Genomic DNA, 57,671 nt, shown 5'->3' with positions numbered 1-57,671 from the left:
GCATGGGATCGAGTGGACCAAGCGCCAGCTTGCCGGCTTGGTCGCCCAGGCGGAAGAACTGCTTTCGCCCTACGGCGCTTCGGCCGCACTGTTAAAGGACGCTGCCCGCTTCATTGCCGAGCGGCGCAGTTAGCAATCTATTCGGCGGCGTGCGATCCGGCGGACCGCTGACCGAACCGGCTTTCGATGTACTCGGCGACCATCTTCTGGAAATCCTCGGCAATGCCGGCACCGCGCAGCGTCGCAACCTTTTTGCCATCGACAAATACAGGGGCTGACGGCGTTTCGCCGGTTCCCGGCAGGGATATGCCAATATCGGCCATCTTCGACTCGCCCGGACCATTGACGATGCACCCCATAACGGCGACGTTAAGCGCCTCGACGCCGGGATACTTCTCGCGCCAGATCGGCATGTTCTTGCGGATGTCGCTTTGAATCGACTGCGCCAATTCCTGAAAAACCGTCGACGTGGTGCGTCCGCAGCCGGGGCAGGCAGCGACGATGGGAATAAACTGGCGAAAGCCCATGGTCTGCAGAAGTTCCTGCGCGACCTGCACTTCCTGGGTCCGGTCGCCGCCGGGCGCGGGGGTCAGCGAAATGCGGATCGTATCGCCAATCCCCTGCTGCAGGAGGATGCCAAGCGAGGCGGACGATGCGACAATACCCTTCGAACCCATGCCGGCTTCGGTCAAGCCAAGGTGAAGCGCGTGGTCTGTGCGGCGTGCAAGCTCGGCATAGACTGCAATCAGATCCTGTACCTGGCTCACCTTCGCGGAGAGAATGATCTTCGATCGGGCAAGGCCGATCTCTTCGGCAAGCTGGGCCGAAATCAACGCCGACTGGACGATCGCCTCGCGGGTAACCTGCTCGGCCGTGAGCGGCGCCCCTGCCTTGTGATTCTGATCCATGAGCGCCGTCAGGAGCTCCTGGTCGAGCGAACCCCAGTTGACGCCGATGCGCACAGGCTTGTCGTAGCGGATCGCCATCTCGATGATGGCGCCAAATTGCGCGTCCTTCTTCTCCTTGAAGCCGACATTGCCCGGATTGATGCGGTATTTGGCCAGGGCCTCCGCGCAGGCCGGGTGATCGGCAAGGAGCTTGTGGCCGATATAGTGAAAATCGCCAACGAGCGGCACCGGGAGACCGAGCCTGTCGAGACGTTCGCGAATTTTTGGAACAGCGGCAGCGGATTCGTCACGGTCGACGGTGATGCGCACGATCTGGGATCCGGCACGCGACAGCGCGGCGACCTGCGCTACAGTGCCATCGACGTCGGCAGTATCCGTGTTGGTCATCGACTGCACGACAATGGGCGCACCGCCACCCACCATTACGCCGCCGACATCAACACCAACAGATGGACGCCGGGGAAAGGGGTCGGAATAATAGTCAGACATCATCACGCTCCAAGTATCCCGTTCAGGTGGCGCAGCTATCGCTGTTTGTCAACACTGACCGCCCCTCAACGTCGAAGAGAAAAGGTTCCAGTCATGCTACCCGCTGAATGCAGAGCTTCCATGACAAAGTCTCACGGCTGCGAGCCTAGCAATTTTGCTGCAATGCAATATATTGCCCCGGGCCGTGAGGCGGCGGCTGTTTAAAATCGAAGGAAGCCTTTGCCATGATCAAAAAGACCGCAGTCGTCACAGGTTCCAACTCCGGAATCGGCCTCGGTTCTGCCCATGCACTCGCAGCCGCCGGCTACAATGTCGTGATCAACTCCTTCACCGATCGCCCCGAGGATCATGCGCTTGCCAAGGAAATCGCTGAAAAGCATGGGGTGGACGTCGTCTACATCAAGGCGGACATGTCGAACGGCGGCGAATGCCGGGCGCTGATCGAAAAGGCGGCCGATACCTTTGGCAGCGTCGACGTGCTCGTCAACAATGCCGGGATCCAGTTCGTCGCGCCGGTCGATGAGTTTCCGGTGGAGAAATGGGATGCGATCATCGCGATCAACCTGACATCGGCGTTCCACACCACTGCTGCAGCGCTACCGCATATGAAGAAATCCGGCTGGGGTCGCATCATCAATATCGCCTCGGCCCATGGCCTGCGCGCCTCGCCCTTCAAGTCGGCCTATGTCTCTGCCAAGCACGGCATCCTTGGCCTGACCAAGACCGTAGCCCTCGAAGTCGCCGAAAAACATATCACCTGCAACGCAATTTGCCCGGGCTATGTGCTCACGCCCTTGGTCGAGGCCCAGATCCCCGATCAGATGAAGGCGCATAATATGGATCGCGATACGGTGGTTCGCGAAGTGATGCTGGACAAGCAAGCGACGAAGGAGTTTGCGACGGTCGACCAGATCGGTGCGACGGTGGTGTTTCTCGCCAGCGACGCCGCAGCACAGATCACCGGTACGTCAATTTCCGTCGACGGCGGCTGGACAGCGGCATAATGGCCAAAACCAAGGCCATCAACATCGCCCTTCAGGGTGGTGGTTCGCACGGCGCTTTTACGTGGGGCGTGCTCGACCGCATTCTGGAGGACGGGCGACTGACAATCGAGGGCGTCTCGGGTACGAGCGCCGGCGCAATGAATGCCGTGGCTCTTGCCGATGGCTGGGCCCACAATGGCGCCGAAGGTGCGCGCGCCAAATTGCATGATTTCTGGCGCGCAGTGGGCCGAACGGGCCAATTCAGCCCGGTGCAGCGCTCGCCCTGGGACAGGTTCTTTGGAAACTGGTCCATTGAGAATGGCTTTGGCTTCAATCTGTTTGAACAGATCTCGCGCGTTTTTTCGCCCTATGAGTTCAATCCCTTCAATCTCAATCCGTTGCGCGACGTGATCGAAAAGGAAATCGACTTCGACAGGGTGAAGGCCTGCCCCAAGCTCAAGCTCTTCATTTCCGCCACGAATGTCGAGACGGGGCGCCTGCGTGTTTTCTCGCAATCGGAACTGAACGCCGACGTCGTGATGGCTTCCGCGTGCCTTCCCTATATTTTCCAGGCGGTGGAAATTGACGGCGAGCCCTATTGGGATGGCGGCTATGGCGGCAATCCTGCCCTCTACCCGTTCTTCTATTCGAGCGAGAGCGAGGATGTTCTCCTTGTCCAGATCAATCCGATCGAGCGGCGCGGCACGCCAAAGACCGCACGCGAAATCAGCGAGCGAATCGACGAAATCACATTCAATGCCGCGCTGCTGCGCGAATTCCGCTCGATTGCCTTTGTCAACTCATTGATCGACGCCGGGCGGCTTCAGCATGGCGACTACCGCCATATCCGCATGCATCGAATCGACGCCGACGAGGCTCTGGCGGGCCTGTCTTCTTCCTCGAAGATCAATGCCGAATGGGCCTTCCTCGAATATCTGCGTGACCTTGGGCGCGCCGCCGCTGAAGATTGGCTTGATGAGCACAGCGACGCCGTAGGCGAGCACGCCACTCTCGACCTGACCGGCGAACTCGCGCCGGAAATGCATATCGGCTTTAAGGCGAAAAAGCCCGGCCGTCGCGTCAGCGATTTCCTCTTGCAGCGGAAAAAACCAATGGGTGCCGCGCGCCGGGCCTAACTCGCTTTTTGATCCGCGCTCCTGGCAAGGTTTGCCATGAGGAAGACGACGACAAGCAGACCCGCGAGCACCATATAGATCGGTCCGAACCCGGTCTTGCCGCCGACAAAACCGATTGCCGATGGCGCTACGAGTATCCCCGAATAACCCATGAGCGTAACCATGCTGAGGGCCACGCCCGATGACGTGCCCTGCTGGTTGCCGGCCGCCGAAAAGGCAATGGGCACCATGTTGGCTATGCCGAGGCCGGAAAAGGCAAAGGCGAGAATGGCGATCCACGAGGTCGGCGCGATACTGGCGGCAAGCATTCCCGAGGCCCCGATCAGCGCGGAAATGCGCAGCGTATTGACGGCACCGAAACGGTCGCGCACTCCATCGCCGAGAAAACGCATGATCGACATCGTTCCCGAAAATGCCGCAAATGCGAAGCCGGCCGTGGCGATATCGGCCCCGCGCTCCTGGCGCAGATAGAGCGCTGCCCAATCGAGCACCGACCCTTCCGGAACCATGGAGAAGAGCGCCATCAAGCCGATGAGGTAGATCAAGGGATTGGTGGGGAACTTCAGCTTCTGCTTCTCGTGCCTGACGGGCGCGTCCTCGGTAATCATGAACCGGAATGCAATGAGGCCGATCGCGATCGCGATGATCGTCACGACGACGGCATGTGCCAGATGTCCATGGGCTTCGATCAGGATGCCCCCAAGTCCGCCGCCGGCAAAGCCACCGAGGCTCCAGAAGCCGTGCGAGGACGACATGACGGCGCGGGAGAGTTTTTTCTCGACCTCCACCGCATTCGCATTCATCGCGACATCCATCCCGCCGATGACTGCGCCGAACAGAAAGAGCGCCGGTGCGGCGCTTATCACGTTGGGCGCGAGGGCAACGAGAAGGAGTGAGAAGGAGCAGAATATGGCAAACGCCTTCACCACGGCGCGCGATCCATGCTTTTCGATGAGGTAGCCGCACCAGGGCATCGAAGCCAGCGCCCCGATGCCGAACACCAGGATAAGAAGCCCAAGCGTGAACTCGCTGATGCCGAGCCGCGTCATGAAGACAGGAATTTGCGGAGCCCAGCTGCCGACAAGGAAGCCATTGAAGAAAAACGCGCTGGCGACGGCCCAACGGCCATAAACAGCTTTCCTGCGAAAGGTCGCGGCATCCATTGGGGCTTCACCGGTTGCAGATTGGGCTTGGACGGACATTGAATTCACTCACATAAAATCAGGCTTGTTTGTCGGCGGCAACGATCACCTCGACACCAGCACCACCTATGCGATCAAGGATCGAGGGGTCGGCCGTGGTATCGGTGACGAGGGTGGATATAAGGGCTATCGGCCCGATGGCGAACGGACCCCGCTTCACCAGCTTGTCGCTGGTTGCCAACAGCAGGACTTCGTTGCTCGCCTCGGCAAAGGCCAGTTTCATGCGCGCATCATCATAATTTTCGGCTCGCAGCATCAGGCTTTCATCGACAGCGCAGGCGCCAAGCACGCAGTAGTCGATGCGCATCGATTGAACTTCGGCCAGCGTCGATTGGCTGATCACGCTGCGCGTCAGCCGGTTCAAGGTTCCGCCAAGCAATATAACCTCGCAAAGCGGATGATCGAGCGCCGCGACAGCGATATCCGGTGCACTCGTGATGATGCAGGCTCTGAAATCGGCAGGAAGGGCGCGCACGAATTCGAGAACCGTCGTGCTGGAATCAAGCACCATCGTTGCATCGGGCGGAATAAGCGCTGCCGCCGCCCGGGCGATCGCCTTTTTCCCGGCGGTCTCTTCGCGCGCGCGTTGCTGGAAACTTCTCGGTCCCGTTCTGCTGCGGGCTGCCCCGCCATGAAAGCGCTGAACGAGGCCCTGATCCGCGAGTTCGCGCAGGTCACGGCGTATGGAATCTTCCGAGACGCCGAACTCCGACGCAATCATGTTGGCGAGCACACGACCGTTCTCATTGATCCGCCGCAGGATCATGCTTTTGCGTTCGTCCGGGGATAGATCTTTCAGCAAGGACGTTTCTCCATTGCATCCTTGTACCCCATACTGCCGATATCGGCAATATCAATTGCGCATTTATGCATAAACGTGCAATGTGGACCGAATCCCTTTGCAACAAAGGCCCCGTTTGGGGCCCTTGCGAAAATTTCACTAAATGAAAACCGGCCCTATTCGTAGACCACCAAAAGGTCCTTGGCATCGATCTGATCGCCGGCACGGACAAGTACTTCGGCGACGGTGCCGTCGCGCTCGGCGCGTAACGCTGTTTCCATCTTCATTGCTTCGATGGACAGCAATACGTCGCCGGCATTGGTCTTCTGCCCCGGAGCGATGCCGACCGTCGATACGATACCCGGCATTGGCGCGCCGACATGCTTGTCATTGCCGAGTTCCGCTTTGCGGCGAAGGCCCGCTCCACCCGCGGCGCGCGTGCGATCGGGCACCTTGACCCGGCGTGGCTGGCCGTTAAGTTCGAAGAAGACCGTGCACATGCCCTTGTCGTCGGCCTCGCCCATGGCAAGATTGCGCACGACCAATGTCTTGCCGCGTTCGATATCGAGGAAGACCTCTTCCTCCTGCGCAAGCCCGTAGAAATACACATGGGTCGGCAGGACGCTCGTCGGCCCATAGGTATCGTGCGTGGTGGCAAAGTCGGTAAAGACCTTCGGATACATAAGATAGGAGGCAAACTCCTGGTCGGTGATCTTGCGTTCGAGCTTGGTTTCGATGTCGTTGCGTTCCGCCTCGAGATCCGCCGGCGCGAGCAGCGCGCCCGGTCGTTCGGTGAATGGCTTCTCGTCCTTCAAAACCTTCTTCTGGATATCCTTGGGCCAACCCTTTGGCGGCTGGCCAAGGTCGCCGCGCATCATGGAGACGACCGAATCCGGGAAGGCGATGTCCTTGCCGGGGTTTTTCACGTCCGCGACCGACAGATCCTGGCTCACCATCATCAGCGCCATGTCGCCCACGACCTTCGACGACGGCGTCACCTTGACGATGTCGCCGAACATCTGGTTAACGTCGGCATAGGCCTGCGCCACCTCGTGCCAGCGGGTTTCGAGACCGAGCGACCGGGCCTGCTCCTTGAGGTTGGTGAACTGGCCGCCAGGCATTTCGTGCAGATAGACTTCCGAAGCCGGTCCCTTGAGATCACTTTCGAATGCCGCGTACTGGGTGCGCACCGCCTCCCAGTAGAAGGAGATGCGGCGAATCCACTCAGGATCGAGGCCGGGATCGCGCTCGGTGCCCTTCAACGCCTCGACGATGGAGCCGAGACAAGGCTGCGAGGTATTGCCGGAGAGTGAATCCATGGCGGCGTCGACCACATCGACCCCCGCGTCGACGGCAGCAAGGACCGTCGCGGCCGCGATCCCCGATGTGTCGTGCGTATGGAAATGCAGGGGCAGATCGGTTGCTTCCCGCAGCGCCTTGAACAGAATCTTGGCTGCAGCAGGTTTCAGTAGCCCGGCCATGTCCTTGACGGCGATGATATGAGCGCCCGCTTTCTCGACCTCGCGGGCAAGATCGACATAATATTTTAGATCATATTTCGGCCGCGCCGAGTTGAGAATGTCGCCGGTGTAACAGATCGCCGCTTCGCAGAGCTTGTTCTCCTCGATGACCGCATCCATGCTGACGCGCATGTTTTCGACCCAGTTCAGGCTGTCAAAGACACGGAACACGTCGATACCGCCGCGCGCCGCCTGGCTGACGAAATATTTGACGACATTATCCGGATAGCTCTTGTAGCCGACGCCATTGGCGCCGCGCAAAAGCATCTGCAACAGGATGTTGGGCGCACGCTCGCGAATTTCCGCCAACCGCTCCCACGGATCCTCCGTCAGGAAGCGCATCGCAACGTCGAAGGTCGCCCCGCCCCAGCATTCGAGCGAGAACAATTGCGGGAGCGCGCGCGCGTAGGTCCCGGCGACGCGGGCGATATCATAGGTGCGCATGCGTGTCGCCAGCAGCGACTGGTGGCCATCGCGCATCGTCGTATCGGTGACGAGCACGCGCTCTTCACTGCGCATCCACTCAGCGAACTTCTTCGGTCCAAGCTGATCCAGCAGTTGCTTGGTGCCGTCTGGAATCGACGCTTCAATGAAGGGAACGCGCGGGAGCGCCGCTTCCTTCGGCGGGGTGGCGCGGCCCTTGGTTTCCGGATGCCCGTTGATCGTCACATCGGCAAGGTAGGTCAAGAGCTTGGTGGCGCGGTCCTGCCGCTTCACCTGCGCAAAGAGTTCCGGCGTCGTGTCGATGAACTTCGTTGTGTAGGAATTGTCGGTGAACTTCGGATGCGTAATGATGGCTTCAAGGAAGGTCAGGTTCGTAGCAACGCCGCGAATACGAAACTCGCGCAAGGCGCGGTGCATGCGGTGGATGGTCTCCTCGGCCGTCGGTGACCAGGCGGTGATCTTTTCGAGGAGCGGATCATAAAAGCGGGTGATAACGGCGCCCGAGTAAGCGGTACCGCCGTCGAGTCGGATGCCGAAGCCCGTTGCGCCGCGATAGGCGGTGATGCGGCCATAATCGGGAATGAAATTCTGCTCGGGATCCTCGGTGGTGATACGGCACTGCAAGGCGTGGCCGTTGAGCCCGATGTCCTTTTGTGCCGGCACACCCGATTCGGGCGTTCCGATGGTGGCGCCTTCGAGGATGCGGATCTGCGCCTTGACGATGTCGATCCCAGTCACTTCCTCGGTCACCGTGTGCTCAACCTGGATGCGCGGATTGACCTCGATGAAATAGAACGAGCCGGTATCGGAATCCATCAGGAACTCGATCGTTCCGGCTCCGATATAACTGGTCGATTTGGCGATCTTCAAGCCGTAGTCGCAGATTTCCTTGCGCTGCGCCTCGTTGAGGTAGGGCGCCGGGGCTCGTTCCACCACTTTCTGGTTGCGGCGCTGGATGGAACAGTCGCGCTCGAAGAGGTGCACCGCATTGCCGTGCGTATCGCCGAGGATCTGCACCTCGACATGCCGCGCGCGTTCAACGAGCTTTTCGAGATAGACTTCATCCTTGCCGAACGCGGCCTTGGCCTCGCGCTTGCCCTCGGTGACCTCCCGGGCGATGTCTTCCGGCTTGAAGATGGCCCGCATGCCGCGGCCGCCGCCTCCCCAAGACGCCTTGAGCATCACGGGATACCCGATCTTCTCGGCGAGCCGCTTTACCTCTTCCATGTCGTCAGGAAGCGGATCGGTTGCCGGCACGACCGGAACGCCGATTTCGATCGCGAGGTTGCGCGCGGCGACCTTGTTGCCAAGGCGGCGCATGGTTTCAGGCTTGGGCCCGATAAAGATGATGCCCGCCTCGGCGCAGGCTTCGGCAAACTCCGGGCTTTCCGAAAGCAGCCCATAGCCGGGATGAATCGCATCGGCCCCGGAAAGCTTGGCGACGCGGATGATTTCCTCGATCGAGAGATAGCTTTCGATCGGCCCCATATCCTTGGCAAGATGCGGTCCACGCCCCACCTGGTAGGATTCGTCCGCCTTGAAGCGATGCAGCGCAAGCTTGTCCTCTTCCGCCCAAATCGCCACGGTTTTCATGCCGAGTTCATTGGCAGCGCGAAACACGCGGATCGCGATTTCCGAACGATTGGCGACGAGGATTTTCTTGATAGGCAAGACCGCAACTCCGAATATGAACTAAAGTAGTTTTGGTTTGGCGCGCTTATCTGGCTACAGATTGCTGCACTGCAAACAACGCATATTGACCATAAGAAATCGAAATGTCCAACAGCAAAATGCCCGGCGCAAGGCCGGGCATTCGCTTAGGCAATCATGCAAGAAGGCTTACTGCTGGAAGTAGCTGTACTTGCCGTCTTCGCCCTTCTTCCACTCGTACATGACGTAGCCTGGAAGCTTCGGGTCACCCTTTTCGTCAAAGGCGATGTCGCCAAGAACGGTCTTGAATGGACCCTTTTCCTTCATCACCTTGGCAACGGCTTCAGGATCGTTCGATCCGGCAGCCTTCGCTGCGTCGGCGATGACCTGAGCTGCAGCGTAGGAATAGAGGGTGTAAGCTTCCGGTTCGAAGCCCTGCTTACGGAATTTCTCGACGAGTTCCTTGTTGGCAGGGTTCTTGCTCGGATCGGGACCGAAGGTGTTCAGCGTGCCTGCAACTGCGTCGCCAGCGATCGAAGCGAGTTCGTTCGAAACGATACCGTCACCGGAGATGAACTGAACCTTGAGGCCCTGGTCGGCGAGCTGGCGCATGATCAGGCCGGCTTCGGTGTGAAGACCACCCCAGTAGAGAACCGTTACGCCCGATTCCTTTGCCTTGGCGATCAGCGCGGAGAAGTCCTTGTCGCCGACGTTGACGCCTTCGTACATGGCTTCCTTGACGCCCTTGGCATTCAAGGTCTTCTTGGTTTCGTCAGCAAGACCCTGGCCATAAGGCGTCTTGTCGTGCACGACGGCAACCTTGGCGTCCTTGAACTTCTCGGCAATGAACGTGCCGGCTACCACGCCCTGCTGGTCGTCGCGACCGCAAGTACGGAAGGTGTTCCAGAGGCCGCGCTCGGTGAAGACCGGGTTGGTCGCGGCAGGCGTGATCTCGAGGATGCCGTTTTCAGCATAGACTTCAGATGCGGGGATCGAAACGCCCGAATTGAAGTGGCCGATAACGAACTTTACGCCGTCAGCAACGAACTTGTTGGCAACCGAAATGCCCTGCTTCGGATCGGAAACGTCGTCACCGAGCGAAAGCTTGACCTGTTCGCCGTTGATGCCGCCCGCAGCATTGATCTCGGCAATGGCAGCCTCAGCGCCCTTCTGCAGCTGAGCGCCGAATGCAGCGTTCGGGCCGGTCAACGGACCGCCGACGCCGATCAACAGATCAGCATAGGCATGACCGCTCAAAGCGAGCATTGCAGCGAGTGCAACGCCCGAGAACAGTGATTTCTTCATTTGAAAACTCCCATTTTCTAAGTATTTACTTAACCCCTCGCGATGACCCGTTTTCATCGCTTGAAGCGCACATTTGCCGATTTCCCGGCGGTTGTCACGCTGATTCATTTCGCATCAGCGAGATTGGTTAGGCTCCCGTTTTTTCCTTCCATGAAAATGGAGAAACTTTTTCGTAGAGCCAGAAATATTGACCTATCATTTGGTTGGTGCGGGTGTATCGATAGCCCAATGTCCCGAAGATGATCAGGACAATCGTATCGACCACATAATAATGCAGCGTCAGCATCGTGCCGCCGAACAGGGCGAAGTGAATGAACCTGACGGCGATGCCGAGCAACAGCATGTAGAAGACGAGGAAGGCAATCGGACGCCAGGTCTTAGCGCAGGCACGTCCCGCCATCCAGGCCGCCCAGCCCCCCATGACACAGGTGACGAGCAGGAACAGAAAGATGGACGGTTCTTCGTAAAGTATGCCTTGCATGGCATTATTCTCCTTGGGCTTTGCCGTCGGTGGAAGCCCTACTTGTTCAGTGACGACCGCCTTCGAGATAGGCGGCACGCACTTCCGGATTGGCAAGAAGGTCGGCGCTCGAACCGCTCATCGTTACGATGCCGTTGACCATCACATAGCCACGGTCCGCGAGCTTCAAGGCGCCGAACGCATTCTGTTCGACCAGGAACACGGTCAGGCCCGTATTCTTGTTCAGTTCCTTGATGGCTTCGAAAATGTGTTTGATGATCAACGGCGCGAGACCGAGTGAAGGTTCGTCGAGCAGGAGCAACCGGGGACGCGCCATCAGCGCGCGGCCGATCGCCAGCATTTGCTGTTCGCCGCCGGAAAGTGTACCGCCGCGCTGGTTGATGCGCTCCTTGAGACGCGGGAACAGGTCGAAGACCATGCGCGAGTCTTCGTCGAAAAATTTGAGATTGTCGAGGCTCGCGCCCATTTGCAGGTTTTCCTGCACGGTCATGCGCGGGAAAATGCGGCGTCCTTCCGGCGACTGCGCGATGCGCAGGCGCGCAATCTCATGTGTCGGCAACTGCGTTATGTCCGTGCCGTCAAAGACGATGCGGCCGGTGCGGGCGCGCGGCATGCCGAAGATCGTCATCATCAGCGTTGATTTGCCTGCGCCATTGGCGCCGATCAGCGTGACAATCTCACCGGGATTGGCATGAACGGTTACACCGCTCAGCGCACGGATATTGCCGTAATAGGTCTCGACATTCTCGATGCTGAGAAGGGCCTGGTTCTGCGACATTACTTAGCCCCTCCGGTCTTCTTGGGCGCCGGTTTAGCCTGGCTTTCCTTTGCCAGTGTCTTGGCCTGGCCGATCCAGTCTTCACGGGCAATCCGCCCGTCGAAAGCGAGATAGGCTTCGGCGGCAATGATATCGGCTTTCTTCCATGCGGCAATCTGATCGAAATGGAAGATGCCGTGTTCGTTGAGCTTGCGCTCGTTGACCGGACCTATGCCCTTGATCAGGATCAGCTTGTCGGCCTTGCCGCCGCGCGGTTCGGCCAGTGCATTGGCTGTCGCCCCTGCCTTGATGCCAGCGGCTTTCGCCGGCGACGCCGGTTTAGGTGCCGCAGTCTTCGACGAGTCCGGTTTAGGAGCCGCAGCCTTTGGTGAGGCCGGTTTGGGCGCCGCAGTCTTCGCTGACGCCTTGCGGGCGGCGGCAGTTTTTGCCGGTGCTGTCTCAAGCAGCGTGTTGGCCGGAATGAGTTCTACCGGCTGAGCATCAGGATGCGTCTCGACGATCTCGTGCAGCGCCTCGGAAGAGAGCAAATCGACAGCGGCCGTGATGTCGTCGACGCCCGCTTCTTCCGCCTTCTCGATCAGTTCGACCACTTCCTCGTCTTCGACGCCGAGATAGGCGGCGATGACCTTCGGATCATTCTTGACGGTCTCAGGCGTGCCATCTGAAATCTTGGTACCGTATTCGAGAACGACAACATGGTCGGAAATTTCCATCACCACGGACATGTCGTGCTCGATAAGCAGGATCGACGTTCCCGTATCGGCGCGAATATCGAGGAGCAACTTGTTGAGTTCCGCCGATTCACGCGCATTCAGGCCCGCTGCTGGCTCGTCGAGACAAAGGAGCTCCGGCCCGGTGCACATGGCACGGGCAATCTCGAGACGGCGTTGCGCCCCGTAGGGCAGATCGCCGGCAGGATCGTCCGCCCGGCTGACGAGATTGATCTTCTCCAGCCAGTAACGTGCCTTCTCGATCGCTTCCGCGGCCGCTTTTTTGTAGGTCGGGAAGCCGAGGAGGCCAAGGACGGTGAAGCCTGAGGAAAGCATCAGCGGATTGTGCTGCGCAACCAGGAGGTTTTCGAGCACCGTCAGCCCGGAGAACAGGCGGATGTTCTGGAACGTCCGCGCGACCTTAGCCCGCTTGGTGATGACATGATCGGCCATGCGTTCGAGAAGATACTCCTCGCCGTTCTGGCGCGTCAGCGTCAACATGCCTTCGGTCGGCTTGTAGAAGCCGGTGATGCAGTTGAACACCGTCGTCTTGCCGGCACCATTGGGGCCGATGAGGGCCGTGATCGCACCGCGCTTGGCTTCGAAGTTCAGATCGTTGATGGCGATAAGGCCACCGAATTTCATTGAGAGACGTTCAACACGCAGGATTGCGCTGGTATTCTTCTGCACTTCCGAAACCATCAGCCGTGCCCTTCTTTCGTAAACTCGCCCGATATCATCTTGCGTTCATGCAAGAAGGCACTTGGTTCTCGACTGCCGGCAAAGCCGCGCGGCTTCCACACCATGACGACGATCATGGCAAGGCCGAACAACAACATGCGGTAGAGTTCCGGGGTAAAGTCGGGGCCGAAGATAAGCTTGAGGAATTCGAGTTCGCGCAACAGTTCCGTACCGCCGATCATGACGGCCGCAGCGATTGCGATACCAACCAGCGATCCCATGCCGCCGAGAACGACCATCGCCAGGATGATTGCCGATTCGAGGAAGACGAAGGATTCCGGGCTGACGAAACCCTGGCGTGCCGCGAAGAACGAGCCCGCAAAACCGCCGAACATCGCGCCGGTGGCAAATGCCGTAAGCTTGGTCGTCGTGGTGTTGATGCCGAGCGAGCGGCACGCGATCTCGTCTTCGCGCAGGGCTTCCCAGGCGCGGCCAACAGGCATGCGGCGCAGGCGGATCGTCACCCAGGCGGTCAGCAACGCCAGGCATAGGATGAGATAATAGAGGAAGATCTTGTAGTAGACGCCGGAGTTTGGCAGGCCGAACATCGCAGCGAAACCTGTCGGACCCGGGGTGAACGGGATGCCGAACAATGTCGCCTTGGCGATGCCGGAGATACCGAACGTTCCCTTCGTGACAGCTGTCCAGTTGATGAGGACGAGACGGATGATCTCACCGAAGGCAAGCGTTACGATGGCAAGATAGTCACCGCGCAGGCGCAGCACCGGGAACCCAAGGATAATGCCCCAGGTCGCGGCGAAAATGCCGGCCATCGGCAAAAGCAGCCAGAATGACAGGCCGAAATGGGCCGAGAGCAGCGCGTAGGAATAAGCACCGACGGCGTAGAATGCGACGTAACCGAGATCGAGCAGTCCGGCGAGGCCGACGACGATATTCAGTCCCCACGCCAGCATGACGTAGATAAGGATCTGGATGCCGAAATTATCGACATATTTGAGCGAGGCCTGCAGTCCGCCCATCATCGACCCCTGATAGGCACTGAGTATCAGGACCACGAGGGCGGGATAGAGGAAGAGCAGGCCAAGACCGATCTTCGGGAAAGACTTCCTGAATGCGGACGGCTCCCTCGCCTCGGCGACCTTGTGCAACTTCTTGCGCTCGGCGCGCATCGGCGCAGTGTATGTAACGAGGAACCGACCCACCGCCGCGACGAGGACAAAGATCGCCAAAAGTCCCCAGCGCTGGGTCAGGATCAGTTCGTTGCGAATGTTCTGCTCGGTGCGGAAACCGACAATCAGGCAGAATAGCCCGAGTGCGATTGCACCTGAGATAATCCCTTCCTTCAGGGCTTTCGCGAAAACGGAATCCCGTTCTGTATTCTGGACATCGGCCATGAGCTTATACCTTCTCGACTTCGGGCCGACCCAGGATACCGGATGGCAGGAAGATCAGCACGATCGCCAGGATCGAGAAAGCCGCGACATCCTTGTAATCGATGGAGAAATAGGCGGACCAGAGCGCTTCGATGAGGCCGATGAGCAATCCACCCACCACGGCGCCGGGAAGCGACCCGATGCCGCCGAGAACGGCAGCGGTAAAGGCCTTCACGCCCGGCACGAAGCCATCGGTGAAGGAAATGACCCCGTAGAACATGAGATAGAGCGTTCCGGCAACGGCGGCGAGCATTGCGCCCATGACGAAGGTCATGGAGATCGTCTTGTCGACGTCGATGCCGAGCAGCGCCGCCATCTTGCGGTCCTGCTCGCAGGATCGCTGGGCACGCCCGAGCGTCGTCTTGTTGACGAGGTACCAGAAGGCGGCAAGCAAAATCGCCGTGACGATGATGATCACCATCTGCTTGAAGGCGATGGTGATATTGGTGCCGTAAATGGTAATACCGCCATTGACCAGCGGCGGGATCGGCTTGTTGCGCGGACCCTGCGTCACCTGCACGAAATTCGACAGCGCGATCGACATGCCGATCGCCGTAATCAACGGCGCGAGGCGGAACGATCCGCGCAGCGGCCTATAAGCCAGGCGCTCGATCGTCCAGCTCCACAACCCCGTCAGCAGCATAGCGACGAGCATCATCAGGAGCAGCGCCAACACAACCGGCACGCCGCCAATGAAAGTGGTTAAAGCTAGAAAAACGATCATCGCCATGAAGGCGCCAAGCATGAAAATATCGCCATGGGCGAAGTTGATCATGCCGATGATCCCGTAGACCATCGTATAACCGATTGCGATCAGGCCATAGATTGAACCAAGCGTCAGACCATTGATCGATTGCTGGATGAAGTACTCCATCGCAACGATACCCCTCATTTTTTATTGGGAATTTTCTTATCCGGTTTTTTTATCCGGTTCCCGTTTACCCCAATATGCTACACCTAGCGTGTGCGCTAAAGAAAGCAACAGCTTTTTTAGCAAACACGATATCTTTACATTTGCTCGCACAGTTTCGGCGGGATTATACACCAAAATTGGACGGTTCCTCCGGGAATGTTGCTACCAATGGTTGAAAAACCGCTGTTTCATCCGGTGCCGCCTTAATTGGCCACCTTTCGTTACACGCTCATTTGACGACAAACCCGTGCGCGAAGGGATCGCGATCATCGATGAAGATGGTGTTGTAGCCGGTCATGCGTGCCCAGCCGGCGATGGACGGAATGATGGCCGGCTGGCCGGCGACCGTCACAGCCTTTTCGACGCGACCGTGGAACAGCGAACCGATGATCGATTCGTGCACGAAATCATCGCCGGGCTTCAACTTGCCCTTTGCAGCAAGCTGGGCCAGGCGCGCCGATGTGCCCGTACCGCAAGGGGAACGGTCGATCGCCTTGTCGCCGTAAAAAACGGCGTTGCGTGCGTGCGCTTCCGTCCGCGTGGGCGCCCCTGTCCACAGTATATGGCTCAGCACATTGATCTCGGGCTTTTCCGGATGCTCGAATTTGTAACGCTCATTGAGGCGCTGGCGCAGCACCGGGCTCCACCCGATGAGATCGAGCGCCCGGTAGTCGGCGAGATCGCGGAAGTTCTCCTGCGGATCGACGATGGCGTAGAAATTGCCGCCATAGGCAACGTCGACCGTGAGAACACCAAGGTCCGGACACTCGACCTCGAGGCCCTCGGCGTAGAGGAAGGCCGGTACATTGGTGAGACGCACGCTCGTAACGTATTGCCCCTCCTGCGTATATTCCGCAACGACGAGACCAGCGGGCGTATCGAGGTTGAGACGCCCTGGTGTACGCGGATTGATGAGCCCATGTTCGATCGCCATCGTGACGGTACCGATCGTCCCATGGCCGCACATGGGAAGACAGCCGGAGGTTTCGATGAACAGCACCGCAACGTCACAATCCTCGCGCGTCGGCGGATAGAGGATCGAGCCCGACATCATGTCGTGGCCGCGCGGCTCGAACATCAGGCCGGTCCGGATCCAGTCGTATTCGGCGAGGAAATGCGCGCGCTTTTCCATCATTGTGGCGCCGACGAGATTGGGACCGCCGCCAGCGACAAGGCGGACCGGATTGCCACAGGTATGACCATCGACACAGAAGAAGGAATGACGCGCCATGATGCTCCTCAAAAGCGTTGCGGATGGAATGCTTCGATCGCGATCGACGGCGTGCGACCGTCGATCAACTCGCTGATCAGGCGCCCTGTCGCCGCGGCCTGGGTCAGCCCAAGATGGCCGTGACCGAATGCGTAGAGTACATTTTTGCTCGCCCTTGCATAGCCGATAACGGGCAACGAATCCGGCAGCGACGGACGATAGCCCATCCACTGCCTCCCGCCCCCGGTCTCAAGGCCGGGCATGAATAATTTGGCCTTGGTCAGCATGGCCTCGGAGCGAGCGTAGTTGGGCGGCAGGTCAAGACCGCCAAGTTCGACGGCTCCGCCGATACGCACGCCGGTTTCGAGGGGCGTGACGACAAAACCGTGACCGGAAAATATCAACTGCCGCTTCAGGGTGAAGGCGTCTTTGGGCAAAGTCGTATTATAGCCGCGCTCGGTTTCAAGCGGTATCGCGTCGCCGAGCTGTTTCGCGAGCCGGTGCGACCATGCCCCGCCCGCAACGACGAGCTTTCCAGCATTGATGGTCTCGCCACTGGCAAGTCCGATCGCCACGCCTTCCGTGCTGCTCGTCACGGTTACTACCTCCGCCTGCCTGTAACGCGCGCCAAGGCGTTCGGCATAAGCCCAGAGCCCCTTTCCGACATGGAGCGGATCGCTGACGGTCTTCCAGCCGGGAACGAACGTCCCTGCCACGAAACGCCGCGCCAGTCCGGGCTGGCATTCTGCGAGTTCGTCACCGCGCAGATGCTCGAAGGCGATCCCTGCCTTCTTGCGGGCGGTCCAACCGGGCAGAGCACTGTTGAGCTCTTCTTCGCTCTCGTAAAGTTCGAGCGATCCGTCCTCGCGCACCATATGGCGAATACCGGCGCGCTCCATCAACCCAAGCATTTCTGGCTCGGCAAGCCGCATCATGGCGCCTTGCGCCTCGATTGTATGGATTTGCGCTGCTGGCCGGCTGGCACGCCAGAATCGATAGAGCCAGGGGGCCAATTTGGGAAGGTAACCCGGCCGGATCGTGAATGGGCCGAGCGGATCTCTCAGCCAGCGGGGCACCTTGGCGAGAACGCCTTTCGATGCCATTGGCAATATGTCCGAAAAGGCGAGAGCCCCGGCATTGCCGGAGCTTGTACCCTCGCAAATGCCTTGCCTGTCGATGACGAGAACCTTGTGTCCGCCTTCCGACAATATGGCAGCGATAGCAGTGCCGACAATGCCGGCACCGATTATGACGATGTCGTCCTTGCGCCCATCCATCGTATGCCGGGAGACTTAGAGGACCGGCAAGGTTGGGCGCGATGCGATCGCGTTCCTGACGATCTGTTCCACCGCTTCACGCCGCGCTCCGCGCAGCGGCTGGCGTGGGAGACGAACCCTGTCATTGGTGCCGATCTCGAGCACTTCCGCGAGCTTGATGTTCTGGACCAGATAGGTCGAGACGTCGAGATCGAGAAGCGGCCGGAACCAGCGATAGATGCGCAGCGCTTCTTCATAGCGACCGGCCTGGACGAGCTTGTAAATTGCGACCGTTTCCTTCGGGAACGCGGTGACGAGACCGGCCACCCAGCCGATGGCGCCGGCGGTCAGCGCTTCGAAGGCAAGATTGTCGACGCCGGTAAACAGATCGAAGCGGGTGCCGAACGTATTGATGATGTCGGTCGTGCGGCGGACGTCGTCGGACGATTCCTTGATGGCGACGAAGAGATCATCCGATGCGAGCTCGCCGAGGATTTCATTGGTGACATCGACGCGATAGGCGATACGGTTTGAATAGATCATTACCGGGAGTTCGCCGGCCGCGGCAACGGCCTTCAAAGTGGTGACGGTTTCTTCCGGGTCGGTGTGATAGATCGGGCTCGGCACGAGCATGAGACCATTGGCACCGGCGCGTGCTGCCCGCTTTGCAAGCGCCGCCCCCTCGCGGGTCGCGGCCTCATTGATCGTCAGCAGCACAGGCTTGCCGTTTGCTACGCGCTTTGCGGTCGCAAGGACTTCGAGCTTCTCGTCATGGCTGAGCATCGGCCCCTCGCCGAGCGAGCCCGCAACGATCAGGCCATCGCATCCAGCGTCCATCAGGAGCGAGAAGCAACGTTCCATTTCCGCATGATCGAGATTATCATCCTGAGTGAATTTGCTGGTTACAGCTGGAAAAATGCCTGCCCACATATCTCTGCTCCTTCTTGATATATCAGAAATATATCTGTAACCTTCGTCGCTGTCAATTGGGTACTCCGAAAGATTCAATATATGCATCAAGCCGCAGTCCAGAGTTCAATTCCGACGGGAGAGAGCCTCGCCGAACTGGCATATCGCCAGATCGAGGAGATGATCGTTACGCTAAGGCTGGAGCCGGGGGCGATTATCAACGAGCGGGCCTTGACGGACATTACCGGGATGGGCCGCACACCCGTGCGCGAGGCGGTGCAGAAGCTCGCATGGGAAGGCTTGATGGAGATCCGGCCGCGCTCGGGCATCGCGATTGCCGCGCTCAATCCGCAGGATTTTCGCAAGGTCCTCGATACCCGGGAGGGCGTTGAGAGGGTCCTCGCCCGCGACGCCGCGCTCTATGGCGCCGACCTTCACCACCGCCGCCTGCAGCAGGCCTCCGATGCCATGAGCGCCGCTCAAGAAGGCAATAATGTCGGCAGCTTTCTCGCTGCGGACAAGACGTTCGACACGGTCCTTGGCCAGGCGGCGGAAAACCCGTTTGCGGCCCGGCTCGCGTCACCGCTTCAGACGCACAGCCGCAGGTTCTGGTTCCGGCTGCAGCGGCCGGGAAGCCTGCAGGAATCCGCCGGCGCCCACCGGGCACTGATTGAAGCAATCATAGATCGGGATGAGCAGCGCGCTGCCGATGAGGCCACAAGGTTGATAGACCATTTGCGCAGCATGGCGCCCTGATCTGCCGGCCCCATCGAAGCAGAAGGGGCCGCGGCATTGCTGCCACAGCCCCTGCTCAATTCCCTGACGCGCAGGTTACTTCATCGTCGGGATGACGAATTCAGCGCCGTCCTTCACGCCGGATGGCCAGCGCGACGTGACTGTCTTGGTCTTCGTGTAGAAGCGGAACGCATCCGGGCCATGCTGGTTGAGATCACCGAAGCCCGAAGCCTTCCAGCCGCCGAACGTGTAGTAGGCGATCGGAACCGGGATCGGAACGTTGACACCGACCATGCCGACCTGGACGCGCGAGGCAAAGTCGCGTGCCGCGTCGCCGTCGCGGGTGAAAATGGCAACGCCATTGCCGTATTCGTGTTCGTTCGGCAGGCGCAACGCATCCTCATAGGTTTCGGCGCGGACGATGCTCAGCACAGGGCCAAAAATCTCTTCCTTGTAGATGCGCATGTCAGGGGTCACGTTGTCGAAGAGGCAACCACCCATGTAGTAGCCATTCTCATAGCCCTGCATCTTGAAGTCGCGGCCGTCGACGACGAGCTTGGCGCCTTCCTTGATGCCGAGATCGACATAACCCCTGATGCGCTCCAGCGCGTCCTTGGTGACGACCGGACCGTAATCGGCCGACATATCGGTCGAGGGGCCGACCTTGAGGCTTTCGACACGCGGGGCAAGACGTGCGACAAGGCGATCAGCCGTATCCTTGCCAACCGGCACTGCGACGGAAATCGCCATGCAGCGCTCACCAGCCGAACCGTAACCGGCGCCGATAAGGGCATCGACGGTCTGGTCCATATCCGCATCGGGCATGATAATCATATGGTTCTTGGCGCCGCCGAAGCACTGGGCGCGCTTGCCGTTGGCCGTCGCGCGGGCATAGATGTACTGGGCGATCGGGGTCGAGCCAACAAACCCGATGGCCTTGACGTCCGGATCGTCGAGCAGCGCATCCACGGCGCTCTTGTCGCCATTGATCACGTTGAAGATGCCTGCCGGAAGCCCGGCCTCCATGAAGAGTTCGGCAAGGCGCATCGGCACGCCCGGATCGCGCTCCGACGGCTTCAAGATGAAAGCATTGCCGGAGACGATGGCAGGAGCGGCCTTCCATAGCGGAATCATTGCCGGGAAGTTGAACGGCGTGATGCCTGCAACGACGCCGAGAGGCTGGCGCATCGAATAGACGTCGATGCCGGTACCGGCATTGTCGCTGAATTCGCCCTTGAGCATATGAGCGGCGCCGAGGCAGACTTCGACGACCTCGAGGCCACGCTGGATATCGCCCTTGGCGTCGGGAATGGTCTTGCCGTGTTCGCGGGCGAGAAGTTCGGCGAGCGAGTCGTATTCCGCTTCGACCAGTTCAAGAAACTTGCGCATGACGCGGATACGGCGCTGCGGATTGGTGGCAGCCCATTTCGGCTGTGCAGCCTTGGCGTCCTCGACCGCGGCGCGCACCTCTGCCGGCGTCGCCAGAGCAACGCGGCCCTGCACGGTTCCGTCCATGGGCTGGAAAATCTCCGTCGAGCGTCCGCTCGTGCCGGGAACGTTCTTGCCACCGATAAAATGTCCAACTTCACGCATTGTGATCTGCCTCCCTGCAATTAGTGGATTTATTCGTGGCTCATCATCGCGCTTCAAAATATTTATTGCAAGCCAAGCAAAAGCGTATCCGTTGTGCGAAAATTGAAGTACGAACTTCGTCAGGAGACAAGCCTGTGAACTGGGACGACGTACGTATTTTCCTGGCGGTTGCACGCTCGGGGCAGATTCTAGGCGCCGCAAAGCGCCTCGGCGTCAACCACGCGACGGTCGCGCGGCGGTTGACGGCGTTCGAACACGACCTCAACACGAAGCTTCTGACCCGGCGCACCAATGGCTGCGAACTGACCCATGCCGGCGAGGAATTCCTGCTCTCGGCTGAGCGCATGGAAGCCGAGATGCTATCGATTCGCTCGTCGCTCGGCGATGCGGATGTCGCTATCTCGGGTTCCGTCCGGATTGGTGCCCCCGACGGCTTCGGCGTCACCTTCCTTGCGCCGCGCCTCGCCACGCTGACCGCACGCTATCCCGACCTGAAGATCCAGCTGGTTCCGGTTCCCCGCTCCTTTTCGCTGTCGCGGCGCGAGGCCGACATTGCCATTACCGTCGACCGACCTGACCAGGGTCGCCTCGTCGCGCGCAAGCTCGTCGATTACAGCCTCGGCCTCTATGCAAGCCGCACCTACCTCGACGAACACCCTGCGCCGCGCTCGATCGACGAACTCGCGAACCACAGGCTTGTTGGCTATGTCGATGACCTCGTCATCAGCCAATCGCTGAATTACGCGCCTGAGATCAGCCGCGACTGGCGTCCTGCCTTCGAAATCTCGAGCGCGCTCGGCCAGGTCGAAGCTGTGCGCGCCGGCGCGGGCATCGGCATCTTGCATATGTTTATCGCGCGCGAGCACGCCGATCTCGTCCCGGTCCTGCCCGAGCGCACGATCCGCCGCTCCTACTGGCTCGCATATCATGAATCGGTGCGCACGCTGCGGCGCATAACCGCCGTTTCGAGTTTTATTTCCGATCTTGTCAGCAGCGAGAATGCACGGTTTTCCTGAACACTGCCTCTTTCGAAGCACCCGAGAAATGTGATCGCCGCCCCTGGAACAAAAATTGCCCCGGAAGCTTCAATTGGTGCACATTCACGTTGTTTTGATTCGGTATTGGAGAGGCAAAATGTACCGATATGTTCTTGCTTTCGCTGTCGCCTTTGGTGGCGCGCAATATTTCATTTCTACGCCTGCACTCGCGCAGAGCACGATCAAATGCGAATCGCGCAAGTTCAAATATAGGGAATGCGATGCGGGCATGCGCCGTCCGCGCGTTGTCCGCCAGCTTTCAGGGACGCCCTGCGTAGCCGGCGACACGTGGGGTTTTGCCCGCGGCGTGATCTGGGTCGACAAGGGTTGTTCCGCTGTCTTCGCCGATTCCGGCGGCCGGCCGCCACAGCGCTATTATCGCAACCGCGACCCTTATCCGGACGACCGCTACCAGCAGCCGCGCCGCGGCTACGATGATCGGTCCTACGATCCCTATCGCGGCGATCCGCAGAGCGATTGGTAATCGCTATTCCGAACTGAGAGCGACTGCCGGCTGAAGCCTTGAAGCGTTTCGAGCCGGCAGAAAGCCGAAGACCAGGCCTGTCAGAAACGAGCAGGCGAAGGCGAGCGCCACCGGCCCGATTGTAAAACTGACGGGCGCGCCAAGAACCTTTGCTAGAATGCCCGTACCAAGGCCGGCGACCACGCCGATTGCACCGCCGATGGCGGAAACAACCACAGCCTCGATGATGAACTGCAGCAGGATATCGCGCTGGCGCGCCCCTGTTGCCATGCGCACGCCGATTTCGCGCGTCCGCTCACTCACACTCACCAGCATGATGTTCATGACGCCGATACCGCCGACGAGCAGGGATATGGCGGCAACGGCACCGAGAAACAGCTTCAGCGTATTCGACGTCTCGGTCACGGCCTCGCGGATCGAGGCCATATTGGTGATCTGGGTGTCCTGTTTCTTGTGACGGCGATCGAGGAGGGCCTGCAGCGCCTCCTGCGTGGTGTCGATGGCGGCGCTGTCCTTCACCTGTACCGTGATGGAGCGCACATTGCGTTGTCCGAAAATGCGCATGCTGCCTGTCGTCAGCGGCATGAGGATCGTATCGTCCTGGTCGTTGCCGCCTGGCCCCGCGCCCATCTCACTCATAACGCCAATGATCTGGAACGGAATCTTGCTGACCAGCACATATTTTCCGAGCGGATTTTCGCCGTCCGGAAACAAGGTCTTCTCCACCGTGCGGCCGATGACGGCGACCGGCGCATAGCTTTCCATGTCGTCCCTGTTGAGGAATTCGCCTTTGGCGACCTTCCAGGATTTCGCCTCGGTGAACTGGGGAACGGTGCCGTTCGCCGTGGTTTGATAGTCGACATTGCCGTAACGTAACGTAACGGTGCTGGTCATTTCCGGAACGGCAAAGGCAACGTTCGGCACTTCGAGGATGGCGTCCGCATCGGCAGGAACGAGCGTTACGTTGCTGCCGCCACTCGTGCCGCGAAAATTCGCCATGCTCGGCCGAACCACCAGCAAATCGGAACCCATGGCGGAGATACGGTCGAGCACGGAGTTCTGTGCGCCCGTACCGATTGCCAGCATCGCCACGACAGATCCGACACCGATAACGATGCCAAGCAGCGTCAGAATCGTGCGGAACAGGTTGGCATGGAGCGCACGCAGCGCCATCTTGACGGCTTCGGTCACATCGGCAAGTGCCGCGACGCCTTCGACGGCTTTCTGCTTCAGACCGGAAGCGGCCTCGGGATTGCTGCGGCCCTTCTTGGTGCGATCGGAAACGACGCGCCCGTCGCGCAATTCGATAAGCCGGTCTGCCTGTTCGGCAACCTCACGCGAGTGGGTGATAACGATGATGGTGTGCCCACTCTCATTCATGCTTCGCAGCAGCGCCATAACCTCTTCGCCGCTCTGGCTGTCGAGAGCGCCGGTAGGTTCGTCCGCAAGAATGATGCGCCCGCCATTCATCAGCGCCCGGGCGATCGATACGCGCTGTTGCTGCCCGCCCGAAAGCTGGTTAGGCCGGTGGTCGAGCCTGTCGCCAAGCTTCAGCGAATTGAGCAGCGCCTCGGCGCGGTCGCGACGGTCTCGCGCATGCGCGCCGGCATAGACGGCAGGAACCTCGACATTCTCCTGGGCGCTCGCCGTCGGAATGAGATTGTAGCTCTGGAAGACGAATCCGAAGGTGCGACGGCGCAGTCCGGCAAGCTCGTCGGGTTCGAACGCGGAGACCTGCTCGCCGTCCAGGAGATATTCGCCGGTGGTTGGCCGGTCGAGGCAGCCCAGAATGTTCATCAGCGTCGATTTGCCCGAGCCCGATTGCCCGATGATCGCGACAAACTCGCCCGCCTCGATATCGAGCGATATGCCGTGCAGGACCTCAACGGCGAGATCGCCATTGTAGTAGGTCTTGGTGATATCCTTGAGCGAGATCAGTGCGGTCATGTCTTTGCTCAGAACATCGGCGGCATGCGAACCGAACGCTGCGAGCGGTTGCCGCCACTATTCGGTTTCGTCGTTGATGGATCGCTTCCGGTTCCGACGACAACGCGCTCGCCTTCATTGAGACCGCTCTTGATCTCGGCATTGACACGGTTGCGAATGCCGACTTCGACCGCGCGCGTTTCAGTGGCGCCAGCCGCCGTGACGACTGTCACCTCGCCCTTGTGCGATGCTTCGCCATTGCCGCCGCGCCGTGAGCCCGCAGGCATGTTGATTGCCGAACTTGGCACCACAAGCACATCGCGCGCGGCAGACTCAACGAAGAACACCTGGGCGCTCATAGAGATCATGAGATCACCATCGGGATTGGGAACGTCGAACAGCGCGTAATATAGAACGACATTGTTTTCGATGTCCGGCGTAGGCTGGATCTGCCGCAATTTGCCCGTATAACGCTTGCCCGGCTGACCGAGCAGCGTGAAATAGGCATCCATGCCGATTTTGAGCTTGCTGACGTCTGCCTCGGAGACCTGCGCCTTGACCGTCATCGTCGAAAGATCGGCAATGGTGACGATCGTCGGCGCCGTCTGGCTCGCATTGAGGGTCTGGCCTTCCTTGACCGGCACGGCAGCTATCGTTCCTGCCATGGGAGCATAGATCTTGGTGTAGCCAAGGTCGACTTCGTCGCCGGCAAGAGTCGCTTGTTGCTTGCGGATCTGCGCCTCAAGCGCGTTGACGTCCGCTTCCGCGCCGGCGAGGTCGGCGACTGCCTGATCGAGTACCGATTGCGAGACGCTGCGCGTTGCGACGAGATTACGCTGGCGGTCGATGTTGGACTGCTTCAAGACAAGCTGTGCCTGTTTCGAGACAAGCTGTGCCTTCAAATTGGCGAGTTCTGCCTGGTCGATTTCAATCTTGTTGAGGATGGTGGCGGGATCGATCTCGCCGACAAGCTGGTTTTGCGTGACCTTATCGCCGATCTCGACGTGAAGGACCTTCAGCTGCCCGGAAACCTGCGCGCCGGCATCGACCGATTTTATCGAATCGAGCGTGCCGACTGCGGTAACAGCATTTTCGATATCGCCGCGCTCGACCGCCTGCGTGACGACGGCGGCCGTCGCAGTCGAGTTCTGGTAGCGATTCCACGTATAGGCGCCCGCTCCAACGGCAATGAGCACTACGGGGATCCAGAACCAGAAGCGGGCGCGCTTTTTCTTGCGGCTCGGTGGAACTGCTCCGGGAATAAAGGTCACATTGGATGTTTCGGGCGTCTCGTCCCGTTTGGCCGCTCTGGCTATTTCTTTCATCCGACCCGCTCCACTCTCATCCGCCGCCTCAACTCGTCCATATTACCAACAAATGGAGATGAGGGGTTCGCCCGAAAAGCATTGAGATCATTATATTTTGGTAATGATCCTCGAGGCGCGATTATGAACGGCGCGCATGAACGGCGGCTGAATGATCAGACGCGATGATATGGATGTCCGGAGAGGATCGTCGTTGCCCGATACATCTGCTCGGCGACAAGGATGCGGACAATCTGATGCGGCCAGGTCATTGCGCCGAGCGCAAGCACAAGATCGGCCCTGTCGCGAAGAGCGGGATCATGCCCATCTGGTCCGCCGATCGCGAGCAGGAGCTGACGCTTGCCGTCGTCGCGGAAGCGCGCGATCTTTTCCGCGAAGGCTTCGGAAGACAAGGTCTTGCCGCGCTCATCGAGAAGGACAAGCACGCCGCCCTGATCCAGGGCTTCGAGGACTTTTGCCGATTCTTCCTGCTTACGCAGTTCGGCTTGCTGCGCCCTGCTTTCAGTGATCTCCGTCACCGATGTAAATTCGAGCCCGAGTGGCGCGCCAGTTTTCTTCAAACGGTCGAAATAGCGGTCGGCCAGTTCGCGTTCGGGGCCAGACTTCATCCGGCCAACGGCAAAAACGGTAATGCGCACGAAAGGGTTCCTGTGCCGGCACTCGACGGCTGCTACTCTGTTACGGGCTCGTAAACGACCGCGCCGGCCGTTAGCCGGTTCAAAATCACATCAACCGCCCTGGGCGTCATATGGGCCTGTGCCCGGACGCCCCGATCCGTCAATCAGTGAACGGTTTCTCCGTCGAGTTCAGGAGCCTGCCACATCTTTTCGATGTTGTAGAACTCACGCACTTCGGGACGGAAAACATGGATGATGATATCGCCCGTGTCGATCAGCACCCAATCACCGCCGCTAAGGCCTTCGACCTTGACGCCATTGCCATGCCCGCTCTCTTTCAGAGCGCGCAAAAGCTGGTCCGCAACCGCCGTTACGTGACGATGCGAACGTCCCGACGCGATGACCATATGATCACCGATGACGGACTTGCCTCTCAGGTCGATGGGGACAATGTTTTCGGCCTTGGAGTCTTCAAGACTAGCAAGAACCGACTGAAGGGCGAGAGATACGGAACTCAGTCCGCCCATCTCCGCCGTTGAAGGTGCCAAGGCATCCTTCTTCTGAAATGCTGTTCTCAGTGTATTTCCTTTCCCTTAAGAACAACGCGACGCAGCCGACAAAACATACTGCACGCTATTAAGATAGGCAGAGTCGCATGACACTTTCAAGACATCCGAAGAGAGCATTCGATCACGTTTTGCGCGATCCACTCTGCGTCCCGTTGCGGATAGCCGTGGAAGAGAGCAGCGAACGAGGCCCATGGATGAATGTCCATGCCGGTGCCTTCGAGCGCGCCAGAATCGGCGCGTCCGCTTCATCGATGCGGGCATAGTCGAAGGTCTTGGCCATGCGCGACGACAGAAACGCCAGCGTCGATCCCGGCCTGTCGATAACGGCGATGGGAAATGTCAGCGCGATCTTGTGCCAGCGTTGCCAGCGGTGGAAATCCGCCAGGTTGTCCGCGCCCATGATCCAGACGAAATTGACGCCGGGATTGCGTGCCTTAATCAGGGCGAGCGTATCCGCCGTGTAGCGAATATGATAGGCGGCTTCGAAGGCGGTGATCTTGATGCGCGGATCGTGCAGCAGGGCTTCGCAAAGCGCCAGTCGCTCGGCGAGCGGCGCCAGCCGCCTCGTATCCTTGAGCGGGTTGCCGGGCGTGACCATCCACCAGAGCTGATCGAGCTTGAGGCGCCGCAGGGCGATTTCCGCAACAAGCGCGTGACCGGCATGCGGCGGGTTGAAAGAACCGCCAAAAAGCCCGACCGTCATGCCTTTTTCAACAAAGGGCATGCGCAGGTGCGCTTCACTGACGCCGGGGAAGCTTGTCTGCAGCGCCTGCCCTGCTGTCACGGGCGCGTCTGGCCATTGCCGCGCACGCGGTACTTGAACGACGTCAATTGCTCTACGCCGACCGGACCACGCGCGTGCATCTTGCCAGTCGCGATGCCGATCTCCGCGCCCATGCCAAACTCGCCGCCGTCGGCAAACTGCGTCGACGCGTTGTGCAGCAAGATGGCCGAATCGATCTCATTAAAAAACCGCTCGACCACCTTCGGATCTTCCGCGACGACGGCCTCGGTGTGATGCGACGAATAGCGATTGATATGATCGAGGGCGCCACTGATGCCATCGACCAGCCGGACCGAAATGATAGCGTCGAGATATTCCGTCGTCCAATCTTCTTCCCTAACGGGCGTTGCAACGGAATACGCCGATACCACGTCCGCTTCGGCGCGAACCTCGCAACCCGCTGCGCTGAGATCCCCGAGCAAGGCAGCGAAGTCAGCCGGCGCAATGGCACGGTCGATAAGAAGCGTTTCCGCCGCCCCGCAAATCCCGGTGCGCCGCATCTTGGCATTGACTGCAATCTTGCGCGCCATGGCTAGGTCGGCCGAGCCGTCGATATAAAGATGGCACAGGCCCTCGAGATGGGCGAATACGGGAACACGCGCTTCGGACTGTACCCGCGCCACCAGGCTTTTGCCGCCACGCGGTATGATCACATCGAGATTGCCATCGAGACCCGTCAGCATTTCCCCGACGGCGGCGCGATCGGTCGTGGGAACGAGCTGGATCGCATCGCGCGGCAAGCCTGCCGCTTCGAGCCCCTCGATCAAGGCAGCATGAATTGCCTGCGAAGAATGTGCCGAATCGGAGCCGCCGCGCAAGATGACGGCATTACCGGATTTGAGGCAAAGGGCGCCCGCATCAGCGGTCACATTCGGCCGGCTTTCGTAGATGACGCCGATGACGCCGAGCGGGGTGCGCACCCGCTCGATGTGGAGGCCATTGGGACGATCCCATTCGGCGATCACCGTACCGACAGGATCCGCCAGTGCAGCGATCGTGCGGATGCTTTCCGCGATACCGGCGATACGCTTTTCATCCAGTGTCAAGCGGTCCAGCATTGCGGTGCTCATGCCGGCGGTTACCCCATTGGCGACGTCCTCCCGGTTGGCTGCGAGGATTTCTGCTTGCCGGCGCTCGATTGCCGCGGCCATGGCATTGAGCGCAGCCGTCTTCTTGTCCGGCGAGGCGATAGCAAGCGGTTGTGCGGCGACGTGGGCCTTGCGGCCGATTTCGGCCATAAGATCGGCGACTGTCGTCTTTGCCTCGACGCGTTCCAACATTTGCTACTCCTTCGCCGCAGGCGCCCGCTTGGCCGCGCGCACTACAAGATCATCACGATGAATCATCGCCGAACGTGCATCATAACCGAGAATGCCGGCAATCTCATTGGTCTTCCGTCCGGCTATTTTCACCGCATCGGCGGCATCATATGCAATGAGGCCGCGCGCAGCCTCGCGCCCGTCCGGCCCGAACACCGCAACCGTATCACCACGCAGGAATTGCCCTGCGACTTCGCGAACACCGGCCGCAAGCAGCGACTTGCCCGATTTCAACGCTACGAGCGCTCCCTCGTCGATGACGATGCGCCCCGAAGGTTCGAGATTGCCTGAAATCCATGTCTTCCACGCGTTGACCGGCGTCAAACTCGCCTTGAACAGCGTGGAGCGCTCGCCCTGATCGATCGCCGCGAGCGGATTGAAGCGCGTGCCCGACGTGATGATCATCGCGGTACCCGCCGCATTGGCGATCTTGCCGGCGTCAAGCTTGGTCTTCATGCCGCCACGCGAGTATTCCGAGGCGGCAGCCCCCGCCATCGCTTCGATATCCGGCGTGATGGCATCAACGACGGGCAGGAACTGCGCATCCGGATTCTGGTGCGGCGGAGCGGTGTAGAGCCCGTCTATATCGGAAAGCAGGATCAGGAGATCGGCGCCCATCATCGTCGCAACGCGAGCCGCCAGGCGATCATTGTCGCCGTAGCGGATTTCAGTGGTTGCAACCGTATCGTTTTCATTGATGACGGGTATGGCCTTCAGCCGCAAAAGCGTGCCTACGGTGGCACGCGCATTGAGATAGCGACGCCGTTCCTCCGTATCGGAAAGCGTCAGCAGGATTTGCCCAGCGCGCAGAGCGTGATGACTGAGCACTTCGGCATAGGCCTTCGCAAGTTCGATCTGCCCGGCAGCCGCGGCGGCCTGGCTTTCTTCGAGGCGCAGGGGCCCCTTCGGAAGCCCGAGAACGGTCCGTCCGAGCGCGATCGCGCCTGACGATACGATCATCACCTCGACACCGGCCTTGGCGAGCGCGGCAACATCGGCGCCAAGGCTTTCCAGCCAATCGCGCTTGAGACCGGCTGCACGGTCGACAAGCAGGGCCGAACCGATCTTCACCACAATGCGGTGATAGGCGGAGAGCCTGAAAGACTGATGCGCCTGGGAAATATGATTCATCTGATCAAACCAACGCTCATCGTTGAATATTCAAGAATTGAACCGCGTATCGACTTCAACCGGCCGGTCGGCCTCACGCGATTCGAGAATGATCGCCGACAGGGCACGCAGCACCTGCTCGACGCCCTCGCGCGTTACCGCCGAAAGCAGCATTGGCTCGCGCCCGGCGACTTTCTTCAGCGCCGCCACCTTTTTCTTGCGCGCGGCTGCGTCGAGCGTGTCGACCTGGCTCAGCGCCACGATCTCGAGCTTTTCCGCCAGGCCATGACCATAGGCCTCGAGTTCGGCACGTACGGTCTTATAGGCCTCGGCGACGTTTTCCTCCTGAGCGGACACCAGATGCAGAAGCACACGCGTGCGCTCGACGTGGCCGAGGAAACGGTCGCCGATACCAACGCCTTCATGCGCGCCCTCGATCAGGCCCGGAATATCGGCAATAACGAACTCGCGCCCATCAATGCGGGCAACGCCAAGATTGGGATGCAGGGTCGTGAACGGATAATCGGCAATTTTCGGCTTGGCCGCGGTAACGCTCGCAAGGAATGTCGACTTGCCGGCATTCGGCTTGCCGAGGAGACCGGCGTCCGCGATCAGCTTCAGGCGCAGCCAGAGATTGCGCTCCTCACCCTCGAGGCCCGGATTGGCGCGGCGCGGCGCCTGGTTGGTCGAGGTCTTGAAATGCAGATTGCCAAAGCCGCCATTGCCACCCTTGGCGAGGCGATATCGCTGGCCGACCACGGTGAAATCGCAGATCAGCGTTTCATTGTCATCTTCGAATATCTGCGTTCCGACGGGCACCTTGAGGATGACATCGGCACCCTTGCCGCCGGTCATGTTGCGCCCCATGCCATGCATGCCGGTCTTTGCCTTGAAGTGCTGCTGGTAGCGATAGTCGATGAGCGTATTCAAGCCATCGACCGCCTCGGCCCAGACATCGCCGCCGCGACCGCCGTCGCCGCCATCCGGCCCGCCGAACTCCAGAAACTTTTCACGGCGGAACGATACCGCGCCGGCACCACCGTCGCCGGATCGGATATAGACCTTCGCCTGATCGAGAAATTTCATGAAATTCAGTCCTTATCGTTGTGGCGAGGCATTACAGTAAAATGCCCGCAAAGAAAACTGGCCGTCCCTATCCAGGACGGCCAGTTCATTCATGATGTCCAGCTACGCAAACCGATCCAGGTGCGCCGATCGAGCATGTAGCGCTCGACAGGCACGTTGCCGGCAGCAATCGAATCCATCATGCCGGTGTTGGCATACTGGAATCCGCTCTTGTAGATCACCCGGCGCGAGGCGATGTTCGACACGCGGCACGAGGCGTGCAGCTTTTCGACCTGCGTCGCGCGGAAAACGAGATCGACCAGCGCGTGGGCAGCCTCGGTGGCATAGCCTCTGCCCCAGTAGGGCTCGCCCAGCCAGTAACCGATTTCCAGTTCGTCCCGGCGCGAAGCAACGTGCTCATCCTTGCTGCGCCGGTAATTGATGCCGCAGCACCCGATAAACGTGCCGGATTGGCCCAGGGTAATCGCGTAGACGCATTTGCCGATCTCGCCCGCATTGGCGCGGCGCACAAAATCCACCGCATGTTCCTTCGTATAGGGATGCGGCATACGCGAAAGCATTTCGGCCACATGAAGGTTATCGGCGAGACGGGCAATTGCGTCGACATCCTCGTTACGTGGCGCCCGTAAAACCAGGCGTTCCGTAACGAGCACGGGACAGTCTATCAGGTCCAGCCGTTCTTCATCGTCTTCCAGTAAATCAGCAACCATTTGTCGTCCTCCAGACACGAAAAGGGAGATGGGCTTTAATCCCATCTCCCCTTTGATCTTTTGGCGGTTGCCATGTTTCACCGGGTCCGATGGGACGCCGGTGCTTCAAGCAGGACCGGCTATTCTGCTGCTTCGGCGATCGGGTTGACGATCGACACGTAGCTGCGGCCGTTGGCTTTGGTACGGAAGGAAACGACGCCTGCTTCAAGCGCAAACAGGGTGTGATCCTTGCCAAGACCAACATTGGTGCCAGCATGCCACTTGGTACCGCGTTGACGCACGAGGATGTTGCCGGCGAGAACCTTCTCGCCGCCAAACTTCTTCACGCCAAGGCGCTTCGATTCGGAATCACGACCGTTGCGTGACGAACCACCAGCTTTTTTGTGTGCCATCGGATTGCTCCTCTAAACTCTTCTTACTCGCCCGTAGCGGGCTTTTCAGCCTTGGTTGCAGCCTTCTTCGGCGCAGCCTTGGCCTTGGGGGCGGCTTTCGTCTCGGTTGCATCCGCGGCGACGGCAGCTTCTTCTGCCTTCGGAGCGGCTACCTTCTTGGCCGGCTTTTCAGCGGCCTTCTTGGAAGGCTTCGCACCATCCGTCAGGATTTCCGAGATGCGGATCGTCGTCAGTTCCTGGCGATGACCACGCGTGCGCTTGGAATTCTGGCGGCGACGCTTCTTGAATGCAATGACCTTGCGGGCACGGCCCTGCTCGACGACTTCTGCCGTGACGAGCGCGCCGTTGACGATGGGAGCACCGATCGTTGCGTCGGCTCCGACGCCTACCATCAGAACTTCTGCGAACTCAACGATGTCGCCGGCTTCGCCAGCAACTTTCTCGACCTTCACGAGGTCGTTGGCGGCAACGCGATACTGCTTACCACCGGTCTTGATGACTGCGAACATTTTTTCCCTTTCGGCGTTCGGTTCGGTTTTTTGCGGCACGCCGCAATAACCGTCTTTTTGTCAGTCGTGACAGATTGATAGAAAGGCGATTCGATCAAAGAATCTAGGCGCCCGGATTCAAAAACAAACGGCGCGGAGAATCCCCCACGCCAGTCGTTGCGCGCTTATAAGATCCGCTTTGTTGGAGAGTCAAGAAATTTAACGCAAAATTGCTCTTGTATCTCGAAGCTTTGCCCGCTATCTACCACGCCGCACGCTCAAGCCAAGCCCTATAGGGCATCGCGGCACCGGCAGGGTTGAATTTCCTGACCATTTTCTTTCGGGACCGAGTCGATCGGTTTCAGGCGCGGAGAGGTGGCTGAGTGGTTGAAAGCACCGCACTCGAAATGCGGCATGGGGGCAACTCCATCGGGGGTTCAAATCCCTCCCTCTCCGCCAGATTATTTCATCATCATTCTGAATTTTATGAATTTTTCAAAAATTATTGGTTTGCTCTTGCACCTCTACTTGCACCCTGGAGCGAGGACGGGTTGCTCGCCGTTGCCAGAATGACTTGTTGTTCTCGCGGAGCCGCCAGCCCGTTCATATTGCGAGCCGCCTTCAGTTCTGCGTCGCCATCTCACACTTGAACTAACCCAAACGGAAGAGTCTGATTTGGATACCCGTCTGTCCCTCCTTGGTAATCTGCGTCATGCGCACGGGAATATCCATTACTGTTTTGGCTTCCCCAAAGCGAACAGGATTATCGACAAGATCGCGACGAGCGTCTAATTGCAGCCTGCCAGCTGAGACAAGGGGATAGGTAACTGCGTTCTCAGCGGCGGGCCACCCGCAACATTATAGAGTCAGCGCCCGACCAACGACGCATTTGCCGTCGAGACGGCGGGTCCTTGGACTAACAAATGCTGGCCCAACTCGGCCATCCAGGAACATTTGCCCACCAGTCGCTTGGATATCGCCATTGTTTGCTCCCATTGTGGTACGAGGGGAGTCGCTCAGTCGATCTTCTCGGCGTTCCACGGGTTATGTAGTGCGAAATCTTTCGCAACCTCTTACACGTCTTCCAGTTGCTGATCATGGCATTGCAGGGCGGCCGCGAACCAGCGACCGCCATCCTATCGGACATTCTGGGTGCCGGATGACTGCGCTGCAATCCATCTGGCGGTGGTCTGCTGGATAACCGAGATGAAGAGAGCCGTGGTTATCCCAAACATCATCAGACCGTTCGCAGCCTGAAGCGGCCCAAGCAGCCGCATTCGGCCAGTCAGCAAAACGTCTCCATAACCGAGCGAAGTGAAGGTTACGCCCGAAAAATACATCGCAGTTTCAAAGTCGGCAAATGCACCGACAAGTCGGTACAGCACTGCCCAGAAAGCAACCTGGACGATGTTGCCGATCATGAGTACTGCCATCAAAATGGAGAATTGCCGGAAAATTCCGCGAAGCGGCTTGGGACCGAGCGGCTTTCGCGAAGCGTGGGCGAAGTAGCGGGCGGCTAATACAGATGTCAGTACCTGAAATGCAAGGCATACCAGCATCGCCAGCAAGCCAAGAGCAATCACCGCTATCATAGTGGGGGAACGTCGCTCGGGGGCCTGACTTCGATTGGTTCGTACCGCACCCACTCCATGAGCAGTACGTAGCCAACGGCCAGGAGCACCGGGCCCACGAACAGCCCGAGAAGCCCGTCAGCGATCATGCCGCCAATCACGCCAATGAGAATGATCGGCATCGGGACTTCAAGGCCTCGCCCAAGCATCAACGGCTTGAGAAGATTGTCGCTGAGCCCGGCAATGATGGTCCAGATTGTAAAGATGATCGCGGGCGTGGTCGGTTCCGTCGCCAGTACATACGCTATGACCGGCAATGTTATCAGTACCGCGGGCACCTGCACGATGGCAAACAACAACACAACAAGCGTCAAAATGCCGGCTGACGCGAGACCGATGGCGAAGAAGCCGATCCCGATAAGCAGCGACTGGACGACCGCTACGCCGACTACACCGACGGCCACACCGCGGATCGTGGCTGCGGTCATTGCAACCAGCCGCGGGCCCTGCGCCTTGCTCCCCGTGATGCGTTCCAACAGGCGACTTGCAAAGTCGGTGGCGCCTTCCCCATAGGCGATGAGCACTGCGGCGACCGCAAACGAAAGCACGAATGATAATTGACCTGCTGCCAAGCCACCCGCGAACGATGCCAGCCATGTTGCAATACCGCTGAGCATCTTGCCGTATTTGGCAAGCGCTTGCGGCATGTTCGTCTCGACGAGAGCCCACGTCTCGGTCAGTTTCTGACCGACGAACGGCAGATCGGCAAGCCATGCCGGCGGAGGCGGTACCGTCAGGCTGCGTTCTTGCAGGCCCGAGACGAACTCAAGGATAGACGATCCGAGCGATGTCACCACCATGATTAACGGAACCAGCATCAGCGCAACGCTGACCAATCCGATTAAGGTCGCCGACCAGCGATTGCCAATCCGGACCACCAAGCGCTGGTGGAGGGGATAGAGCATGACTGCGAGGATCACCGACCAGAGCAGGATACCGGTAAACGGCAATATGATGCGGCTGCAGGCAAAGATCAGTAAGCCTACCAGTCCGATCTGAAGCGCTGAATCGAGCATTCTCAAGAGCGACGGCGCACTCTCAGTCGTTGTCACGTTCGGCTGCATTTTAGCTGTCCCCTCCCAGCCAACCGGTAATGCAGATGGCTCGGTCCTTACCGCAAGTATTCACCTGTTTCGAGCTTTCTGCAAGAAGGAGGCAACCGTGCTCACTTGAGGCCTGTGTCATGCGAGAAATTCGGCGAGGCCCGAGCTCCGCACGACCTCCGGTTGCGAGAGCGATCAGTTAGGATTAACTTGTCACTCCAGCGCAGGTGCCGGCGTGAGCAAAGCTGCGGGGTGAGAGCCGCGGACCTAAGGGGGAAGGTCATGGCGTCGGAAGCAACAGGAGCAACTCCTGATAACGCTCCAAATAGAGTGAAGACACCGCGCAAAGAAAAAAACCCGCAACGCACGGTTGCAATTATCGTGCTTCTGGCGGCTTTCCTTCTGTTCGTCGTAACTGTTTTCATGGAAAGGCGCACGCCGTCCTCCTCCCAGGCAACCGTCAGTGCATATGTGGTCGGTGTCGCGCCCGAAGTTACCGGACGCGTCATTGAAGTCGGCGTGGCCGACAACAGCGCCGTACACCCCGGACAGATGCTGTTTCGCCTCAATCCGGAACAATACCGGCTCGCGGTTGACGAAGCGGAGGCACGCCTTGCAGGGGTAGGACAGACGATCGGGGCTTCGACAGCGGCAGTCGATGTCGCACAGGCCAAGGTAGCGGAGACCAAGGCCGTCCGCGTCAACGTCCAGGATCAAGCCACCCGCGCCATGGCACTCGTCAGGCGGGGTATATATGCTCAGGCGAAATATGATGAGGCCGCTGCAGCGCTGGATCAGGCGGAGGCCGGCGTCAATGCAGCTGAAGCCGACCTCGAACGGGCGCAGGAGGAGCTTGGACCCGCAGGGAAGGACAACCCTCAGTTGAAAGAGGCGCTGGCTGCGCTTGAAAGCGCTCAGCTTGATCAATTTCGTACGACCGTCGTGGCGCCGGCTGAAGGCGTCGTCACCAATCTTCAGCTTTCCGTTGGAGGCATGATCAGCGCCGGCGAGAGCGCGATGACGTTCATCGATACCGGGACGATCTGGATCACAGCCGCCTTTAAGGAAAACAGCCTTGAGATGGTTACGCCGGGCGACCGCGCCGAGGTGCTTTTCGATGTTCTCCCGGGCCAGATTTTCGGAGCCACCGTTGAAGGCATCGGATTGGGTGTGGCGCAAGGAAGCGTCGATCCGGCGACCGGCCTGCCGAAGATTTCCACAGATACTGGATGGGTGAGAACGCCTCAGAGCTTTCCCATTCGTCTGGTGCTTGACGAGGGGCGCCCGAAGGGCGTCCGGTACGGCTCCCAGGCAAATGTGGTCATATACACCGGGGACCATCCGGTCACCAATATGCTCGGCAGAATCTGGATCCGCGTCCTGTCAGTCCTGACCTATGTCAACTGACGCTTATCTCGCCCACGAGGACCAGCTTAATATTAAGCGCAAGGGTCTGCGCATAGCGCTGGCCGTTGCGGTGGGCTTTTCCTGGCTGGTCTATTCAGGGGCGATCATTCCCTTCCTTGGGCCATTGTTCGCCGCACAGTTCCTGATTTCCAGTTCCCGCCCTATGCCGCTCCAAAAAGCACTGGCGGTCACTGTATTGATCCTTGTTGTCGGAGCGTTTCTGCAATTTGTAACGGTGTTGACCGGGGACCGACCGCCGGTACTCATACTGCTGCTCGGATTGATTTACTTTGGATGCTTCTATCAGCAGGCGAACGGCAAGGGCGGGCCCGTAATTTTTCTTGTGCTGGTCATTGCCGTTATGGTGCCGCTCCTCACAATCCTGAACGAGGATCTCGGCGACACGATTCTCGGGATCCTTGTTCAAAGTGTCGTGACGGGCATGCTCTTGATGTGGCTGGCATACGTCCTTATCCCAGACAGGGGCAGGCCCGCCACGAAGGCTGCGACGGTGACGACCTACCCGCGTGCGGTGGGCTACGCTGCCGCCAATACCGCCATACTTCTGATCGCCGTCGTTGCCTGTCTGACACGCGATGGACTGGCCACGGCGATTGTCATTCCGATCACCGTCGTATCGCTGCTTTCCCAATTCGACGTTGCAGCAAGCACGCGCGCTGCCTTGGGGATCGTGATAACCAATATCACGGGTGGCGTGGCGGCGTCCGTCGCCTTCGGACTGCTTCAGGTGCGGCCATCGCTCCTATTCCTCTTTCTTCTAATACTGCTCGCCGGCCTGGTATTTGGCGGCCGTGCAGCCATGCGGTCACCGGCCGCCAAGCTCCATGCCGGCGCCCTGACGATCTTCCTGCTCGTCTTCGGAACGGGCGTTTCACCCCTTCCAGGGTCCGCTGCCGATTCCTTTTCCACCAGGGTCACTTACATACTCGTGGCCATCGCCTATGCGATCTTCATGACAACTTTGCTTTGGCCCCGGCAGGAAGCTAATCGCGGTTAAATGCTTCACGGAGCTTCACTGCAATCACGCTGCGCGCGCCGCCCATATTGCAATAACTCCGCCTAAGGGCGTAAGATACTTTACTATGGAACCGTGAGTGGCGGTTGCTTGTCCGGGGGACCACGGGAGAGCGTTGCGGCGAACGGCACGTTTGGTAGATCAGCAAGCTCTACCAACGGATGCTGACAGCGGCGATAAAAGCTGGCTCTAACCTCTTCAGGAACTCTACGGTCGTTATCAGAAATTTGGCAAGCCCCAGGGATTTACACTCAAGGCAATGATTGTCAGTTTCCCCCACCGCATGCCGGGAGACGTGGGTTTCTTCTTGGGTTGGGCCTCGGAACTGGGTGGTTGAACTTGCAAAATTCCTTCTAAAGAGAGCCAAAATCATGAAGCTAGCTTCACTTTTGTTGGTCCTGCTTTCTGCGTCACCGGTCAATGCAATGGGTGCCGCCGAGTTGTTGAAAGCCGATAGGGTATTCGCCTCCGGCTACATTTTTGGCGCCATTGAGTACCAGTTGGCGGTTGTATGTGACGACGGTGTTTCGGCACGCCGCCAGGAGATCCGCAAATGTCTGGTCGATGGCAAGTTCATGTCGCAACAGCTCTACGGGACCGTCATCAGCTACATCAAAATGCATCCTGAACAGAGCAGCGCAGTAGGTGCGATCGTGCACGCCGTGGACGAAATATGCCCGCCATCCGGGAGGTAACTCAGATGTTGAGATCAATCCGCTCTCGCCCGATCTTTTTTGCATTGGCAATGATATGCCTTAGTAATCCGGCTTTCGCCGAAGCGCCCTCATTTGCAAAACTTCAAGTGGGAACGCGAAGGACCCCATGGACTATGGGTACTGTCTCGGCTTTCTTGAAGCGGTGGCGCTGCGCGTTGTGCGCGAACATAAAAACTGTAGGCTCCTAGAGGAATATATCGACCACCCCAATTCAAGCCAGGCCTTCCCGATGTGCTAGCGGAGATCTCGATTCCAAGGAATATTCGGGAAGCGCATTGGAAAGCGTGGAAAAGTCTTCCTCAACAAGGGGTGCATGTAAGAAAGCAGGTCGGAAGCCGCATTCCCAACATAGCAGACCTCGTATCGCGTTGTTTTCATTCCAACCATCAAAGGAGGAGATCATGCATTTATTCGCTTGGACTGCCCTAGCAGTTGCATTCCTCGCCGTTCCATGTGAAGCGGCGGTGACAAAATATGGTTCGGCGGCAGGTTGGGACATATATGTCGACGATAGCATGGGCCCCGGTTGCGTTCTCATGAAGGACAATCCCGACGGCGAGACACAGGCGCAGATCGGCATCAATGCGACCGCGGCCCCGCGCGGCTATCTGGCGCTTTATACCAAGACACCGACAAAGATTACTCCAGGCGAAACGCTCAACGTCGAATTTGATGTGGACGGGCAGAAATACACCGGTATCGCCAAGGGACAGCAGATGCAAGGCTACGACGGTGCGTTTGTTCCCTTCGATAACCTCGATTTCATCTACGACCTTGCGAAAAAGAAAGCCCTGACGATCACTGCCAAAGGACGCAAAACCGTGGTGGTAAATCTTACCGGCACGGATGATGCCTTTAAGGCACTGCGTACGTGCCAAGCCGCTCAGAAATAAGCGGACGCCCGAAGCGTCTGATCGTTCTTATGCTCACGACATGGTTTTCAGCCGCGTCGTGGCCGGCCATATGAGGACCCCCTCGCCCGATGCTTGAAGTCAGGGAAGCTACTTACCCTTCTTCGTTGATGCGTTGAACGTATCAATGTAACCGCGCGCCACGGCGCGGACCGCCCGCCCGATATCGTCATAGACGTCGTCGGTCAGGTTGGCGAAGGATACGCGCACGCTCCAGTTGGGTGCATCGAAGCCGCCGCCGTTCAGGAGCACGATCGAGTGGTCTTCAGCCAGACGATAGACAAGATCAAGCGGATGGACGTTCTTCTTCAGCCATTTCACCATGTCTTCGCCGACATATTTGCGCAGCCAGAATTCGAAATCGATGGTGCCGTAATAGTAGGCAAAGTTGGGGTTGGGCTGAACATCGAGCGGCAACCCTTCGAGCAGGCTTTCCACACGAGCCCGGCAAATGTCCATGCAGGCCTTCTGATAGAGCTTTTCGGTGTCCATCAACTCGCTGATCGAGAACATCGTCATCATCACCTGTTGCGGCAGCGACAGGCCCGCGGTGTGGTTCAAGGCGACATCGCGGCTATCGGCAACGATGCGGTCAATCATCTTGAGCTTGCGCGGCTCTAGCGTGATCGAGATGTAGCGATTGTCGAGCGCCTCGAGTTCCTTCGCAGGAAGCTTGGTGAGCATTTCGTCAAGAATATTCTTCTCGTGAATGGCGATGACGCCAAGCCGCCATCCCGTGCAGCCGAAATACTTTGAATACGAGTAAACGCCGATGGTATTTTCCGGCAATTCCGCCATAAGCGAACGGAAACCTGGAACGAAGGTGCCATAGACATCGTCGGTGAGCAGCAACAGGTCGGGCCGCTTCTTTTTCACGAGGTCAACGAGCTTTTTTATGGTCGGGGCATCGATTGCCATGGACGTCGGATTGCCGGGATTGACGACGAAGAAGGCCTTGATCTTCGGATCCTCGAGCTTCTTGATTTCCTCGTCAGAGTATTGGAAACGATGTTCCTGCGTCGCCTTTATGTGCACCGCCTTGAATGCGTAGTCCTCAAGTTCGGCAATCTCGATATAGGGCGTGAAGATGGGCGTACCGAGGGCGATGGTGTCACCCTTCTTAAGGATACGGTTGGCGATCAGCGACTTGAAGATGTAGCACATGGCGGCGGTTCCGCCTTCGACCGCGTAGAGGTCGAACTTGCCGGGAGGAGCCTTGTCGCCGCACATGGCCCACATCAAGTAGCGGTGCGCCACCTGTTCGGCGTGCACCAGCATACGGTCGGGAACAGGATAGTTGTCGCCGATGATCGAATCCGTCAGTTCGAACACGAACGCGTCGGCATCGAACCCGAACGCGGTGACGGCGTGTTCCACCATCCTGGAAAGGAAATCCGCCCCCTCCATGTCGGCGTGTTTCCCAAGCCAGTCCTTCAGCCGCGCAGCTATATCCTTTTGCTGCGGCATGCCGGCGACGCCGGCCTTCGGGTCGTCAATTGTGCGGCGGCATTCGGACAGGGCGAACTGGCCAAACAGAAAGAAGCCCTCGCGCGGCTTGGTCGCGATCCAGTTAGGATTGCCCCGGCCCGCATTGAGCAAAACCTGCGCCGACTTCTGAGATTTACGCTTGGCGAGCTTGATCAGGCCGTCCTTGATTTCGAACGGGCTCATTTTCTCGTAGTCGCGGTAGTCGATCGTCTTCATGATATTTCTCCCACAATTGACATTCGTACCCGAGCCCGGATCGTCCCTCCCTGCTCCCACGTGACACCGTGAGCCAACGTCGCGGCACCGTTGTAGCTCGCAGGATGAGCCAACATTTCTTCCAATTCAAAATAAAACAAAAGACCAATAGGCGGAATGACTTTGTCATTCCGTTCCAAACATATGCATAAAGTCCCTCGACTTCGACATAAGGCGTCTTACATGAGGCATTGACGCTATACTTATAATATTTTACTGATAGCTGCACTTGGATTCATGCGCTCGCATTAAAAAACTCTTCAATAGTTACCTAGGGCAAACAACGTCCGCTAGTCGCAGAGCATTAGCGGGGCGTTCTGACATGGGAACAGCAGCATGTTCGACTGGTTCGCAAACACGCTCCGCAGCTATCCAGAAATCGCTATCTTTCTTTCTCTGGCGTTTGGCTATTACTTCGGTTCATTCACCTATAAGGGCCTCGGCCTCGGTGCGGTGACGGCAACGCTGATTGCCGCTGTCATCATCGGCCAGCTGGGTATTACCATATCGCCGCCATTGAAGGCGACGGTCTTCCTGATGTTCCTCTTTGCCGTCGGCTATGGCGTCGGTCCGCAATTCGTTCGCGGCATAGCAAAGGACGGCCTGCCGCAAGCGCTGTTTGCCGCCGTTGTTTGCGTGTTCTGCCTTGGCGCCCCGCTCCTCGCCGCAAAGATAGCCGGCTACGATGTCGGATCGGCGGCAGGACTTTACGCCGGATCGCAGACCATTTCAGCTTCGATGGGTCTGGCGACAGACGCAATCAATCGCCTTGGCCTGGCGCCGGAAGAAGCCAAGCGCCTGCTCGATGCAATGCCGGTTGCCTATGCCGTCACCTATATTTTCGGCACCGTGGGCTCAGCCATCGTTTTAGCGCTGCTGGGCCCGGCGCTTCTGGGTATCGACCTCGAAGCCGAGTGCAAGCGTTACGAGGAAGAGTATGGGGGCAAGAAGGATGTCGGCGGGGCGGGATCGGCCTGGCACAATTATGAGCTGAGGGCATATCGCGTCAAAGAGGGCGGACGGGTTGTCGGTCTCACCGCTCACGAGGCCGAGCGGCAGATTCCGGAGGAGCGGGTCTTTGTCGAGCGGATAAAACGGGGCGGCAAAATTCTGGATGCCACGGCCGAGACCGTCATACAGGCAGGCGATATCGTTGCTGTCGCCGGACGCCGCGAGGTGCTGGTAAGTCTGATTGGCACTGCTGCAGAAGAAGTTGACGACCGCGATTTGCTGGCGGTGCCAGTTGAAGGCGTTGATGTCCTCGTTACCAGCAAGCAAGCCGATGGCAAAACCCTGGCTGAACTCGCGCAGCTGCCCTCAGCTCGGGGTGTATTTCTGCGCAAGATCGTCCGCGGCGCAACGTCCACCGAAATTCCTATCCTCCCCAACACAACCATCCATCGCGGTGACATATTGACCCTGGTCGGCCGCACGCAGGACACCACGGCCGCTGCCAAGGCACTCGGCGTCGCCGACCGTCCAAGCGACGTCGCCGACGTGGCCTTTATTGGCGCTGCAATTGCAATCGGTGCGCTCGTCGGTGCATTTGTTTATAAAGTCGGCGATATACCTTTGACACTGTCGACCTCGGGCGGCGCGCTGATATCGGGATTGGTCTTCGGCTGGTTGCGATCCGTCCATCCGACTTTCGGGCGCATTCCGTCGTCAACCGTATGGTTCATGAACTCGGTTGGCTTGAATATTTTCATCGCAGTTGTTGGCATTTCGTCGGGTCCGGGTTTTGTGGCCGGATTGCAGCAATTGGGCTTCAGCCTGTTTCTCTGGGGCATCTTCGCAACGACCGCGCCTCTGGTATTGGCCATGTACGTTGGGAAATACGTCTTCCGCTTTCACCCCGCCATCCTCTTGGGCTGCTGTTCCGGTGCACGCACGACCACCGCCTCGCTGGGCATGATCAACGACCGTGCAAAGAGCCAGATTCCCGGTCTCGGCTACACCGTGACTTATGCGGTGGGAAACACCCTGCTGACCGTCTGGGGCATGGTCCTCGTTATGCTGATGACTTGACGGCTGGCCGGATCACGCGGGCAGCAGACCATTGTCCGCTCGGTATCGCAAGCGTCCAACTTCGCGAATGTATCGGACGGTTACTCATAACCATAGAAACAAGGGAGAGGTGCGATGTCACGCGAGCCCAAACGCCTAGATCAGTTCCTGCTCATTCATTCCACGCGGGCCGACCACTGGCGCGAGATCACGACCCTGGCCGACGCCTGGGCTACAAAGCGCGGTGAAAGAGGCGCTCTGGAAGAGGCTGTCGCCGGCATACTGCCGACGGAAGAATACCATGCATATCCCGGCGCGCGTTTGTTGGGCGCCCTGAACGAGCGCATTGCCACCAACGACGCGGCAGGTGCGGCTAAACTCGCGCGGCGTATTTCCAATGGCCTGCTGACCCGTGTTTATCGAGGACGTCCGGCCGAATGGGACATTCACGATGAAGTGTCGCCGAGCGAGGTGGCTGATTTGATGCCAGCATCGTCGGGCGAGCCAGGCGTGCGTCGCCCCTATTTCGAAGCCTTGTTCCTGACCAGCCAACCAGCCGCGAGGTGGCCGGCGCTGGCTGGGGAACTACGGCGGCTCCGCCGCCCAGAGGACGCATTCATATATGAACCCGTCCTTGTCGGCTCCTTCGAGGACGCTCTGTGCGCCGCGATTGTCAACCCGGACATTGCCGCTGTCGTACTCGCTGAAGGTTTCCCCTATCGCTCGCGCCACGATATGCCAGTGCTACGATCGGTGCTTGATCCTTTCGGCGAAACCGAGACAGCCGACAAGTCGGCGTTGCGGCTGGCACGATCGCTAAAGCGCATCCGCCCTGAGCTTGACCTGTACCTGCTCTCCGACCGTGAAGTCGAAAAACTTGCCGGTGATCCCGCAGCTGACGCGGTGCGGCGCATCTTCTATGCGGTCGAGGAGCCGCTTGAAACGCATTTGGCCATCCTTGAAGGTGTACAGGCGCGCTACGACACCCCGTTCTTCGACAATCTGAAGAATTATGCGCGTCGACCAATCGGTACTTTCCATGCTCTGCCGATTGCACGAGGCAAGTCCGTGTTTCAATCCGACTGGATTCGCGACATGGGCGAGTTCTATGGCATCAACCTTTTCCTTGCGGAGAGCAGCGCAACGACGGGCGGCCTCGACAGTCTTCTGGAGCCGACCGGCAATATCAAGCGCTCCCAGGAAATGGCAGCTCGGGCGTTTGGCGCCGACCATGTGTTCTTCGTCACTAACGGCACCTCCACGTCGAATAAAATGGCAGTGCAAGCATTGCTTGCTCCCGGTGACATCGCGCTAGTCGATCGCAATTGCCACAAATCGCACCATTACGGCATGGTGCTCACCGGGGCCCAACCATACTATGTCGAAGCGTTTCCGATGACGGAATATTCGATGTATGGAGCGGTACCGCTCGATACCATCAAACGCGCCCTGCTTGCGCTAAGGGCCGAGGGGCGGCTGGAGCGTGTGAAACTCCTCGACCTGACCAACTGCACGTTTGACGGTCACATGTACAACGTCCGGCGCGTCATGGAAGAATGCCTCGCGATCAAACCGGACCTTATTTTCCTTTGGGACGAGGCCTGGTCGGGTTTTGCCAGATTTTCGCCGTTCCTGCGCCCCCGCACCGCGATGGGCGCGGCCGCCGACATCGAGGATTGGCTGCGTGATCCGGCATCCGTAGCGGCCTATGAGAAGCAAAAGGAGGAACTGGGCGCCGATCCCTCGGACGAGGCGCTGCTTGCAGCGAGGCTCCTGCCGGATCCGCGCGAGGTGCGTCTGCGAGTCTACCAGACCAACTCCACCCATAAATCAATGTCGGCGATCCGCCAGGGATCGATGCTCCTGGTCAAGGACGTCGATTTTCACACGGTAGAGGCGCAGTTCCACGAGGCAGTGTTCACGCATGCCTCGACGAGCCCGAACCAGCAGCTGATTGCCAGCCTCGACATTGCCCGCCGGCAGATGGAGCTTGAGGGGTACGGTCTCGTCATGAATGCGATCGAGATCGCGCTCACGATCAGGCGGGCGATAGCCGAGCATCCATTGATCTCGAAATATTTCCGCGTCCTTGGAGCGAACGATATGATGCCTGCATCCTATCGCTCGTCAGGATTTACGGACTACCTGTCGCCCGGTTCCACCTGGGCTAACGTCGTCAAGGCAATGCGCGAGGATGAATTCTATCTTGATCCAACGCGCATGACCCTTGTGTGCGGAACGGCCGGCTTTGACGGCACCCAGTTCAAAGGCCTTCTCGCCAGCACCTATAATATCCAGCTCAACAAGACGTCGCGCAACAGCGTGCTGTTGCAGTCCAATATAAACAACACGCGCAGCGATGTGGCGCAGCTTGTCCGCGTCCTGGTGGAAATCTGCCACGCCATCGACAAGCGCCTCGCGGATGGCGGGGAGCCTGAGCGCACGGCCTTTAAAGCCCGGGTCAAATCCTTGATGACCGACGTGCCGGATCTGCCGAATTTCAGTAACTTCCATGAGGTGTTCCGTGGCGACGCGGGCCGGACAACGCCCGAGGGCGACATACGCACGGCGTTTTTCAGCGCCTACGATCCGACGATATGCGAATACGTTCCGCTATTTGGCTCGGAGTGCGACCGCCGGCTGCGTGATGGCCCGGAGATGGTTTCGGCCAACTTCGTTATACCCTATCCGCCAGGGTTCCCGATTATGGTGCCGGGCCAGGTCCTCACCCAGGAAACAATAGACTTCATGCGCAAGCTCGATGTGAAGGAAATTCACGGATACGAAAAGGCCAGAGGCCTCAAGCTGTTGCTACCTGATGCAGTAGCGAAAAAGGCCAAGCGCTAGCAAGAGCAGAGCAGCGAGCACGTTAAGGTCCTCGGGGGGAGGGTTTTGTTATGGTCTGGTTCGAGCACTTCCTGGTAAAATATCCGGAGCTTGCCGTGTTTCTTGCAATCAGCATCGGCTATCTGATCGGAGGCGTGAAGATCAGGGGCTTCGGCCTCGGCCCTGTCACCGGCTCCCTCTTTGCCGGGATTCTGATCGGCCAGTTCGCCGAGGTGCCGACCGCCAGCATGGCCAAATCCTTTCTGTTTCTTCTCTTCCTCTTCGGCATCGGCTATTCCGTCGGTCCACAATTCCTCCAGGCGCTTAAAAGGGACGGCTTGAAGCCCGTTATACTCGCTGTGGTCGTCTGCGTGACGGGCTTGCTTACTGCGATCGTGATCGCCAAGGCGCTGAAACTTGATGCAGGTTTCGCCGCGGGCCTTGTTTCAGGTTCGCTCACCGAGAGCCCAGCCATGGGAACGGCGACAGAGGCGATCAACGCACTCCCGCTTTTGGAGGCCGAGCGGGCGCGACTGGTGGCGCACGTCGCCGTTGCCGATGCGGTGTGCTACATCTTCGGCGCTGTCGGCGTCATTTTGTTCTGCAGTGTCGCTGGACCGAAATTGCTCGGCATCGACCTCCCGACCGAGGCGCTGAAGCTGGAAAAGGAACTTGGCATCAAACGGACGGCGGCGGGCGTATCTTCGGCTTGGCACAGGTTCGAACTCCGCTCCTACCTGATTGCGAAAGGCGCGCCCGTTGATGGCCTTTCCATAGCGGCGGCCGAAGTCAAATTTCCCGAGCACCGATTGTTTATCCAGCGCGTGCGCCGAGGTGAAAAGATTTTCGAGGCGACACCGGAGTTTAAGATGTGCGCCGGTGATATTGTTGCAGTGTCTGGCCGACGAGAGAGTCTGGTGGAAGTACTCGGTCCCCGTGCCGAGGAAGTCGAGGATCGCGAACTCCTCGATATCCCGGTTTCAGTCGCGGACGTGCTTGTGACGAACCGGGAAGTCGACGGGCGGAGCATTGCCGACACCGCAAAACAGGATTGGGCGCGCAGCCTCTACCTGCGAGCAATCACGCGCGGCACCGAGGAGCTTCCGCTTGCACCCGGGATCGCGGTACAGCGGGGCGACATCCTCCGGCTCGTGGGGCCCGAGGCCGTCGTCGCACGGGCCGCCAAGCGGGTGGGCGTCATCATTGCGCCGACAACGGCAACCGACTTCTTTGTACTTGGCCTTGCCATCTTCCTTGGGGGGCTGGTCGGCGTGCTCGTCACTATTCCAATCGGGGATATGCGAATATCCTTGAGCACAAGCGTCGGAACCTTGCTGGCGGGACTGATCGTCGGCCATTTGCGCACGCAGTTTCCACTATTCGGCCGCATACCGGACGGTGCCGTCTCGCTTATGACTGCACTTGGCCTGGCCGCCTTCGTCGCAATGACCGGCCTTCACGCCGGGCCTGTCTTTGTCTCCGCCATAGCTGAGGCGGGCGTCGGACTTCTATTTGGCGGGATGGTCGTCACGCTTGCGCCGATGATCATTGGACTCTATGTCGGACGTTACCTGCTCCGCATGAATCCGATACTGCTCCTCGGCGGGCTCGCCGGCGCCCAGACAATGACGGCCGGCATGGCAGCTGTGCAGGACCGCTCGGGGAGTCCGGTTGCCGTCCTCGGCTATACGCCCGCAGTCCCCATCGGCCACATTCTCCTCACCACCTGGGGGACCGTCATCGTCGGCGTCATTGCCTGATAGGCAGATGAAGCCGGTTCATAGCAGTGGGGCGGGACTTGCGATGAGTACGGATCTCAACAATTCATTTCCTCCCGACCAGAGTATCTGCAGGCCAAGGCAAAACAGAATGAACGCGGAAAGGCGAACGGCGATATCGGTACCTCCAGGCCCGAGAAATCGCTGAATTCGATCCGCATAGGTGAAACAAAGCATGATCGTCAGCGCCAGAACGGCGATGGCGGCGACGCTCGCCACCACGAATATTATCCGGTCCGCGGGCCTCGCAATCGTTGCCTCCGAAAGTCCGATGCTGATCACGACAGCCATCGACCCCGGCCCTGTCGTCAGCGGCAGAGTTAGGGGATAGAAGGCCTGTTCGAGCAGTTTCTTGTTCGAGACGCCCCCTGTCGGGGTTTCGAGTTCCTTTCTGCTTCCTTCATTGAGAAGTTTCCAGCCGGCCACCGCGACGATGAATCCACCGGCGATGCGAAGGATGGGGATTGAAATGCCATAAAACTGCAGGATCAGCGCGCCCAGCAAGAATGAGCACACGAGTAGGACGAAGGAATTCAGCGCAATGCGTCTTGCAAGGATGGCGCGAAGCTCGGGCGTCGCGCCGGTCGTCAGACCGAGAAACACGAGCGCCGAACCGGGCGGGTTGACCACGGGAAAAATCGAGGCCAGCACCAGCGCAAACGTACTGAAGGCGGCGCTCATTGACGCGCGAGCCTATAAACCAGACTCGCAACGCTGAGCCCCAGGAAGGTCTCCGAGGCGAACAACCAGCCGGCGGCTTGCGTCATCTCTTGCCTTTCAAACCATGCGCAGTTGAACGAGCGGGCCCTTCTCGTCGAGGATAGACCATACATCTATCCCGGAGAGGTTGCTACGCTATCATTGTGAAGGGCCCCTGGATCAATTAAACGAACGCCAGTTGAACGATATCTCACCTTGTTTCAAGTTTTGACGAACACGCTTATGCCTACAAGGCTCTGATTCTTGAGCCTACGCCGTGGCCAAAGTCGAAGACCCCAATAATTGATCCGAGTAATTGAGGACCAGCAAGACGCCCTTAAATAAGGCGGAAACATCAATGGCCGCTAAACACCAGGACTTGAACCGGCAGCACCAAGGCCTGCATGCGCAGAATACCCGCATGGACGAGACCGACGGCATCCACACCATGGAGGAAGATCCGCTGCAGCGTGCCGAGATCCTGGGATTCGAGCGCTGCGTGATTGCTGGTATAGGCATTAGCAATACAGCTGCTGCCCGGCGGAACCCCGTCGAGGCCTCCGGAAAATATCGGTTCCAGATAGACGGTCAAAGTTCCGGGCCTGCTGATTTGCTGCACGTCGATAAGCTGATCCGTCGGTCGTAGCTGACCGGCGGCAATAACGTCCTGCACCTGCGTGACAACCATTGGTATGATGATGAATGGTTTGCCGATGCAGGTTGCTTCGGCGATCATGCCTGGCTTCATCACCTGCGCTTCGATCTGGTTGAAGCCGGCGACGAGAGATACGCGGCCCGCTTCACTCGGAACGAGGATCCCGGCAGGGCGTATCAGCGAGTTGATGAAATCGCCCTTGCGCAGCCCGAATTGCTGAATGGTCCCCGAAACGCCGGCGTGAACGACCATCTTGTCAAGTTCGACCTGCGCTTGAGCCAGCGCGGCTTCGGCGCTCGCCCGTTGCGCGGGCAACAGCGCCGAGATTTGCGTCTGCAGCGTTTGTTTATTGGCAATGGCGGCGTCAACCGCGCCCTTCCGCCCTGTGGCGGCGACCTGCAGCCGCTCGATCTCGCGCGGTGCAACGACGTTCTGGTTGCGACGCATGATTTCCTGTTTTGTCGATAGTTCGTCGAGCGCCTGCTGATAGGCGCCCTGCGCCTGCTGGATCAAACCATCGGAAGCAACAAGTTCGGTCTCTGCCACGCTAATCGCCGCGTCCACCTCGGCGATGCGGCGCTGTGCCGTCTGCTTTGCGGCCTCCTGTTCGGAGCTGTCGAGGCGGAACAGCGGTGCGCCGGCTTCCACTTTCTGGTTGTTGACGACATAGATTTCGGCGACGCGCCCATTGGTCTCAGGCAGGATCGTGATTGTGCGGAAGATGGCGGTGACGTTTTGCGTCGTCGGATGAAAGTAGAAAATCATGGTTATGAGCGTGACGGTCAAGAGCAGGCACGTGGTGATGCCCCAGCGCAACTCGTACCACACCGTATAGAGCGTGATTTCCCGGCCGAGACGTTTGCCCTGGACATAGCGACGGAAGAGATAATCGGGGAAGATGGTGAGCATGGAGCAAAGCATCAACTCGAACATGGCTCAGATTCCTTCACTGGAGCCGGGCGTTCTCTCACCCACCCCTGTCGCTGCCACGTCTCCGCCAGTCGCCTCTGGCTCCTTTCCGGCGATCCGCTCGAGCGACTGGGCAATTGATCCCATCGGGGTCGAGAAATCGGGAAACTCGATCATTGCGAGCAGCAGCCCAAGAATCCAGTAGATGTGATTATGGGTAAACAGCGAGATCAGCGCCAATACGGCAACGATTTCAATCTGCACCTTGTTGGTGCGGTGCGCCATGCGCTCCGGCACGGCGTGCAACTGGAAATAGAGATTGCCTACGGCAAGAACCACGATGAGAAGGAAGACCACGACGGCGTTAAAAAGCCAGTCGCTCTGTCCCGGCAGTGTAATAAATGCCGGCAGGTGATCCACCACCGCCGGATTCATCTTCGGCTCCCCCATTCAGCCTTCTCCTCAAAACAAACATTCTTGCCCAACCCACAACTCTAAACCTAGGCCTTGGCTCCAGCAAAAAAAATTACGGTAACAGTCTTGAAGGATCTAGAAGTTGCGCTGGAAGCGAATGATGCCGCCAAGTGCGTCATCCTCGCCAAAGTCGCTCTCTGCCACTTCCTTTCGGTCGCCGCCGAACTTGGTGTAGTCGATTTCCGGTCTGATGAAGAAGCCCGGCACAAGCTCGTAGTTGACGTTGAGGGCGAGAGCCCACGTGCCCTGCTCCTCATAGGCCGCCTGGCCGTTGATCGTCGCTTTGTCGGTAACCTTGATGGCAAAGCCACCCCAGCCGGCCCAGTCGCCTTCCCACAAGCCGTACCAATTTTTGTTCTGATTGGTGATGAACGAATCAGAATCATAGTTGGATTGATAGCCCGCCATGATCCAGGCCGATATTGCATCCGTCAGGCTCACGTCGAGCCGCGCCTTGACGCCGACGGCATCCTGCACGGAATCATAACCGACGACAGCACCAATCTGGCCCCAACCCTGTTGATATTTCACGCCGGCAAGGACATGCGGCATGTAATCATCGATGACGTAGTCATAGCCGTTGAATACCATGCCCTGTTCCGCGGCGACAACTGCGGAAAATCCATTGCCACCCTTGAAGGTGTAGCTGATCTGATTGCTGGAAATGCTGTCGGATCCATACTGGATCACGTCGTCCTGAATAATCGTTCCAGCATAGCCGAGCCAGGAGCCGAAGAGGACATCGTTGACGCCCATCTGGAACCCGCCCAGCTCGATAAACCCCTGATGCAGCGTGCCTCCGGCGTCGTCGCTGTTTGTATTCTGGAAACGGGTGTCAATAAACGACCGCAGCGTGCCAAGTTCTGTTTCGGAACGCGCGTCAAAACGAATTTCGGCGCGGGTGCGGACACGCCAGGTATCATTTCCGCCTGCACCAACGGGGCCACCGGTAAACACGTTGTCCCCGCCGGAAAACTCGAAGCGCAGGTAACCGTTGACCTTTAGGCATGTTTCGGTTCCCGGGATATAAAAGAAGCCCGCCCCATAGGCATCGCATACCCGGACATATTCAACAGGCTCGGGCTCCGCAACGACGACTGCATCCGCCGCATAGGCCGACGTGGTCATGAGGACTGCACCCGACATCAGAAAAAGCGTTCGAATAGCCATCCAATCCCCTCCAGATTGCCCGGCCGAGCATTTCTGCTTCAGCAATCGCTGCAGTTTATCCCTTTCAGGTATCGAGGATCATAACGTTGATCAAAAAATGCAAAGTGTTGCCAAATCACCACACCCATGCCACTTCTGAGCCAGGAGACGAGGGACGGCGGTAACTGACCGATTGGACTTAGGACGAGCGCTGGCGTTGTTGATATGTAATTCTTGACAGAAGCCGGGCCGGGGAAGAACTTGATTCAAGTGGCCTGCGGAGCCTACAAAATTGTTTGGTGTTGCGTGAAACAATCGAGATAACCCTCTTCGCCCGGGTTGTCTACGTTGTGACGTTCCCATCCAAGTCCAGCGGCAAAAAGTGGTGGAGGAGAGATCGTAATGCACATGCGCCAGTTGAAGAAGCTGCGGTACGACGACGACACCTGCACGTTGAAGATCGACGGTGAGAATGGCTTTGAGAAATCCAAGACGATCTATCTAGATATCAAGAACACGGAAATTTTCCTCAACACGATCAAATCCGCATTTCATTTTGACGACGTTGCGATTGCAGCGACAGTCGTCAAAAGAAAATCTCGAACGATCTCTACTGCTTTGCAAGCTGTTGAACAGCTCTGCAATCATTGGCCCGCGCAAGATAGACTATTCCTGTCGGCTGCGTCTTACCGCTTCGAGTCAGAGAATACGGAGTGGGTCGCCCCGCTGGCCCATTGCATCACTGCGCAGGCGGCGCAGGGAACACACCTTTCATCGGACCCTGGAGCAAGGCGCCCAGACGTTGAAACGCATGGTGGCTCTACCCAACGGTCGGCGGTCTGGGGGCGGACTCGTTGAGATATCGCCGGAGGCCTGCTTCGGCATTGGAAAACATACGATCCTCGCCGACGTGGTCGGCAAAGCCCGACCTCCGCACATAATCGAGGACGTCCGGGCTAAGCTCCGCGAGCCACGTCGCTGTTCCCTCCTTTGCGAAACGGCGTGCGCCGTCGATCATCATTTGAAGTGCGGAATATTCAATATCGAAGACCCGGCTGAGGTCAAGCATGAGTACGCTGGGCTTGTTCTGAGTAACGAGTTCCCGGACGCGATCGCCGACATGCTGGGCATTAGCAAAGAATAACCTTCCTTCCGGACGCACGATCAGGAGTCCATCAAAGGTTTCGTCGTCCGGATGCTCCGGCGATATTGGGCGTAGCAGATCAGACCCTCGTTTGCGACCGATCACATGGACACGTGGACGCGTCGACTGACTTGACAGTCCGAGCAGCGACAGCACGATCGCAACTATTATCCCCTGAAGGGTACCAAATGCGAGCACACCGAGGAAAGCCGCGACCGCCCATCGGAACTCCATCGTGCGGACCTTGCGGATCGATGCGAATTCGAGCGGCTGGATCAGACCGATTGAATAGACAATTACGATAGCCGCGAGCACGGCCTGTGGCAGAAGTCCCAACAACGGGGCCAGAGCCAGCATGGTTGCCGCCGAGACACCAGCCGTGACGAGCGATGCCTTCTGCGTCCGCCCCCCAACGGCGCGCACCACGGCCGTCTGCGATGTCCCGCCACCAGCAGGCATGGCACCAAAAAAGGCGCCAGACAAGTTCGCTGCGCCAATAGCGATAAGTTCCCGATTTGCCCTGATTGGCGGGTCGGACGGGACAGCAAAGGCGCGGCCGGCGGCAATCGTCTCGGTAAAACTCATAAGCGCTATGCCAATTGCCCCCGGGAGCAGCGTTATTGCGAGGCCGAGGGCTGGCAACGTTATCGAAGGCAACGATTGGGGGATGAGACCGACCGTTGCCACGCCAGCTCCACTCAAATCGCCTAACCAGGACGCGGCGATACCGGCGCCGACCACCGCCAGCGGTGCTGGAGAGTGCGGCCAGACGCGCTCCGTAACCAGGAGCAGGATCAAGGCGGCCACTCCCAGTGCCAGCGTGATGAGGGAGCTTTCGTGAAGATGCTGGACAAGGCTAAACGCGTCGCGAAAAAAGCCTTCTTTCAATATGTGAACGCCAAAAAGCTTCGGCACTTGATCGAGGACAATGACGAGCCCAATGCCCGCCTTGAACCCGGTCAGCACAGGCGCTGAAATCAGGGTTGCAACAAACCCAAGACGAAGGAAGGAAGCCAGAACCAGCAGGGCGCCGGTTAGGGCTGTGAGCGTCGCTGTCGCTATGATTAGCTTCCCGGGATCTCCGTCAGGCACGGCCATGCCCAGCTCAGTGGCGGTGAGTATTGCCAAGGTGGTCGTTGAGCTCGTGCTCAGAACCCGTGAGGTGCCCAGAAGTGCATAAACGATCATCGGGACAAAGGCCGTGTATAGCCCTACGCTGACTGGCAAGCCAGCGACGGTCGCATAGGCCATAGCTTTGGGCAGAACGACCGCCGCCACTGTGAGACCCGCAACCAAGTCGGGACGCAGTACCTGATCAGCCGGCTTCTCCGTTCGGTCGGATGTCATTACACAATACTCCTAATTGCCCGCAACACACGAGGTCCTTGCTTTGGTCATCAGATCTGTTAGCGATTTAGAATCTACTTTAGCAAACATGGAGTGGTAGAAGGCCACTTGAGTTTTCCGCCGGGAATTTAGCTAGTTGAAGGCGTGGCGCCGGACACGGGGTGTTGGCCTTGCCCTGAAAAGGTTAGGGTGCGTCCGGCGCTAGTTCAGCTTGATCTAAATCTTGCGCCATGCAAGCGGACTCTGTTGGCGAGGTTAACTTTATTGGGGATTTTGCTCGTACCCCAACGATGGGTGATATCGTTTGGATTTCAAGCAGCCAAAGCGTACTATGGTTGGTGGAAGGGCATTCCGCCTTTTCGGTGATTGCCCGAAAATAAGCCTGCTGTTTGCAGACCACGCGGCAGCGAGCCCTTTTCGGAAAACTAAACCCTTATCCGAGCGTATAACGTTGATCGCTGACGACTACCGGATATCCAGCTGCCTTTGGTCGGGCGACCCTTACGCGTTAGTATCGCTCTGACAACCCATTCGTGGGAGGATACTAAAATGTTTAAATTGCAGTCCCTATTCGCCGCTTCGATAGTATCGGTATCCCTCGTGGCATTACCGGGAATTTCGTGGGCGACCGACCAATCGCAACAACGCCAACAGGCACGCGACACCCGCCAGCAAGCGCGTCCTGATGCACGACAAGCGAAGCAGGATTGTCGCGCCGCTGATCAGAAAAGCAATGCGGCGTGCCGGCAGGATAAGCGATCGACAAAGCAGGACGCCCGTCAAACGGGTCGCGCCATCAAATACTGATAGGGGGCGCCTATCTCTTTACGACGAACGACAAGGTGGCCCGCCACCGGCGGGTCCCACTATTCTCGTATTGCAACTAACAATAACGTGGCGCTTGGGTGAAATAACGCCAATAAAGCCTAAGGGCTACAGTTGAGAGCAGCCAGAGGGGGCAAGTCAATGCTTGAGGCACTTGCGGGCTGCTGCCATTGCCTTGTAGGTCCCCTTCAGATCAACAACAAAGGCTCCCTTTGTTTCCGGAAATACAGTCATTTTATATCTCTTCGCGACGGCGCGCTTAAACTTCGGGTCATCAGTCAAGATATAGCCACCAGAATAGCCGTCCTTAAGGTCGCCGCTCGTGGTGGTGGCCACGCCTTTGTAAAGCTGACCGTCGATAGAAACGAAGATGTCCGACATATTGCCGTTCTTGAGACCGATATCGACCTTGGTGAATACACCGAGATACCCGACCTCTTGATTCGCCGTAACGCCCATTTGCACCGAACTTGGGCCATCCGAGCGCACGATCAAACAATCTCCGCGGGTTTGATTTGTGTAGACAGTCCAGCCCTCGATGTCGTCCCCGTATCGAACAAGCACGTCGCTGGCCTTGGGAAGCGGGTTCTGGTTTTGTGCGTAAGCCATCACAGACGAAAGTGTTATTGACGTGGCCGCTATCAGTGTCAGGAAGTTTCGCATGAATATTCCCCTTGTGCAGACTGGGCTCCAGTTGATTGTCGAGAATTGTAGGTAGTCACGGTGCAGTCTAGAAGCGAATTTTAGAGTTCGCGTTTCTTGTCATTCGGAGCACTCGCATTTCAATCGCTATTCGCGGAGCGTTAGGCCAGATGTCGGCCAGCCCTATGTTCGCAACTTTGTCCTATGCCACCTTTTATCAACCTTCTGGCCGACCAGTTCAATCACTTCCTCTTCAATTGCCCACTGACAAGCATCAAACGCTCGGCATGCTGTGCAGTTAGTTCAAAAGGAAGTGTAAATAACCCGTCGCTGTGTTCAAGCAACGACGGGTTTGGGGGTAGTCAATCGGACAGTTGATGGCACGATTCTACAATACAACATACTCCACTCCGAGGTTCGCGACAATGTAACGTGCGTCCCAAATGTATGCATAAAAGCCCAAGTGAAGCGGTGTGAATCCTAACTGAACTCGCAATCCTGCCTCGGGTTGAACTCAACGATCGACTTGTTAGCAGTCGCGGGAAGCGACGCGATCTGACGCAATAAGCGCCCTCAACCCAAGAACCACCCGCTTTCGTAAAGCAGCCCTAGCATCCCAACGACAAATATAATTCCAAATATGGCAGGCTTGATATCCCAATCCTCGTGCATATATTTTTCCCGCGGCGGCGAAGCCGAGGCGAGTGTGAGGCTGATTTGCCTTTTATTCATTGACCGCGTTTAAACAGTTTGGTGAAGGCGTATAACCTTTAGATGCCGAGCGACCTTCGGTGAGCCAGAACATCGAGGCCTCCGCCTATGGCGGGTAGTTTAATGCCGGCTCGTGCTTCATCGCGAGTCCCAGCGTAGCCGTCACCGCCACCGCATCGGAAGCCTTTGTGGCCCATAATAGCCAATACCGATTGTGACCGACGCATAGGGGCGCGGAGTCCTCTTTGGGCAATGGTCGTTGCCGCACGACCCATCGTCATCAACTCTGTTGAACGAGGTCGTCTCTCAGTCTCGCATTGAGCACGACAACGATCTTTCGCATGACGGCAGCGAGAGCGACGATCGGCTTTTTGCCACTGGCGACGAGACGTTTGTAGAAGGCGGCGAACTCGCCTTTGCCGCGTGCGGCCTGCATGGCGGGCATGAAGAGGATCGTTCGAACCTCGGGCCGCCCGCCGCGGTTCCTGCGATAGCCGATTGTCTTGCCGCTCTCGTTCGGATGAGGCGCGAGGCCGGCAAGCGAGGCGGCATGGCGCCGATCCATCCGGCCGAGCTCGGGCAAGGTGGCAATGAGGGCTGCGGCCGTCGTCTTGCCGATGCCGGTCATGGCGGTGGCGATCCCGGTGCGGCGTTTGAGAGGGCCGGTCCCGGTCAGAACCGCGATGTCACGGTCGATCTGGGCGATCTGCCTGTCGATGACGGCGAGTGTCGCCTTGAAGGTTGCAGCGAGCCGGCGGGCACCGGGTGCCTTCGACCGGTTGCGCTCGGCAACCCGCATCGCCATCAGATCGCTGCGCCTTCGCACGAGTGCCTTGAGGTGCACCTCCCTGCAATCGGGTGCACACCACAAGACCAGGCTCGCCCAGCGCTCCAGACCATAGGCCGACAGTTCACGCGCATCGATCGCATCGCTCTTGCCGATCCGTCCTTTCGAACGGATGAAGGCCTTGAGCTTGCGGGTGTCGCAGCGATGGACGGCCAGTCCGCATCGCTGGCATTCCTCGATGAGAAG

General features: G+C 58.6%; 49 protein-coding genes, 1 tRNA gene and 1 pseudogene (1 of these 51 running past the window's edge). 16 read left to right on the top strand and 35 right to left on the bottom strand.

Annotated elements, in window-relative coordinates:
- Positions 1 to 133: the 3' end of a polyprenyl synthetase family protein gene (locus AC1DNI_RS15420; protein ID WP_477692673.1), read on the top strand. The gene continues 785 nt to the left of window position 1, outside the view; the window shows 133 of its 918 coding nt (coding positions 786-918); the start codon falls outside the window, past its left edge; the stop codon is at positions 131 to 133.
- Between the two features lie 4 nt (positions 134 to 137).
- Here the strand turns inward: AC1DNI_RS15420 and ispG are convergent, their stop codons facing one another.
- Positions 138 to 1,397, bottom strand: coding sequence for a flavodoxin-dependent (E)-4-hydroxy-3-methylbut-2-enyl-diphosphate synthase (gene ispG, locus AC1DNI_RS15415; RefSeq protein WP_477692481.1), 1,260 nt, complete (start codon positions 1,395 to 1,397; stop codon positions 138 to 140).
- 224 nt (positions 1,398 to 1,621) lie between these two features.
- On the opposite strand from ispG, the gene AC1DNI_RS15410 reads away from it, so the two are divergent.
- Together AC1DNI_RS15410 and AC1DNI_RS15405 are read left to right on the top strand one after the other, a co-directional pair.
- Positions 1,622 to 2,401: a 3-hydroxybutyrate dehydrogenase gene (locus tag AC1DNI_RS15410; protein ID WP_477692480.1), complete on the top strand. Its 780-nt coding sequence runs from the start codon at positions 1,622 to 1,624 to the stop codon at positions 2,399 to 2,401.
- Positions 2,401 to 3,516: a patatin-like phospholipase family protein gene (locus AC1DNI_RS15405; protein WP_027231143.1), complete on the top strand. Its 1,116-nt coding sequence runs from the start codon at positions 2,401 to 2,403 to the stop codon at positions 3,514 to 3,516. Before AC1DNI_RS15410 ends, AC1DNI_RS15405 begins: the two co-directional genes overlap by 1 nt.
- On the opposite strand, the gene AC1DNI_RS15400 is transcribed toward AC1DNI_RS15405, so the two are convergent.
- The 12 genes from AC1DNI_RS15400 to AC1DNI_RS15345 all read right to left on the bottom strand — a co-directional run bounded on the left by AC1DNI_RS15400 (position 3,513) and on the right by AC1DNI_RS15345 (position 18,831).
- Complete coding sequence (locus AC1DNI_RS15400; protein WP_477692479.1) at positions 3,513 to 4,679, bottom strand: MFS transporter; 1,167 nt, start codon at positions 4,677 to 4,679, stop codon at positions 3,513 to 3,515. The genes AC1DNI_RS15405 and AC1DNI_RS15400 overlap by 4 nt on opposite strands.
- A 58-nt stretch (positions 4,680 to 4,737) precedes the next feature.
- Positions 4,738 to 5,520, bottom strand: coding sequence for a DeoR/GlpR family DNA-binding transcription regulator (locus AC1DNI_RS15395; protein ID WP_477692478.1), 783 nt, complete (start codon positions 5,518 to 5,520; stop codon positions 4,738 to 4,740).
- Between the two features lie 155 nt (positions 5,521 to 5,675).
- Positions 5,676 to 9,134 (bottom strand): pyruvate carboxylase, encoded by a 3,459-nt coding sequence (gene pyc / locus AC1DNI_RS15390; RefSeq protein ID WP_477692477.1) that lies wholly within the window; start codon positions 9,132 to 9,134, stop codon positions 5,676 to 5,678.
- Between the two features lie 168 nt (positions 9,135 to 9,302).
- A complete protein-coding gene (locus AC1DNI_RS15385; RefSeq protein WP_027231140.1) occupies positions 9,303 to 10,418 on the bottom strand; it encodes a branched-chain amino acid ABC transporter substrate-binding protein in 1,116 nt (371 codons plus the stop codon).
- A gap of 127 nt (positions 10,419 to 10,545) precedes the next feature.
- Positions 10,546 to 10,899 carry a DUF6867 family protein gene (locus AC1DNI_RS15380; protein ID WP_027231139.1) on the bottom strand — a complete coding sequence of 118 codons (354 nt, stop codon included), beginning with the start codon at positions 10,897 to 10,899 and terminating at the stop codon, positions 10,546 to 10,548.
- Positions 10,900 to 10,945: 46 nt separating this feature from the next.
- Entirely contained in the window at positions 10,946 to 11,677 is a 732-nt protein-coding gene (locus tag AC1DNI_RS15375; protein WP_027231138.1) for an ABC transporter ATP-binding protein, read from the bottom strand.
- The gene (locus AC1DNI_RS15370; protein WP_477692476.1) at positions 11,677 to 13,089 is read right to left on the bottom strand and encodes an ATP-binding cassette domain-containing protein; all 1,413 of its coding nucleotides are present in this window, start codon (positions 13,087 to 13,089) and stop codon (positions 11,677 to 11,679) included. The genes AC1DNI_RS15375 and AC1DNI_RS15370 overlap by 1 nt, the downstream gene beginning before the upstream one ends.
- The gene (livM, locus tag AC1DNI_RS15365) at positions 13,089 to 14,483 is read right to left on the bottom strand and encodes a high-affinity branched-chain amino acid ABC transporter permease LivM (protein WP_091920996.1); all 1,395 of its coding nucleotides are present in this window, start codon (positions 14,481 to 14,483) and stop codon (positions 13,089 to 13,091) included. Before livM ends, AC1DNI_RS15370 begins: the two co-directional genes overlap by 1 nt.
- Positions 14,484 to 14,487: 4 nt before the next feature.
- A complete protein-coding gene (locus tag AC1DNI_RS15360; protein WP_477692672.1) occupies positions 14,488 to 15,396 on the bottom strand; it encodes a branched-chain amino acid ABC transporter permease in 909 nt (302 codons plus the stop codon).
- A gap of 268 nt (positions 15,397 to 15,664) precedes the next feature.
- Positions 15,665 to 16,666 carry a 4-hydroxyproline epimerase gene (locus AC1DNI_RS15355; RefSeq protein ID WP_477692475.1) on the bottom strand — a complete coding sequence of 334 codons (1,002 nt, stop codon included), beginning with the start codon at positions 16,664 to 16,666 and terminating at the stop codon, positions 15,665 to 15,667.
- Positions 16,667 to 16,674: 8 nt separating this feature from the next.
- Entirely contained in the window at positions 16,675 to 17,922 is a 1,248-nt protein-coding gene (locus tag AC1DNI_RS15350; protein WP_477692474.1) for an NAD(P)/FAD-dependent oxidoreductase, read from the bottom strand.
- Between the two features lie 15 nt (positions 17,923 to 17,937).
- Positions 17,938 to 18,831, bottom strand: coding sequence for a dihydrodipicolinate synthase family protein (locus tag AC1DNI_RS15345; protein WP_477692473.1), 894 nt, complete (start codon positions 18,829 to 18,831; stop codon positions 17,938 to 17,940).
- A gap of 81 nt (positions 18,832 to 18,912) precedes the next feature.
- Between AC1DNI_RS15345 and AC1DNI_RS15340 the strand changes: the two genes are divergently transcribed.
- Positions 18,913 to 19,566: a GntR family transcriptional regulator gene (locus tag AC1DNI_RS15340; protein ID WP_477692472.1), complete on the top strand. Its 654-nt coding sequence runs from the start codon at positions 18,913 to 18,915 to the stop codon at positions 19,564 to 19,566.
- A 75-nt stretch (positions 19,567 to 19,641) separates the two neighbouring features.
- Here AC1DNI_RS15340 and AC1DNI_RS15335 read toward each other — a convergent pair whose 3' ends face one another.
- On the bottom strand, positions 19,642 to 21,138 hold the full coding sequence (locus AC1DNI_RS15335; protein ID WP_027231130.1) for a CoA-acylating methylmalonate-semialdehyde dehydrogenase: 1,497 nt from the start codon (positions 21,136 to 21,138) through the stop codon (positions 19,642 to 19,644).
- Between the two features lie 134 nt (positions 21,139 to 21,272).
- On the opposite strand from AC1DNI_RS15335, the gene AC1DNI_RS15330 reads away from it, so the two are divergent.
- Positions 21,273 to 22,154: a LysR family transcriptional regulator gene (locus AC1DNI_RS15330; RefSeq protein WP_477692471.1), complete on the top strand. Its 882-nt coding sequence runs from the start codon at positions 21,273 to 21,275 to the stop codon at positions 22,152 to 22,154.
- A gap of 118 nt (positions 22,155 to 22,272) precedes the next feature.
- Entirely contained in the window at positions 22,273 to 22,659 is a 387-nt protein-coding gene (locus AC1DNI_RS15325) for a DUF3011 domain-containing protein (protein ID WP_051614727.1), read from the top strand.
- A 3-nt stretch (positions 22,660 to 22,662) separates the two neighbouring features.
- On the opposite strand, the gene AC1DNI_RS15320 is transcribed toward AC1DNI_RS15325, so the two are convergent.
- From AC1DNI_RS15320 to rplU, 11 genes are all read right to left on the bottom strand, one after another.
- Entirely contained in the window at positions 22,663 to 24,606 is a 1,944-nt protein-coding gene (locus AC1DNI_RS15320) for a MacB family efflux pump subunit (protein WP_477692470.1), read from the bottom strand.
- An 8-nt stretch (positions 24,607 to 24,614) separates the two neighbouring features.
- Positions 24,615 to 25,910, bottom strand: a complete 1,296-nt coding sequence (macA, locus tag AC1DNI_RS15315) for a macrolide transporter subunit MacA (protein ID WP_477692469.1) — start codon at positions 25,908 to 25,910, stop codon at positions 24,615 to 24,617.
- Between the two features lie 155 nt (positions 25,911 to 26,065).
- The gene (gene rlmH, locus AC1DNI_RS15310; RefSeq protein WP_477692468.1) at positions 26,066 to 26,548 is read right to left on the bottom strand and encodes a 23S rRNA (pseudouridine(1915)-N(3))-methyltransferase RlmH; all 483 of its coding nucleotides are present in this window, start codon (positions 26,546 to 26,548) and stop codon (positions 26,066 to 26,068) included.
- A 143-nt stretch (positions 26,549 to 26,691) separates the two neighbouring features.
- Positions 26,692 to 27,075 carry a ribosome silencing factor gene (gene rsfS / locus AC1DNI_RS15305; protein WP_027231125.1) on the bottom strand — a complete coding sequence of 128 codons (384 nt, stop codon included), beginning with the start codon at positions 27,073 to 27,075 and terminating at the stop codon, positions 26,692 to 26,694.
- Between the two features lie 142 nt (positions 27,076 to 27,217).
- Positions 27,218 to 27,820, bottom strand: coding sequence for a nicotinate-nucleotide adenylyltransferase (locus tag AC1DNI_RS15300; RefSeq protein WP_027231124.1), 603 nt, complete (start codon positions 27,818 to 27,820; stop codon positions 27,218 to 27,220).
- A gap of 56 nt (positions 27,821 to 27,876) precedes the next feature.
- The gene (locus AC1DNI_RS15295; RefSeq protein ID WP_477692467.1) at positions 27,877 to 29,160 is read right to left on the bottom strand and encodes a glutamate-5-semialdehyde dehydrogenase; all 1,284 of its coding nucleotides are present in this window, start codon (positions 29,158 to 29,160) and stop codon (positions 27,877 to 27,879) included.
- Between the two features lie 3 nt (positions 29,161 to 29,163).
- Complete coding sequence (gene proB / locus AC1DNI_RS15290) at positions 29,164 to 30,330, bottom strand: glutamate 5-kinase (RefSeq protein WP_477692466.1); 1,167 nt, start codon at positions 30,328 to 30,330, stop codon at positions 29,164 to 29,166.
- 30 nt (positions 30,331 to 30,360) lie between these two features.
- The gene (gene obgE / locus AC1DNI_RS15285; protein WP_027231121.1) at positions 30,361 to 31,395 is read right to left on the bottom strand and encodes a GTPase ObgE; all 1,035 of its coding nucleotides are present in this window, start codon (positions 31,393 to 31,395) and stop codon (positions 30,361 to 30,363) included.
- Between the two features lie 89 nt (positions 31,396 to 31,484).
- Complete coding sequence (locus AC1DNI_RS15280; RefSeq protein WP_477692465.1) at positions 31,485 to 32,105, bottom strand: GNAT family N-acetyltransferase; 621 nt, start codon at positions 32,103 to 32,105, stop codon at positions 31,485 to 31,487.
- Between the two features lie 119 nt (positions 32,106 to 32,224).
- The gene (gene rpmA, locus AC1DNI_RS15275; protein ID WP_091920980.1) at positions 32,225 to 32,497 is read right to left on the bottom strand and encodes a 50S ribosomal protein L27; all 273 of its coding nucleotides are present in this window, start codon (positions 32,495 to 32,497) and stop codon (positions 32,225 to 32,227) included.
- Positions 32,498 to 32,520: 23 nt separating this feature from the next.
- Positions 32,521 to 33,006 carry a 50S ribosomal protein L21 gene (gene rplU / locus AC1DNI_RS15270; RefSeq protein WP_477692464.1) on the bottom strand — a complete coding sequence of 162 codons (486 nt, stop codon included), beginning with the start codon at positions 33,004 to 33,006 and terminating at the stop codon, positions 32,521 to 32,523.
- 348 nt (positions 33,007 to 33,354) lie between these two features.
- Here rplU and AC1DNI_RS15265 point away from each other — a divergent pair.
- Positions 33,355 to 33,444: transfer RNA gene (locus AC1DNI_RS15265), tRNA-Ser, on the top strand.
- A 677-nt stretch (positions 33,445 to 34,121) separates the two neighbouring features.
- On the opposite strand, the gene AC1DNI_RS15260 is transcribed toward AC1DNI_RS15265, so the two are convergent.
- Together AC1DNI_RS15260 and AC1DNI_RS15255 are read right to left on the bottom strand one after the other, a co-directional pair.
- Positions 34,122 to 34,577: an ion channel gene (locus AC1DNI_RS15260; protein ID WP_477692463.1), complete on the bottom strand. Its 456-nt coding sequence runs from the start codon at positions 34,575 to 34,577 to the stop codon at positions 34,122 to 34,124.
- Positions 34,574 to 35,680, bottom strand: coding sequence for an AI-2E family transporter (locus AC1DNI_RS15255; protein ID WP_477692462.1), 1,107 nt, complete (start codon positions 35,678 to 35,680; stop codon positions 34,574 to 34,576). Before AC1DNI_RS15255 ends, AC1DNI_RS15260 begins: the two co-directional genes overlap by 4 nt.
- A 261-nt stretch (positions 35,681 to 35,941) precedes the next feature.
- Between AC1DNI_RS15255 and AC1DNI_RS15250 the strand changes: the two genes are divergently transcribed.
- The 5 genes and pseudogenes from AC1DNI_RS15250 (at position 35,942) to AC1DNI_RS15230 (ending at position 39,711) form a co-directional block, all read left to right on the top strand.
- Positions 35,942 to 37,066, top strand: coding sequence for an HlyD family secretion protein (locus tag AC1DNI_RS15250; protein WP_477692461.1), 1,125 nt, complete (start codon positions 35,942 to 35,944; stop codon positions 37,064 to 37,066).
- Complete coding sequence (locus AC1DNI_RS15245; RefSeq protein WP_477692460.1) at positions 37,056 to 38,084, top strand: DUF2955 domain-containing protein; 1,029 nt, start codon at positions 37,056 to 37,058, stop codon at positions 38,082 to 38,084. Before AC1DNI_RS15250 ends, AC1DNI_RS15245 begins: the two co-directional genes overlap by 11 nt.
- A 217-nt stretch (positions 38,085 to 38,301) precedes the next feature.
- Positions 38,302 to 38,439: pseudogene (locus AC1DNI_RS15240) on the top strand (histidine kinase); the annotation flags it as partial.
- Positions 38,432 to 38,797, top strand: coding sequence for a hypothetical protein (locus tag AC1DNI_RS15235; protein ID WP_477692459.1), 366 nt, complete (start codon positions 38,432 to 38,434; stop codon positions 38,795 to 38,797). The pseudogene AC1DNI_RS15240 and the gene AC1DNI_RS15235, both read left to right, overlap by 8 nt.
- A gap of 422 nt (positions 38,798 to 39,219) precedes the next feature.
- The gene (locus tag AC1DNI_RS15230) at positions 39,220 to 39,711 is read left to right on the top strand and encodes a hypothetical protein (protein WP_477692458.1); all 492 of its coding nucleotides are present in this window, start codon (positions 39,220 to 39,222) and stop codon (positions 39,709 to 39,711) included.
- A gap of 108 nt (positions 39,712 to 39,819) precedes the next feature.
- Here AC1DNI_RS15230 and AC1DNI_RS15225 read toward each other — a convergent pair whose 3' ends face one another.
- Complete coding sequence (locus AC1DNI_RS15225) at positions 39,820 to 41,433, bottom strand: bifunctional aspartate transaminase/aspartate 4-decarboxylase (protein WP_477692457.1); 1,614 nt, start codon at positions 41,431 to 41,433, stop codon at positions 39,820 to 39,822.
- Positions 41,434 to 41,808: 375 nt separating this feature from the next.
- Here AC1DNI_RS15225 and aspT (AC1DNI_RS15220) point away from each other — a divergent pair, with 375 nt between their 5' ends.
- The 3 genes from aspT (AC1DNI_RS15220) (at position 41,809) to aspT (AC1DNI_RS15210) (ending at position 48,065) form a co-directional block, all read left to right on the top strand.
- Positions 41,809 to 43,500, top strand: a complete 1,692-nt coding sequence (gene aspT, locus AC1DNI_RS15220) for an aspartate-alanine antiporter (RefSeq protein WP_477692456.1) — start codon at positions 41,809 to 41,811, stop codon at positions 43,498 to 43,500.
- 114 nt (positions 43,501 to 43,614) lie between these two features.
- The gene (locus AC1DNI_RS15215) at positions 43,615 to 46,326 is read left to right on the top strand and encodes a decarboxylase (RefSeq protein WP_477692455.1); all 2,712 of its coding nucleotides are present in this window, start codon (positions 43,615 to 43,617) and stop codon (positions 46,324 to 46,326) included.
- Positions 46,327 to 46,376: 50 nt separating this feature from the next.
- Positions 46,377 to 48,065 carry an aspartate-alanine antiporter gene (gene aspT / locus AC1DNI_RS15210; protein ID WP_091920066.1) on the top strand — a complete coding sequence of 563 codons (1,689 nt, stop codon included), beginning with the start codon at positions 46,377 to 46,379 and terminating at the stop codon, positions 48,063 to 48,065.
- Positions 48,066 to 48,083: 18 nt separating this feature from the next.
- Here the strand turns inward: aspT (AC1DNI_RS15210) and AC1DNI_RS15205 are convergent, their stop codons facing one another.
- The 4 genes from AC1DNI_RS15205 to AC1DNI_RS15190 form a co-directional block, all read right to left on the bottom strand.
- Complete coding sequence (locus AC1DNI_RS15205) at positions 48,084 to 48,764, bottom strand: MarC family protein (RefSeq protein WP_477692454.1); 681 nt, start codon at positions 48,762 to 48,764, stop codon at positions 48,084 to 48,086.
- A gap of 373 nt (positions 48,765 to 49,137) precedes the next feature.
- Complete coding sequence (locus AC1DNI_RS15200) at positions 49,138 to 50,370, bottom strand: HlyD family secretion protein (protein ID WP_477692453.1); 1,233 nt, start codon at positions 50,368 to 50,370, stop codon at positions 49,138 to 49,140.
- A gap of 3 nt (positions 50,371 to 50,373) precedes the next feature.
- Entirely contained in the window at positions 50,374 to 50,796 is a 423-nt protein-coding gene (locus AC1DNI_RS15195; RefSeq protein WP_091920080.1) for a hypothetical protein, read from the bottom strand.
- Positions 50,797 to 50,895: 99 nt separating this feature from the next.
- Positions 50,896 to 51,990, bottom strand: coding sequence for a porin (locus AC1DNI_RS15190; RefSeq protein ID WP_477692452.1), 1,095 nt, complete (start codon positions 51,988 to 51,990; stop codon positions 50,896 to 50,898).
- Between the two features lie 381 nt (positions 51,991 to 52,371).
- Here AC1DNI_RS15190 and AC1DNI_RS15185 point away from each other — a divergent pair, with 381 nt between their 5' ends.
- On the top strand, positions 52,372 to 52,827 hold the full coding sequence (locus AC1DNI_RS15185) for a hypothetical protein (RefSeq protein ID WP_477692451.1): 456 nt from the start codon (positions 52,372 to 52,374) through the stop codon (positions 52,825 to 52,827).
- Here AC1DNI_RS15185 and AC1DNI_RS15180 read toward each other — a convergent pair.
- The 3 genes from AC1DNI_RS15180 to AC1DNI_RS15170 all read right to left on the bottom strand — a co-directional run.
- Positions 52,790 to 54,460, bottom strand: a complete 1,671-nt coding sequence (locus AC1DNI_RS15180; protein WP_477692450.1) for a SulP family inorganic anion transporter — start codon at positions 54,458 to 54,460, stop codon at positions 52,790 to 52,792. The genes AC1DNI_RS15185 and AC1DNI_RS15180 overlap by 38 nt on opposite strands.
- Before the next feature lie 963 nt (positions 54,461 to 55,423).
- The gene (locus AC1DNI_RS15175; protein WP_477692449.1) at positions 55,424 to 55,948 is read right to left on the bottom strand and encodes a hypothetical protein; all 525 of its coding nucleotides are present in this window, start codon (positions 55,946 to 55,948) and stop codon (positions 55,424 to 55,426) included.
- Between the two features lie 970 nt (positions 55,949 to 56,918).
- On the bottom strand, positions 56,919 to 57,671 hold a 753-nt coding region (locus tag AC1DNI_RS15170; protein ID WP_477692448.1), incomplete at its 5' end, for a transposase.

This window comes from Phyllobacterium sp. 01N428 (assembly GCF_056399405.1).
The sequence above is the reverse complement of the archived record's forward strand: the minus strand, read 5'-3'. Positions and strand labels throughout refer to the sequence as shown.

What these genes read in the sequence shown, in the direction of transcription:
- ispG (WP_477692481.1), bottom strand. Translation starts at nt 1,397, where the DNA reads ATGTCTGACTATTATTCCGACCCCTTTCCCCGGCGTCCATCTGTTGGT.
- AC1DNI_RS15410 (WP_477692480.1), top strand. Translation starts at nt 1,622, where the DNA reads ATGATCAAAAAGACCGCAGTCGTCACAGGTTCCAACTCCGGAATCGGC.
- AC1DNI_RS15405 (WP_027231143.1), top strand. Translation starts at nt 2,401, where the DNA reads ATGGCCAAAACCAAGGCCATCAACATCGCCCTTCAGGGTGGTGGTTCG.
- AC1DNI_RS15400 (WP_477692479.1), bottom strand. Translation starts at nt 4,679, where the DNA reads ATGGATGCCGCGACCTTTCGCAGGAAAGCTGTTTATGGCCGTTGGGCC.
- AC1DNI_RS15385 (WP_027231140.1), bottom strand. Translation starts at nt 10,418, where the DNA reads ATGAAGAAATCACTGTTCTCGGGCGTTGCACTCGCTGCAATGCTCGCT.
- AC1DNI_RS15380 (WP_027231139.1), bottom strand. Translation starts at nt 10,899, where the DNA reads ATGCAAGGCATACTTTACGAAGAACCGTCCATCTTTCTGTTCCTGCTC.
- AC1DNI_RS15375 (WP_027231138.1), bottom strand. Translation starts at nt 11,677, where the DNA reads ATGTCGCAGAACCAGGCCCTTCTCAGCATCGAGAATGTCGAGACCTAT.
- AC1DNI_RS15370 (WP_477692476.1), bottom strand. Translation starts at nt 13,089, where the DNA reads ATGGTTTCGGAAGTGCAGAAGAATACCAGCGCAATCCTGCGTGTTGAA.
- livM (WP_091920996.1), bottom strand. Translation starts at nt 14,483, where the DNA reads ATGGCCGATGTCCAGAATACAGAACGGGATTCCGTTTTCGCGAAAGCC.
- AC1DNI_RS15360 (WP_477692672.1), bottom strand. Translation starts at nt 15,396, where the DNA reads ATGGAGTACTTCATCCAGCAATCGATCAATGGTCTGACGCTTGGTTCA.
- AC1DNI_RS15355 (WP_477692475.1), bottom strand. Translation starts at nt 16,666, where the DNA reads ATGGCGCGTCATTCCTTCTTCTGTGTCGATGGTCATACCTGTGGCAAT.
- AC1DNI_RS15350 (WP_477692474.1), bottom strand. Translation starts at nt 17,922, where the DNA reads ATGGATGGGCGCAAGGACGACATCGTCATAATCGGTGCCGGCATTGTC.
- AC1DNI_RS15345 (WP_477692473.1), bottom strand. Translation starts at nt 18,831, where the DNA reads ATGTGGGCAGGCATTTTTCCAGCTGTAACCAGCAAATTCACTCAGGAT.
- AC1DNI_RS15340 (WP_477692472.1), top strand. Translation starts at nt 18,913, where the DNA reads ATGCATCAAGCCGCAGTCCAGAGTTCAATTCCGACGGGAGAGAGCCTC.
- AC1DNI_RS15335 (WP_027231130.1), bottom strand. Translation starts at nt 21,138, where the DNA reads ATGCGTGAAGTTGGACATTTTATCGGTGGCAAGAACGTTCCCGGCACG.
- AC1DNI_RS15325 (WP_051614727.1), top strand. Translation starts at nt 22,273, where the DNA reads ATGTACCGATATGTTCTTGCTTTCGCTGTCGCCTTTGGTGGCGCGCAA.
- AC1DNI_RS15320 (WP_477692470.1), bottom strand. Translation starts at nt 24,606, where the DNA reads ATGACCGCACTGATCTCGCTCAAGGATATCACCAAGACCTACTACAAT.
- macA (WP_477692469.1), bottom strand. Translation starts at nt 25,910, where the DNA reads ATGAAAGAAATAGCCAGAGCGGCCAAACGGGACGAGACGCCCGAAACA.
- AC1DNI_RS15300 (WP_027231124.1), bottom strand. Translation starts at nt 27,820, where the DNA reads ATGCCCTTTGTTGAAAAAGGCATGACGGTCGGGCTTTTTGGCGGTTCT.
- AC1DNI_RS15295 (WP_477692467.1), bottom strand. Translation starts at nt 29,160, where the DNA reads ATGTTGGAACGCGTCGAGGCAAAGACGACAGTCGCCGATCTTATGGCC.
- proB (WP_477692466.1), bottom strand. Translation starts at nt 30,330, where the DNA reads ATGAATCATATTTCCCAGGCGCATCAGTCTTTCAGGCTCTCCGCCTAT.
- obgE (WP_027231121.1), bottom strand. Translation starts at nt 31,395, where the DNA reads ATGAAATTTCTCGATCAGGCGAAGGTCTATATCCGATCCGGCGACGGT.
- AC1DNI_RS15280 (WP_477692465.1), bottom strand. Translation starts at nt 32,105, where the DNA reads ATGGTTGCTGATTTACTGGAAGACGATGAAGAACGGCTGGACCTGATA.
- rpmA (WP_091920980.1), bottom strand. Translation starts at nt 32,497, where the DNA reads ATGGCACACAAAAAAGCTGGTGGTTCGTCACGCAACGGTCGTGATTCC.
- rplU (WP_477692464.1), bottom strand. Translation starts at nt 33,006, where the DNA reads ATGTTCGCAGTCATCAAGACCGGTGGTAAGCAGTATCGCGTTGCCGCC.
- AC1DNI_RS15260 (WP_477692463.1), bottom strand. Translation starts at nt 34,577, where the DNA reads ATGATAGCGGTGATTGCTCTTGGCTTGCTGGCGATGCTGGTATGCCTT.
- AC1DNI_RS15255 (WP_477692462.1), bottom strand. Translation starts at nt 35,680, where the DNA reads ATGCAGCCGAACGTGACAACGACTGAGAGTGCGCCGTCGCTCTTGAGA.
- AC1DNI_RS15250 (WP_477692461.1), top strand. Translation starts at nt 35,942, where the DNA reads ATGGCGTCGGAAGCAACAGGAGCAACTCCTGATAACGCTCCAAATAGA.
- AC1DNI_RS15245 (WP_477692460.1), top strand. Translation starts at nt 37,056, where the DNA reads ATGTCAACTGACGCTTATCTCGCCCACGAGGACCAGCTTAATATTAAG.
- AC1DNI_RS15230 (WP_477692458.1), top strand. Translation starts at nt 39,220, where the DNA reads ATGCATTTATTCGCTTGGACTGCCCTAGCAGTTGCATTCCTCGCCGTT.
- AC1DNI_RS15225 (WP_477692457.1), bottom strand. Translation starts at nt 41,433, where the DNA reads ATGAAGACGATCGACTACCGCGACTACGAGAAAATGAGCCCGTTCGAA.
- aspT (WP_477692456.1), top strand. Translation starts at nt 41,809, where the DNA reads ATGTTCGACTGGTTCGCAAACACGCTCCGCAGCTATCCAGAAATCGCT.
- AC1DNI_RS15215 (WP_477692455.1), top strand. Translation starts at nt 43,615, where the DNA reads ATGTCACGCGAGCCCAAACGCCTAGATCAGTTCCTGCTCATTCATTCC.
- aspT (WP_091920066.1), top strand. Translation starts at nt 46,377, where the DNA reads ATGGTCTGGTTCGAGCACTTCCTGGTAAAATATCCGGAGCTTGCCGTG.
- AC1DNI_RS15205 (WP_477692454.1), bottom strand. Translation starts at nt 48,764, where the DNA reads ATGAGCGCCGCCTTCAGTACGTTTGCGCTGGTGCTGGCCTCGATTTTT.
- AC1DNI_RS15200 (WP_477692453.1), bottom strand. Translation starts at nt 50,370, where the DNA reads ATGTTCGAGTTGATGCTTTGCTCCATGCTCACCATCTTCCCCGATTAT.
- AC1DNI_RS15195 (WP_091920080.1), bottom strand. Translation starts at nt 50,796, where the DNA reads ATGGGGGAGCCGAAGATGAATCCGGCGGTGGTGGATCACCTGCCGGCA.
- AC1DNI_RS15190 (WP_477692452.1), bottom strand. Translation starts at nt 51,990, where the DNA reads ATGGCTATTCGAACGCTTTTTCTGATGTCGGGTGCAGTCCTCATGACC.
- AC1DNI_RS15185 (WP_477692451.1), top strand. Translation starts at nt 52,372, where the DNA reads ATGCACATGCGCCAGTTGAAGAAGCTGCGGTACGACGACGACACCTGC.
- AC1DNI_RS15180 (WP_477692450.1), bottom strand. Translation starts at nt 54,460, where the DNA reads ATGACATCCGACCGAACGGAGAAGCCGGCTGATCAGGTACTGCGTCCC.
- AC1DNI_RS15175 (WP_477692449.1), bottom strand. Translation starts at nt 55,948, where the DNA reads ATGCGAAACTTCCTGACACTGATAGCGGCCACGTCAATAACACTTTCG.